Raw genomic sequence first — 55,737 nt, 5'->3', positions numbered from 1 at the left:
GCTGCGCGGAAACGGGCGGTTTGTCTGCGCTTGTTCAAAAAATATTCATATTGTTTTCAACAAACCGCCACAATGGCGGATTAGAATGAAATCACAAAATCGATAGGGAGGTCAGCACAATGGACGACTTCAATAATTTGAATAACATGACGCCGGAACCGCGCGGCGATGAACATACCGAGGCCCAGCAGCCCGCAATGGATCAGCCGCAGGCGGCAGAACAGCCGGCAGCCGAACAACCGTACACCGAACCGCGGCAGGAGGAACCGCGCACCCCGTATCAGACGCCGGTGCAGCATCCGGACTACCGGGCGCCTCAGCAGCAGCCGCCGTTTGGCGGCGCACCGTATGCGCAGGACCCGATGGGCGCGGCCCCGCAGCCGCCCAAGAAGCCGCGGAAAAAGCACGGCAAGGCGATTGCGATCGGCCTGTGCGGCGTCGCGGCCGCGTGCCTGCTGTTTGCAGGCGGCGCCGTGATCGGGCATGTGGTATCCTCGGGTGACGGCAGCGCCGTCACGGCGAGCGCGCAGGCGGGCGACCTGCCGACTGTGCAGATCAACGAGGCGCCCGACCTTGACCCGGATAACTACGACGTGGTCAACGGTCTGGCGGGAGAGGAGATCTACAAGAAGGTCAGCCCGTCGATCGTCTCGGTCATCTCGACCACCGCGAGCGGGACGGGTTCCGGCTCGGGTGTCATCATGAGTGAGGACGGCTACATCATCACCAACAACCACGTTGTCGAGGACGCGCAGAGCGTGACCGTGCAGCTGAGCGACGGCACGCAGTACGACGCCAAGATCATCGGCACGGATGAGCAGACCGATCTGGCAGTCATCAAGGTTGAGCCCAAAGACAAGCTGACAGCAGCAGAGTTCGGCGACTCGGATGAGTTGCAGCCCGGCGAATATGCGTATGCGATCGGCTCGCCCGGCGGTGTACAGTTCGCCAACACGATCACCGGCGGCCGCATTTCCGCCATCAACCGTGACGTCACCATCAACGACCGCGTTATGACCCTGATCCAGACCGACGCGTCCATCAACCCCGGCAACTCGGGCGGCGCGCTGATCAACAAGTATGGTCAGGTAGTCGGCATCACCTCCGCCAAGCTGTCCAGCAGCGGCTTTGGTGAGGCCTCTGTCGAAGGCATGGGCTTTGCCATCCCGATCAACACCGCCAAGGAGGTCGTCGATGAACTGATTGCCAACGGTTATGTGGCAGGTCGTCCGTCCATCGGCATCACCGGCCAGAACGTGGAGTCCGCGGACGGCAGCGTCGCAGGCGTGCAGGTTTACTCGATTGACTCGCGTGCCAAGGCGGCCAGCGAGGGTCTGCAGGTGGGCGATATCATCACCGCGGTCAACGGTACCCCGACCCCGACCATGGATGACATCAACGACATCAAGGAAGACATGAAGGCGGGCGACAAGCTGACGCTGACGGTTTATCGTATCTCGACCGGCAAGACGATCAACCTGACCGTGACGCTGACCGATGCGCACGATCTGGAAGGCGACGATCCGGCAGCGGAAAGCAGCCAGAGCAGTCAGAACAGCCAGAGCGGCAACGGCGGCTCGCAGTACCAGAATCCGTTCTCGTACTTTGGATGGTAAGTACTCGTTTGCAACCACGCTTGCAAACGAAGGGGCGATGCCGCGGTGCCTGCGGACATCGCCCGGGCTGCGCAAAGTTCCGACGCGCATAGCGCGCGAAACTTTGCTCCGCTCTTGTATCCAAACGCCCGACAGAGCTGGGGGTTTGGATGAAAAGAACCGCCTGAAAAGGCGGTTCTTTTCTTTTGCATGCGCGCCTTGCGGCGCGGAATGTGCAGGTAGGTGGATGAACATATAAAAACAGGCTCCCAAGTAGGAGCCTGTTTTTTTGCGCTTACTTTTCGTATTTTTCCGCCATCTGCTGGCTGATGAACTGGCGCGCAGTGCGCGGCGAGCGGCCGTTGCGGCGCAGCGCGAAGCGCTCGGCGAGCATGTGCAGCTGGTCGGCCGGCAGCGTCAGGCCGCTTTCCGCGGCGAGCTGATCGACGATGTACAGATATTCGTCCTTGTCCGGCACGGAGAACGTGATCTCCAGACCGAAGCGGTCGGACAGCGAAGTGACGGTCTCCAGGCTGTCGCGCACGCGCACGTCGTCGCCCTCGCGGTCGGCAAAGCTCTCGCGGATCAGGTGGCGGCGGTTGCTGGTCGCGTAGATGACCAGGTTGGACGGCTTGCCGGCCAGACCGCCTTCGATGAACGCCTTGAGCGCGGCGAAGTTGTCGTCCTCGCGGCTGAAGGTGAGGTCGTCCAGAAAGACGATGAAGCGGAAGGGCGAGCGCAGGGTTTCCGCGAAGATCTTGGGGAAGCAGGTGATGTGCCGCGGCGACATCTCGATGATCTTCAGGCCGCGCTCGGCGTATTCGTTGACCACGGCCTTGACGGTCGAGGATTTGCCCGTGCCCTTGTCGCCGTAGAGCAGGATGTTGTTGGCCTCGCGTCCGTCGAGAAAGGCGCGGGTGTTTTTGAGGATCTGCTGCTTCTGGCGCTCGTAGCCGGGCAGGTCGTGCAGACGGATGGCGTCCGGATGCACGATCGGGGAGACCGAGCCGTCGTCCTGCACCGCGAAGGCCGAGGACTGGGCGAAAAAGCCGTAGCCCTGCGCGCGGTAGTAGCTCGCGAGCTCTGCGCCGTCGCGGAAGGGCAGCGGGGCCGAGGCCGGAAAGTCCGGCAGCGTCAGCAGCGCGGGGGCATTGTACCGCCCAGCGGCGGCCGTCTTGAGTGCGGCGCCATCGACGGCCAGCAGGGCGTTGATCGCCTCGATGTCCACCGTGGCGGCGCCCAGCAGCGCGGCTGCGGGCGCGGAAAGCGTGTCGGTCAGGGTGTTGACGTCGTAGTGTACGGCGTCGAGCAGCGCCTGAGCAGCGTCGCCGTAAGTGTAGTGCGCGGCGCACAGCGCGCCGTAAGCGTCGGCAAAGCGGGCGGCGTCCGCGCCGTCCAGCACATCCAGCACCGCGGCGGTTGTTTTCACCAGCGGGTGCTGCTGCAGGCCGCGCAGCGCAGAAAGCGCATGCAGGCGCAGAGAAAGAGCAGTGAGTTCCATATCGAATCCCCTCCCGGGATGATTTTTTTATGCAGCATCAGCATAGCACACTTCGGCGCGCATTTCAACATAGCATGAGGATAGACTATGTTGGAGGGAGAGACAGCGGATGAGCCAATATGCTCTTTTGATATGCCGCAGCCAGACCGAAGCGGTCGGCCTGCGGCGCCATTTGGGACAGATGGGCGTGCCGGGCGAGGTGACGCGCCCGCCGCGCCATGCGCGCACCGAGTCGTGTGGCTGGGCGGTGCGCGTGGGCGCGCGCCAGTCGGAGGAGGCGCTGCACCGGCTGCGGCAGCTGGGCATCACGCCCTGCCGTGTCATACCGGACGAGGGGGCGGGCGTATGATCTATCTGGATAACGCCGCCACCACACTGCACAAGCCGCGCGCGGTGGACGAGGCAGTGCGCCGCGCGATGCATGCGGCGGCGGGGTATGCGCGCGGCGGCTATGCGGCGGCGATGCGCGCGGGCGAGACCGTATACGCCTGCCGGGAGCAGGCGGCCGCGCTGTTCGGCGTGCAGGACCCGGCGCGCGTGGTGTTCACGATGAACGCCACGCACGCGCTCAATCTGGCCATCCATGCGCTGGTGCAGCCGGAAACACGCGTCGTGGTCGGCGGGTATGAGCACAACGCGGTCATGCGGCCACTCGCGCTGCGCGGCGTGCAGCCGGTCGTGCTCGACACACCGCTGTGGGACGGGGAGGCGATGGTAGAGCGAGCAAAACAGGCGCTCGCGGACGGGGCGGAGCTGTTTGTCCTGAACCATGTGTCCAATGTGTTCGGCTATGCCGCGCCGCTGGACGCGATCGCCGATCTGCTGGACGAGGCGGGCGTGCCGCTCATTCTGGATGCGTCGCAGTCCGCGGGCGTGATCGCGCTCGACGTGCGGCGCCACCCCTGTCTTGCGGCGGTCTGCATGCCGGGACACAAGGGACTGTACGGCCCGCAGGGCACGGGGATTCTGCTCGCGCTCGACGACCGCATCGCGCAGCATCCGCTGCTTGCGGGCGGCACAGGCAGCCGGTCGGAGGACATGCGGCAGCCGGATTTCCTGCCGGACGCGCTCGAGAGCGGCACGCCCAACGTGCCGGGCATCGCGGGGCTGGCTGCGGGCGTGGCGTTTGTGCGCGCGGTCGGGCCGGAGAACATCCTCGCGCACGAGCGGCGGCTGATGCGTGAATTTGTCCGCGCGCTCGAACCGGAAGCGCGCATCGAGTGCTTTGCGCACCCCGCGCAGACCGGTGTGCTGTCCGTGCGCGTGCGCGGGGCGAGCTGTGAGGGCGTAGCGGAGACGCTGGCGCGGCAGGGCGTTGCCGTGCGGGCCGGTCTGCACTGCGCGCCGCTCGCGCACCGCACCGCGGGCACGGAGGAGAGCGGCACGATCCGCTTTTCGCTCTCGTTTTACTCGACCGCGCACCAGCTTGAGCACGCGGCTGCGCTGCTTTGCCAAACCGTAAAAAATCTGTGAATTCGCTATACAGGGGACGGGATTTGTGGTAGTATAAATAAGGAAAAAATCTGCCTTTCGCCTGACGAAAGGCTTTGAATTTACAGGACAGGTGGCTTTATGGAAGCATTTCAAAACATTTTCATTCCGCCCCTTCAGAATTTCGACCTGTTGTCCTCGCTCAAGAGCGGCGTTGCCTCTTTGCAGACCGCCGGGCCGATGGACGTCGTCGATATTCTGATCGTCGCCTATATCATCTACCGCATGATGAAGCTGCTCAAGGACACCAGCGCGGCGCGTCTGGCCAAGGGCATTCTCGTGCTGGCACTGGTGATGCTGCTGGCAAGCTGGTTCGGACTGACTTCGATTTCTTATATCCTGCGCACGGCGGTCTATTACGCGCCGTTTGTACTGGTGGTCATTTTCCAGCCCGAGCTGCGCCGGCTGCTCGAACAGCTGGGCAAGGGCAACCTGAGCCGGCTGCTGGTGCCGTCGGACGACCCGGATGAGATCGAAGCGGCGATCAACGCCACGGTTTCGGCCTGCGCGGATATGTCCAAGACCAAAACCGGCGTGCTGATCGTGTTTGAGCGCAAGGAGCGCCTGGGTGAGATCGTCGCGACCGGTACCGTGCTGGACGCCGACCCGTCGCCCGAGCTGCTCAAGAACATCTTTTTCAAAAACAGTCCGCTGCATGACGGCGCGCTGATCATGCGCGCGGGCAAGGTTTACGCGGCCGGCTGCGTGCTGCCGCTGTCGGGCAGCCAGACCCTGTCGCGCGATCTGGGCACGCGCCACCGCGCGGCCGTCGGCATGAGCGAATCGGCCGACAGCGTGCTGGTCGTCGTGTCCGAGGAAACCGGCGCGATCTCGGTGGCCATCGGCGGCATGCTCAAGCGGCATCTGTCGCCCGAGGTGCTGCGCAAAGTGCTGGAAAGCGAGCTTTTGACCGAGGAAAAGACGGATAAGAGCCGCATTGCCGCCCTTCGGAACCGTTGGAAGGGAGGCGCCGGCAAATGAGACAGTTTTTGAAGAAACATGATATCTGGCTGCGCCTGCTGTCCATCCTGCTTGCGTTTGTGCTCTGGATCGTGGTGCGCGATATGGAAAACCCGAGCAAACAGACCACCATCCACGATGTGGAAGTCCATTTGACCGGTACCGAGCAGCTGCTCAATCAGACCGGCCTTTCGGTCATTGAATACACGGATACGATCTCGGTCAAGGTGGAAGGCCCGAACAATGAGATCACGGACAGTGCGTTCCGCAAGAAGGTGACGGCAACCATTGACGTTTCCGGCATCACGGACGGTTCGGGCGAATATACGCTGACCCCGCAGATTTCGACCGGCAGCTATAATGTCGATGCCATCGGCACCGAGCCGACCACCGTGCGCGTGCTGGTTGATAAGGTGACGACCGCAACCGTTCCGGTCCGCGTGGAAACCACGGGCACCGCGGCGGATGGCAGCCGTCCGGGCACGCCCGAGCCGACCACGACCAAGGAGGTCACGATCTCCGGTCCGGAGGCTGAACTGCAGGAAGTTGCGTATGCATACGGCACGATCGATGTCACGGGCCGCTCCTCCACCTTTACCGGGGAGTGCAGCATCGCCCTGTATAATGACGCGGGCGAGCCGATCACCGGCAAACACGTCACCTGCCAGACCGACACCATCACCGTGCGCGTGCCGATCTATCCGGTCGAGAGCGTCCCGCTGACCGTTTTGCTGACCGATGGGGAGACGCTCAAGGAAGAGCAGGTCAATGTGGATATCAATCCGGCTTCGGTCACCCTGATTGGCGATCAGAATACGCTGGCCGGCATCACGGAGATCAACCTCAGCACGATCGATCTGGATGATGTGCGCACCGGCGTGCCGGTGGAGATGGAGATCCCGCTGCCCGAAGGCGTGCGGCTGGACAGCGGCCAGCCTTCGACGGCCGAGGTGACCATCAACGTCAAGGAACAGGAGAGCGTGTCTACCCGCAAGGTGCAGGTGACCAAATTCGTGCCGACCGATACCGCGCAGGGACAGACCCCGTATGTGGTCAACGTGCTGACCAACTCGGTCGAGATCGAACTGCGCGGCAGCGCAAGCGCGCTCGACCAGGTGGACGTCAACAGTCTGTCGATCGGCCTGACCTTTGACTCGGTGTCGCTCGGTCTGGGCACGCACAAGGTCAAGGGCGTCGTGGCCGCGACCGGCCTGCCGTCCGGCGTGACCATGGTCGGCAGCGACGTCGAGGTCGAGATCGAGATCACCAGCCTGTCCGATGAGACACCGGATGACGGCGGCAATACCGGGTCATCCGAGGAAGGCGGAGCCGACACATGAGCCTGATTGTGAGCAACATCCGCCTGCCGTTCGACGTACCCGAGGAACAGGCGCTGCGCGAGGCGCGGCGACTGACCGGCTTGACTTCGGACGAGACGCAGGCGGCGGTGAGCCGCGCCAGCATTGACGCGCGGCGCGGCAAAATCTTTCGTGTATATTCGGTGCGTCTGGACGCACCTATCGACGAAAAGGCATTTGCAGAAAAACTGCAAATGCCCTTCGTGCGTTATAAACCCGATGAAAAGCCGGCCGTGCCCTGCGGCAGCAGGCGGCTGGAACACCGGCCTGTGGTGGTCGGACTGGGGCCTGCGGGCCTGTTTGCGGCCTATACGCTGGCAAAACACGGCTATGCGCCGCTGGTTTTGGAGCGCGGCGGCGATCTGGACGCGCGCGACCGCGCGGTGGACGCGTTTTGGTCGGGCGGCGCGCTGGACGGGGAGAGCAACATCCAGTTCGGCGAAGGCGGCGCGGGCGCGTATTCGGACGGCAAGCTGACCACCCGCATCGGCGACCCGCTGTGCGACGCGGTGCTGGAAACGCTGGCGGCGCACGGCGCGCCGGCGGATATTGTCAAAAAGGCCAAGCCCCATGTGGGTACGGATATTTTGAAAGACGTGGTGCGCGCCATGCGGCGCGACATCATCGCAAACGGCGGTGAAGTGCGGTTCCACACGCGCTTGACCGGCGTTTTGGTCCAAAACGGCGCGCTGCGCGGCGTGCAGGCGGGCGGAGACGACATCGCCTGCGAGCGCGCGGTGCTGGCGATCGGCCATTCGGCGCGCGATACCTTTGATGCGCTGCATCAAAATGGGGTATACTTTGAGCCGAAGGCGTTTTCGGTCGGCGTACGCATCGAGCATCTGCAAAGCGAGATCGACCGCGCGCTGTACGGCAAATATGCGGGGCACCCGCTGCTGCCGCCGGCGGAATACAACCTGTCCCGCCGCGAGGGCGGACGAGCCTGCTATTCGTTCTGCATGTGCCCGGGCGGCGTGGTCGTCGCGGCGCAGAGCGAGCAAGACACGGTCGTCACCAACGGCATGAGCTATCACGCGCGCGACGGCAAAAACGCCAACGCGGCGCTTGCGGTGTCGGTCGATCCGGCGGATTTTGACGACGGCACGCCGTTCGGCGGCGTCGCGCTGCAGCGGCGCATCGAGCGCGCGGCCTTTCAGCAGACCGGCTCGTACCGCGCGCCCTGTCAGCGTGTGGGTGATTTTCTGGCCGGGCGTCCGAGCACGCGCGCAGGCGCGGTGCAGCCGAGCTACCCGCTGGGCGTGCAGTTCGGCGAAGCGGCGGCCAGTCTGCCGGCCTTTGCGCAGGACATGCTGCGGGACAGCCTGCCGTATTTCGGCCGCAAGATCCGCGGCTTTGACGCGGCGGACGCGCTGTTGACCGGGCCGGAGACCCGCACGTCCTCCCCGGTGCGCATCAAGCGCGGGGACGACCTGTTCGGCCTTGGCTGCGCGGGGCTTATCCCCTGCGGCGAGGGCGCGGGCTACGCGGGCGGCATCATGTCCGCGGCGGTGGACGGCATCCGGGCGGCCCACCGGATCATGGAAGAGTTTGCGCCGGTGCTCGACTGAGCACGGCAGAAAATAAAAAACAGAAACGGAGCGATACCATTGACCCAACAGGGAACGATTAAGAAAATACTGCCCGGCGGCATGGCGGAGATCGAAGTGACCCGCCGTTCGGCCTGCGGGCATGACTGTGCCAAGTGCGGCGGCTGCGGCGGTCTGGAGACCCAGACGCTGTACGTCACCGCGCGCAACCGCACGGATGCGCAGGTGGGCGAGCGCGTGCTGATCGAGGGCGAGACCGGACAGGTGCTCGGCCTTGCCGGACTGGTGTATCTGGTGCCGGTGGTGCTGTTCTTCGTCGGTTACGGCCTGGGCAGCGCGCTGCAAAAGGGCGCGGGCGTATCCGCGCTGTGCGGCGGCGTACTGTTTGCCGCGGGCATCGTGGCGGCGATGCTGTACAGCCGCGAGATGAAGCGCAAAAACAGCGTACCGTTTGAAATCACAAAAAAGATCTGATTTTTTTGTGAATTTTTACTGATTTTGTGTGGTTCGCCCTTGTGCTATCGGCGAAAGTTCGGTAAAATAGATTGAATACGCAAGGCCGTGCCCAAACACGGCGGGAAAGGGTTATCAAATGTTTGGCTTTATCCGTCCGGTCCGGCCCGAATTGCGGGTCAAGGAGGCTGACCGGTTCCAGCAGATCTACTGCGGACTGTGTCACGCGATCCGCGCACGGTACGGCCGGTTTTACACCCTGTTCCTGAGCTATGACATGACCTTTTACGCGCTGGTGATCGGCAGCGACGAGGCGCAGACCGCGCCGCCGTGCCGCAAACGGTGCGACGCGCATCCGCTGACGCGCCGCGACTGCGCGCAGCCGGATGCAGCGCTCGAACGGGCGGCGGATGTGAGCGTGCTGCTCACCTACCATAAGTTCCGCGACAGCCTTGCGGACGAAAAAGGACCCAAACGCGCGCTGGCGTGGCTGCTGTGCCGTCTGGGACGGCGCGCATACGAGCGCGCCCGGGCGCGGCTGCCCGAGGCGGATGCCGAAATGGTGCAGGCGCTCGAGGATTTGCAGCAGCTGGAGCGCGCAAAATGCGATTCGATGGACCGCGCGGCGGATGCTTCTGCGCGGCTGACCGCAGCCGCTGTGCCGCACACCGGGGACGACCGGGAGCGCGTGCTGCGGCAGATGTTTTATCATATTGGACGGTGGATCTACCTGCTCGACGCCGCGCAGGACGTGGCGGAGGATCTGGAGCAGGAGAATTATAATCCGGTGGTGCTGCGTTACGGGCTGCACACGCCGGATCTGACAGAGATCAGACAGCCGCTTGAGCGCACGCTGGAGCGGTCGCTCGCCGATATCTGCATGGCCTTTGACCTGCTGGACATACGGCGGGATGCGGACCTGATCCGCAATATTATTTTTCTGGGTATGCCGCTGGTGACGAAACAGGTGCTGGACGGGACGTACCAAACGAACGGAGGATGGGGCAAACATGGATCCCTATAAGGTGCTCGGCGTCACGCCGCAGACAAGCGACGACGATGTCAAACGCGCTTACCGCGAGCTGGCGCGCAAGTATCATCCCGACAACTATGTCAACAATCCGCTCGCCGATCTGGCGGAGGCCCGCATGAAGGAAATCAACGAGGCCTACGACATGATCATGAACGAGCGCGCGGGCAAGACGTCGTCCGGCGGGCAGCAGTATGGCGGACAATATGGCAGCCAGCAATACGGCGGCCAGCAGTACGGCAGCCAGCAGCAGCGCTCGTACACGGGCGCCAACGCGTCGCTGTACAGTCAGGTGCGGCAGGCGATCAATCAGGGCAATCTGGGCATGGCCGAGGCGCTCTTGCAGCGCGCGAACGGCCGCGATGCCGAGTGGTTCTACCTGATGGGCACGGTGTATTACCGCAAGGGCTGGTATGACGAGGCCGCGCGCGCCTATACGCAGGCCTGTCAGATGGACCCGTCCAATATGGAATACCGCACGGCGCTCAACAACCTGAACATGTCGGGCGGCTATGGCGGCTACCGGCCCATGCAGGAAGCCAACATGTGCGACTTGTGCGTGCAGCTGGCGGTGTGCAACTGCTGTTTGAATGCGTGCTGCGGCGGAGGCGGATGCTGAGTTGAACACGAAGGAAATTGCGCGCGGCGGCCTGCTGACCGCGGTCGCCGTGGCGCTGCTGTATATGGGCGGCGCGGTGACCTATATCGGCCCGGCGGCCTGTCTGGTGGCGGGCGTTGCTTCGGCCGTGCCGCTGCTGCGCCGGGCAAACTTGAGAAACGCGGTGCTGCTTTATCTGGCAGCATCCATTCTGTCTGCGCTGCTCGTGCCGCGCAAGATCGTGGCGGCCGCGTATATCCTGTTTTGCGGCCTGTATCCGATCATCAAGTTTGTGGTCGAAAGCCGCGCGCCGCGTCATATGCAGACGGCGATCAAACTCGTGTATTTTAACATTGTGCTGGCAGTCGCGGGCGCGCTCGCGTCGCGCGGCTTTTTCCCGCAGGTGGAGATGCCGGAATTCTGGCGGCTCGCCGGCTTGTGGTTTGCCGCCAATGTAGGATTTATGATTTATGACCTCGGGTTGTCGCGGCTGATCGCCGCGCTGCGCAGAACGCTGCCGCCCGACTGAAAAAGGGGAAAAACGATATGAAAAGTATGACCGGCTACGGCCGCGCGAAAGAGGAACGGGACGGCAAGACGATCACGGTCGAGCTGCGCGCCGTCAATCACCGCTATCTGGACTGCACGGTCAAGGCGCCGCGCCAGTACGGTTTTCTGGACGATGCGGTCAAGAAGGCTGCGGCGGCCCGCATTGCGCGCGGCAAGGTGGAGATTTTTGTCGGCGTGGAAGTGGAGGAAGGCGGCGACGTTGCCGTCACCGTCAACCATCAGCTGGCAAAGCGCTATCTGGACGCGCTGCATGACCTGAGTGAGACCTACGGCCTGCGCGACGATGTGACCGTCACGACGCTGGCCAAGCTGCCGGATGTGCTCGGCTCCGAGCGCATTGAGCAGGACGCCGAGGCCATGACCCGCGAGGTGCTTGCGGTGTTCGACAAGGCGTGCGACGGCTTTGACCAGATGCGCGAGCGCGAGGGCGAAAAGCTCGCCGAGGACGTGCGCAACCGCTGTGCGGCGATCGAGCGCATGGTCGGCGAGGTGGAGACGCGCTCGCCCGAGCGGGTGCGCGAATACCGCGACAAACTGCTCGCCCGCATGCAGGAGGTGCTGGCCGATTCCAGCATCGACGAGACGCGCATCTTGACCGAAGCCGCGATCTACGCGGATAAGACCGCGGTGGACGAGGAAACCGTCCGCCTGCGCAGCCATTTGCAGCAGATGGACGGCATGCTGAAGGAAACGCAGCCGATCGGCCGCAAGCTGGATTTTCTGGTGCAGGAGATGAACCGCGAGGCCAACACGATCGGCTCCAAGGCGAACGACGTGACGATGGCGCGCACCGTGGTGGATATCAAGAGCGAGATCGAGAAGATCCGCGAGCAGATCCAGAACATCGAATAATACAAACATTTCTGCGCCTTTGGCGCAATGCAATCAGCCGTTCTGCGAACGGCATCCAAAAGTCGAGCTCAGCCCGACTTTTGGATACAATTAATTCGATTGAAACCGTGGTTTCAATCGAGCGCAAGCATTTAGGGGGCGGCACGGATGAAACTCATCAATATCGGGTTCGGCAATATGGTGGCCTCATCGCGGCTGATCGCAATCGTTAGCCCGGAGTCCGCGCCGGTCAAGCGCACCGTGCAGGAGGCGCGTGACCGCGGTATGGTGATCGACGGCACCTACGGCCGCCGCACCCGCGCCGTGCTGATTATGGACAGCGATCATGTGGTGCTCAGCGCGCTGCAGCCGGAAACGGTGGCGGCCCGCTTTGCAGGCGATGCGGAGGAAGGAGCAAGCGAAGATGCGTAAAGGAAGCTTATATGTATTCACCGGCCCGTCCGGTGCGGGTAAGGGCACGCTGCTCTCCCGCCTGCGGGAACAGGACGACCGCCTGTTTTACTCGATTTCCGCAACCACGCGCGCGCCGCGGCCAGGCGAGACCGACGGCGTGCAGTATTACTTCCTGTCCAAAGCGGATTTTGAGGAAAAAATCGCGCAGAACGCCTTTTTGGAGCATGCGCGCTATGTGGATAACTATTACGGCACGCTGGAAGCGCCGGTCAACGAAAAGCTCGACGAGGGCTATGATGTCATCCTCGAGATCGAGGTGCAGGGCGCGATGCAGGTGCATAAAAAACGTCCGGATGCCGTGATGGTGTTCATCGCGCCGCCGTCATTTGAGGAGCTGGCCGCGCGCCTGCGCGGACGCGGCACCGAGGACGAGGAAAAGGTGCGCAAACGTCTGGAAACCGCGAGGGAAGAGCTGAAACAGCAGGATCGGTTCGATTATGTGGTCGTCAACGATGAGATCGACCGCGCGGTGGACGAAATCAAAGGGATATTTGCCGCGCGCCGCGGCTGATAGAATCAATAAAAACCGGGAGCAGGTATCACGGTTTTTATACCAGTGCGGAGCAAAGTTTCGCGCGTCGGAACTTTGCGCAGCTGGGAACGCATCCGCATTTTGGATGCGGTGCGTTCCGCTCGATCGAAAACGTGTTTTCGATCGAATGATTACAAAGGGTAATATAAGGAGATTGGATTACTATGCTGAAACCTTCGATGCAGGAACTGATGAAACGCGTGGGCAACCGCTATCTGCTGGTCAACCTGGCGGCGCAGCGCGCCCGCGACATTGCGGATCAGGCCGAGGAAACCGGCGAGCAGCTGCCGGATAAGGCGGTCAAGCTGGCGCTGGACGAGATCGCGGCGGGTACGATCGTGTACCGTCCGGGTCCGAAGACCACGCCGGTGATCGCGCAGAACAACGCCATCGCCGCGGCGATGGTCGATGTGGATGATTCCATCGATCTGGATGAGGAAGAGGACGCAGTGACCGACGAGGACAACACCGAGGAGCACGAGGACGAAAACCGCCGTCTGGATGAGTTCGACGACCACTCACTGGACGACGGCGACGTGCCGGAGGAGGACCGCTGAGCCATGCATCTGGCTGGGAAAACCGTGGTGCTGTGCGTGACGGGCGGCATCGCGGCCTATAAAGCCGCCGACCTGACCAGCAAACTGCGGCAGGCGGGGGCGACCGTGCGCGTGCTGATGACCGAATCGGCCACGCAGTTTATTTCGCCCATCACGTTCGAGACCCTGTCGGGCTACCGCACGGTGGTGGACACCTTTGACCGCAACTTCGCGTGGGAGGTCGAGCATATTTCGCTGGCGAAAGCCGCGGACGTGTTCGTCATCGCGCCCGCGACCGCGAATATCATTGCGAAAGCGGCGCATGGCATCGCGGACGACATGGTTTCCACGACGCTGCTCGCCACCAAGGCGCCGGTTGTGATCGCGCCCGCGATGAACACCGGCATGTATGACAATCCGGTCACGCAGCAGAATTTGCAGACCCTGCGCGCGCGGGGTTTCCATATCATCGACCCGGCGGCGGGACACCTCGCCTGCGGGGACACCGGCCGCGGCAAGCTGCCGGACACGCCGACGCTGCTGCACGGCATCGAGCAGGCGCTGACGCCGCAGGACCTCAAGAGCCTGCGCGTGCTGGTGACCGCCGGACCGACGCAGGAGGCGCTCGACCCGGTGCGTTTCCTGTCCAACCATTCGTCGGGCAAGATGGGCTATGCGATCGCAGCGCGTGCGGCGATGCGCGGCGCGCAGGTGACGCTGGTCTCTGGCCCGACCGCGCTGGCGACGCCCTTAGGCGTTGAGCGCGTGGACATCGTCTCCGCACGCGACATGTATGACGCGGTGGTCTCCCGTGCGGGCGCGCAGGATATCATCATCAAGGCCGCCGCGGTGGGCGATTACCGTCCCGCGCAGACGGCGGACGAAAAGCTCAAAAAGAGCGACCTCGATCTGAACATCGCGCTCGTGCGCAACCCGGACATTCTGGCCGAACTCGGCCGCACCAAGCATCCGGGGCAGCAGCTCTGCGGCTTTGCGATGGAAACGCAGAACCTTTTGGAGAACGCCTCCGACAAGCTGCGCCGCAAGAACTGCGATATGCTGGTGGCCAATTCCCTGCGCGACAAGGGCGCGGGCTTCGGCACGGATACCAACGCCGTGACGCTGCTGTTTGCGGACGGCACGCGCGAAACCCCGCCGCTCATGTCCAAGGAGGACGTGGCGGACGTGATTTTCGACCGCCTGCTGGCGATGCGCGAGAGCGCAACTTAACTTGAGATAAGAGAGGAGTATCCCGCTTGACGGAAAACATCTGCGCGGTCGCCGTGGACGCGGCGACCTACGCCATCGACAAGCTGTACTCCTACCGTGTGCCGGACGAGCTGCGGGAACAGGTGCAAATCGGCACCCGTGTTCTCGTGCCGTTCGGCTTTGGCAATAAACGGGCGGAAGCGGTCGTGCTCGCGTTCCGAGGGGACGCGGGCGGAAGGAAGATCAAACCGGTCATCGAAGTGCTGGACGACACGCCGATTTTGTCCGCGCAGCAGCTCAAACTCGCCGCGTGGATGCGTGAGCGGCTGTACTGCACGTTTTTCGACTGCGTGCATGTCATGCTGCCCGCGGGGCTGTGGTTCAAGCGCAACGAGACGTACACGCTCGCGCCCGATGCCGACCTTGCCGCCCTGCGGCAGCGGGACGGGGATGCGGGCCGTGTGATGCAGCTGTTCGACCAGCCGGGGCAGACGCTTGCCGTGTCCGATATCCGGCAGCGGCTGGGCGGCAAAAGCGTCACCCGCGTGCTGGACGCGCTGACCGGCGAGGGCGTGCTGACCTATCACAGCAACACTGTGCAGAAATCGGGCGACAAGACCGAGAAAATGCTCGCGCTCGACATGGAGTCGGGCGAGGCGATGGCGCGCATCAGCCGCCGCAGCCCCGCGCGCATGGACGTGGTTTCCGTGCTGGCGGACGGCGGCTGGATGAGCCAGAAAGAGCTGGTGTACATGACGGGCGTGACCGACGCCGCGCTGCGCGACATGGTCAAAAAGGGCATCCTGCGCGCGCGGCAGGAGGAGCGCTTGCGCACGCCGGACTTTTCCGAGGTGCCGCCCGCGCCGCCGCCGGTGCTGAGTGCGGCGCAGCAGCAGGCCTACGACGGCCTTGCCGCCCTGATGGACGAGGACGCGCCGCGCGCGGCGCTGTTGTTCGGCGTGACCGGCAGCGGCAAAACGCAGGTGTATCTCAAGCTTATCGCGCACGCGCTCGAGCAGGGCAAAAGCGCGATCGTGCTCGTGCCCGAGATCGGCTTGACGCCGCAGGTGATGCGGCAGTTCGCCGCGCAGTTCGGCGACACGGTCGCCGTGCTGCACTCCGCGCTGTCGGCCGGGGAACGGTACGACAGCTTCAAAAAGATCAGTTCCGGCCGCGCGCGCGTCGTCATCGGCACGCGCTCGGCGGTGTTTGCGCCGGTCGAGCGCCTTGGGGTGCTCATCCTCGACGAGGAGCAGGACGGCGCTTATAAATCCGAGCAGTCGCCGCGCTACCACGCGCGCGACGTGGCGAAATACCGCGCCGCACACGAAAATGCGCTGCTGGTGCTCGGCTCCGCGACCCCGTCGGTCGAGACCTATTACGGGGCGAAACAAGGCAAATATCCGGTGTTCACGCTCACCGAGCGCTTTCTGGGCACCAGCCTGCCCGAGGTGCAGATCGCGGATCTGCGCGGGCAGGCGCGCGAAGGGCGCAGCGGCGTGATCGGCCAGCAGCTCGAGCATGAGCTGATCGACACGCTGCAAAAGGGCAAGCAGGCGATCCTGTTTCTCAACCGGCGCGGCAACAGCCGCGTGATCGGCTGCGCGCTGTGCGGCTGGGTGCCCGAATGCCCGTCGTGCTCGACCAGCATGACCTATCACTCGGCCTCGGGCCGCGCGATGTGCCACTATTGCGGCGCGTCCATCAAAATCACGGGTACCTGCCCGGTCTGCGGCGGCACGAGCCTGTTTACCGAAACGCCGGGGACGCAGCGCGTCGAGCAGGAGCTGCACGAGAAATTCCCGGCGGCGCGTGTGCTGCGCATGGACGCGGACACGATGACCACCAAGGGCGCGCACGAAAAGCTGCTGTCGCAGTTCGCGAAAGGCGGCGCGGACATCCTGCTCGGCACGCAGATGGTGACCAAGGGGCTGGATTTCGAGAATGTGACGCTCGTCGGTGTGCTCGACGCTGACCAAAGCCTGTACGCGCAGGATTACCGCGCGCGTGAGCGTACGTTTTCACTGATTACGCAGGTGGTCGGGCGCGCAGGACGGCGGTTTGACACGGGCAAGGCGGTCATCCAGACCTACAGCCCGACGCATCCGGTCATCCTGACCGCCGCGCGGCAGGATTATGAGGCGTTTTTCGAGCGCGAGCTCGAAACGCGGCAGGCGCTGCAATGCCCGCCGGTCTGTGACCTGACCGTGCTGACCGCGGTGGGCGAGGTCGAGCAGCAGGTGCTCGCGAGCCTTTTGGCGCTTAAAACCCGGCTGCAAAGTCTGATGGAAGGGCAGTACGCGGACGTCAAAGCGCCCGTGCTCGGCCCGGCGGCAGCGCAGGTGGTCAAGGTCATGGGGCGCTATCGCTACCACCTGACCATGCGCGCGCACAACACCGCGCGCTGGCGGGCGCTGATCGCGGGCGTCATGCGCGAGTTTTTGCTGGACAGCAAAAATCGCGGCGTGACCGTATTTGCAGACGAAAATCCCGACCTGTAAGGCGTGGAGGAACTATGGAACAACAATTTGTGATCCGGCAGGCGGCGGCGCAGGACGCGGCCGCGCTGCTGGAGATTTACCGGCCGTTTATCACGGATACGGTCGTCACTTTTGAATATGAGGTGCCCGCGGCGGCGGAATTTGCCGCGCGCATCACGGATACGCTCGCGTTTTTCCCCTATTTGGTGTGCGAGCGGGACGGCAAGCCGGTCGGCTACGCCTACGCGCACCACATCCGCGAACGAGCGGCGTACGACTGGGCGGTCGAGCTGTCCATCTACCTTGCGCCCGAAGCGCAGGGGCAGGGCGTGGGCACGGTGCTCTACCAGTGCCTGATCGACCTGCTGGGGCAGCAGAACATCCGCATTTTGTACGGCTGCGTCACGCTGCCGAACGAAGGCAGCCGCCGCCTGCATGAAAAATTGGGCTTTGCGCTCACCGGCGTGTGGCACGGCTCGGGCTGGAAGTTCGGGCAGTGGCACGACGTGGGCTGGTTTGAAAAGCGTTTGGGCGGGGACGGGCCGGCGCAGCCGGTCGTGGCGTTTCCCGCGCTCGAACCGAAAAAAATACAGGAATGTTTATGCCGGTATACGGCAATGCTGAAGGATGGAGGACTGAACTGACATGGCACTTCGTAAAATTCTGACACAGGGCGACGAACAGCTCTTGAAGCACAGCCGCAAGGTGGAAAAATTCGACGCGCGTCTGCATACACTGCTCGACGACATGCGCGAGACGCTGGAAAACTCGGGCGGTGTGGGACTTGCCGCACCGCAGGTGGGCGTACTGCGCCGCGTGGTCGTGCTGCTGGACGTCAACACCGAGCCCGAGGAAATGGTCGAGCTGGTCAACCCCGAGGTGATCGAGCAGCGCGGCGAGCAGCGCGTGGTCGAGGGCTGTCTGTCCGTTCCGGGCGTGTACGGCTACGTCACCCGCCCGACCTGGGCCAAGATCCGCGCGCAGGACCGCGACGGCAACTGGTTCGAGCGTGAGGGTGAGGGCATTGTCGCGCAGTGCTTCTGCCACGAGACCGAGCATCTGGACGGCCACCTGTTCACCGAAAAGGTGGAGGAGTATGTCGATCTGGAGGAGATGCAGTCGGACGAAGAGGGCGACGCGGAATGAGGATCGTATTCATGGGCACGCCGGACTTCGCCGTGCCAAGCTTGCAGGCGCTGATTAATGCGGGACATGAGGTGTGCGCGGTATACACCCAGCCCGACAAGCCGCAGGGCCGCAAGCAGATTTTGACCCCGCCGCCGGTGAAAACGCTGGCGCAGGCGCATGGCATCCCGGTGTATCAGCCGCAGACGCTCAAAAACGAGGACGCACAGGCGCAGCTGCGCGCGCTCGCGCCCGAGGTCATCATCGTCGTGGCCTATGGCAAGCTGCTGCCGAAGGCCGTGCTGGACATCCCGCCGCGCGGCTGCATCAACGTGCACGGCTCGCTGCTGCCGCGCTGGCGCGGCGCCGCGCCCATCCAGTGGGCGGTGATCGCGGGCGATGAGAAGGCGGGCGTGACCACCATGCAGATGGGCGAAGGGCTGGACACGGGCGATATGCTGCTCACCTGCGAAACCGAAATCGGCGCGCGGGAGACCGCGGGCGAGCTGTTCGACCGGCTCGCGCAGGCGGGCGCGGAACTTCTGGTGCGCACACTCGAAGGGCTGGACAGCGTCGTTCCCACCCCGCAGGACGACAGCCAGAGCTGCTATGCGCACATGCTGGATAAGCAGATGGCCGTGATCGACTGGACGAAGTCCGCACACGAGATCGACTGCCTGATCCGCGGCCTCAACCCGTGGCCGGTCGCACTGACGACGTTGCACGGCGAACGGCTCAAGGTCTATGCGGCGCGGCCGGTGGACGGTAAGGGCGCACCGGGCGAGGTGCTGGTGAGCGATGCGAAAAAGGGGCTGATTGTGGCGTGCGGCGCGGGGGCGCTGGCGCTCGAGGAGATTCAACTGGTCGGCGGCAAACGCATGAAAAGCGCAGACTTCCTGCGCGGCCATGCGGTGGAGAAGGCAACCGTTTTGGGCGAATCAAAGGAGTAAACTATGCCTTATTTTGGTTACTACGGCATTGATATGTACTATATCGTGCTGGTTGTTCCCTGCATCATTCTGGCCTTTTGGGCGCAGAGCAAGGTCAAAAGTACGTTTAACCAGTATTCCCAGGTGTTCAATCGCCGCGGCCTGAGCGGCGCGCAGGCCGCGGACGCGGTGCTGCGCGCAAACGGCGTAAGCGGCGTGCGCATCGAGCGTGTGTCCGGCCGTCTCACCGACCATTTCGACCCGCGCTCCAACGTCATCCGCCTGTCGGACGCGGTGTATGACTCGACCTCGGTCGCGTCGGTCGGCGTGGCGGCGCACGAGGCGGGCCACGCGGTGCAGCATGCGGTCGGCTATTTTCCGATCCGGCTGCGCTCGGCCATCATCCCGCTGACGCAGTTCGGTTCGACGATGGCATTCCCGCTGATTATAGCGGGTATTTTCCTCAATTCCGAAGTGTTTATCAATATCGGCATTCTCGCGTTTGCGCTTTCGACCGTGTTCCAGCTGGTGACGCTGCCGGTCGAGCTGGACGCGTCGCGCCGCGCGCTGGCGGCCATCCGCGAGCGCAACCTGCTGTATGAAGACGAATATCCGATGGCGAAAAAGACGCTGACCGCCGCCGCGATGACCTATGTGGCCGCGCTGGCGGTGTCGCTCGCGCAGCTTTTGCGCCTGCTGCTGATTTTTGGAGGACGGAGACGAGATGACTGACAAACGCCCGCGCACGGCGCGCGAAGCCGCGGCCTTTGCGCTGTTCGCGATGGACGAGGACGGCGCGTGGTCGGACGGCGCGCTGCACCAGTGCCTTGCCCGCGCCGCGCTTGACGGCCGCGACGCGGCGCTGGCCTCCCGGCTGGTGTACGGTACGGTGCAGAACGAGACGCTGCTCGACTGGTACCTGCGCCACTTTTCCAGCGTGCGGCTCAAAAAGATCGCGCCGCGCGTGCGCACCTGCCTGCGCATGGGGCTGTATCAGCTGATTTTGATGGATAAAATCCCGCCGCACGCCGCGGTCGCGGAAACGGTGGCGCTCGTGCGGCGGTACTGCCGCGCGGACGGGCGCACGGTGTCGTTCGCGAACGCCGTGCTGCGGCACGCGGCGGACGCCGTGCAGAACGGCAGCCTGCCCGTGCTCGACTGCCCGGATAAGGAAAGCTACTACGCCCTGCGGTACAGCCATCCCGAATGGCTGGTGCGGCTGTGGTCCGAGCAGTTCGGCCAGAAGATGGCCGGGCAGCTGTGCGCGGCGGACAACGCGGACACGCCGGTGTCCGTGCGGGTAAATTTGATGAAAACCACGCCCGAAGCCGCGCGTGCGGCGCTCGAGAGCGCGGGGCTGACCGTGCAGGTGCACCCGGCGTTTGACGACATCCTGCTGTGCACCGGCGGGGACGCCGCGGCAACGCCCGCGTTTGAGGCGGGCGAGATCACCGTGCAGGACGCGGCGAGCGCGCTGGCGGCGGCGGTGGCCGGTCCCAAACCGGGCGACATCGTGCTCGATTGCTGTGCCGCGCCCGGCGGTAAGAGTTTTGCCATGGCCGGACGCATGCAGGGGCGCGGCAGCGTCACTTCGTGCGACATTTACGAACATAAGCTGACCCGCATCCGCGAGGGTGCGGCGCGGCTGGGGCTGCCCAACATCCGCACCGCCTTGCAGGACGCGTCCGCGCCGCGGGACGAGTGGAAGGGCACGGCGGACGTCGTGCTGTGCGACGTGCCGTGCTCGGGGCTGGGTATCATCCGCAAAAAGCCCGAGATCCGCTACAAAGACCCGGCGGAACTGGAAAACCTGCCCGCTTTGCAGGCAAAAATCCTGCAAAACTGCGCGCAGTATGTCAAGCCCGGCGGCACGCTGGTCTATTCGACCTGCACGATCCTGCGGCGCGAAAACGAGGACGTGGTGCGCGCGTTTCTCATCGCAAACCCGGATTTCGAGGCCGCGCCGTGGGAGCACAAGGTATGCGGCGCGCGCGAGGACGGCATGGTCACGCTCCTGCCGCCCGTACATCAGACCGATGGCTTTTTTATCGCCAAAATGAGGAAGAAAAACGCATGACAGAGATCAAAAGTCTGACAATTCAAGAACTCAAAGAGGAGCTTGCCGCGATGGGCGAAAAGCCCTTCCGCGCGGGACAGATCTTCAAATGGCTCCACGGAGGCGTAGAGTCCTTTGAAGAGATGTCCAACCTGTCCAAAGACCTGCGCGCAAGACTTGCCGAGCGGTTTATCCTGACCGTGCCGCAGGTGGCGCGCAAGCAGGTCAGTCAAGTGGACGGCACGGTCAAGTACCTGTGGCGGCTACGGGACGGCGACTGCGTCGAGTCGGTGCTGATGCACTACGAGCACGGCGTGTCGGTCTGCGTGTCCACGCAGGTCGGCTGCCGGATGGGATGCAAGTTCTGCGCCTCGGGCTTAAATGGCCTCAAGCGCCATCTGTCCGCAGGCGAAATCCTCGACGAAGTGCTGTTCATGCAGAAGGACAGCGGCGAGACCGTGTCCAACATCGTGCTCATGGGTACAGGCGAGCCGCTCGACAACTATGATAACGTGCTGAAATTCCTGCATTTGGTCAGCTGCCCAGAGGGTGTCAACATCGGTCAGCGGCATATTTCCTTGTCAACCAGCGGAATTGCTGATAAAATAGAGAAGTTAGCGGGGGAAAAGTTGCAGATCACGCTGTCGGTGTCGCTGCACGCGCCGGATGACGAGACGCGCTCGTCCATCATGCCGGTCAACGACGCGTATCCGGTCGAGCGGCTGATGCGCGCCTGCCGGTATTACTTTGACACGACCGGACGGCGCATCTCCTACGAGTACATGATGGCGCGCGATAAGACCGATCGCCCGTGGCAGGCCGAAAAGTTGGCTTCGCTTCTGCGCGGACGGCCCGCGCACGTCAATCTCATCCCGCTCAACGAGGTGGCGGAAAGCCCGCTGCGGCCCTCGCGGCCCGAGACCGTGCGCCGGTTCCAGCAGGCACTGGAAAAGCGCGGCGTGACCGCGACCGTGCGCCGCAAGCTCGGCCCGGACATCGACGCCGCCTGCGGCCAGCTGCGCCGCCGGGAGCTGCAAAAACAGCAGGATACAGGCCGGTTTTGACCAAAACCGGAGGTTATATCGGGAAAATCCGTATCAGACACTGGAGGTGTTCGTATGGAATGGTTTGGCTTGACGGACAGAGGCCGTGTGCGCCCGACCAATCAGGATATCTATCAAATCGAAGCGCGGGAGGAAAACCAGACCGCGCTGATCGTCGTGTGCGACGGCATGGGCGGCGCGAACGCGGGCAATGTAGCCAGCCGCTTTGCCGCGCAGGCGTTTGTGGAATACGCGCGCGGCATGCTGGACCGCGAGCTGGACGCCGAAAAGCGGCAGGCGCTGCTCACGCAGGCGCTCGAGCAGGCAAACGACACGGTCTTTACGCTGGCCGGCCGGCAGCCGGAGTTCCGCGGCATGGGCACGACGCTGGTCGCAGCGCTCGTGCAGGGCGATCAGGCGACCGTTCTGAACGTCGGCGACAGCCGCGCGTACTTATTCGACGGCACCCGTCTGCATCAGCTGACCGAGGATCACTCCTATGTCGAGGAGATGCGCCGTCAGGGCCGCATCACCGAGGCGGACGCCCGCACCCATCCGCAGAAAAACCTGATCACCCGCGCGGTCGGCGTCGAGCCGGACGTCGAGGGCGACCTGTTTGAGGCGCGTCTTGCGCTGGGCGAAACGCTGCTGCTGTGTTCGGACGGTTTGACCGGCATGGCCGAGGACGAGCAGATCGCCCGGACGCTCAAAGATGCCAAAACGCTCGCGCTGGCGGGCGATGCGTTGCTGACCCTGGCGCTTGAGGGCGGCGGCCGCGACAATATCACGGTTGCGCTGTTCACCCGCGGCGCGAAAGAGGAGGCGTAACCCCATATGGATAAATATATCGGCAAGTTGCTCGGCGGCCGGTATGAGATCATCGACGTGGTCGGCGTAGGCGGCATGGCGGTCGTCTATCGCGCGCGCGATGTGGTGCTCAACCGGTATGTCGCCGTCAAGATCCTCAAGGACGAATATGCCAAGGACCCGGATATCCGCAAGCGCTTCTCGATCGAGTCGCAGGCGGTCGCCAAGCTCAGCCATCACAACATCGTGTCGGTGTTTGACGTGGGCAGCGAAAACGGCACGGATTATATCGTCATGGAACTGATCGAGGGCATCACCCTCAAGGAATATTTGCAGAAAAAGGGCCACCTGGGCTGGCAGGAAGCCGTGTTCTTCGCGGAGCAGATCTGCCGCGCGCTCATGCATGCGCATTCCCGCGGCATCATCCATCAGGATATCAAGCCGCAGAACGTCATCATCCTGCGCGACGGCACCGCCAAGCTGACCGATTTCGGCATCGCGTCCTTCGCCACCACGCAGGAGACCCGCGTGGTGCAGGAGGCCATCGGCTCGGTGCACTATATCTCGCCCGAGCAGGCCAAGGGTTCCAAGATCGACTACCGGACGGATATTTATTCGCTCGGCGTCGTGATGTACGAAATGCTGACCGGCAAGCTGCCGTTTGAAGGCGAAACCGCGCTGCAGGTTGTCATGCAGCACTTAAATGCGGTGCCGCTCGCGCCGAGCGAACTCCTGCCCGGCATCCCCAAGGGGCTGGACGAGATCGTCATGCACGCGATGTGCGCCAATATCGGCAAGCGCTACGCTTCGGCGGAGGCGCTGTATGCCGATCTGGAACAGCTGAAAAACAATGTACAGACGCGCTTTGACTATGCCGCGGCGGACGATGAGACGGGCGAGACGCATGTCATCGGCCGGGACGTGCAGCGCGCCGCGCGGCGTACTGCCGCGCAGGAGCAGTCGGCCCGCGTGGCCGCGCAGCGGCGCGAGACCGCAACGGCCGTGCGCGAGCCGGAGGGCTTTTTCGACCGTCTGGCCGAGCGCCCGGCACTGGCTGCGGGCATCGCGGTCGCGGTCGTGGCCGTGATTGCGCTGGTGGTGGTCGGTCTGCTGATGTTCACGGGCGGCAGCGGCGAGAATAAGATCACCGTGCCGTCGCTGGTCGGGCAGACGATCGACGACGTGATGTCCGATTCGACCTACACCGAACAGTTCACCATTCAGGAAGCCGCGGAACGCAAGGAATCCGACCGGCCGGTCGGCGAGATCCTTGAACAGGACCCCGAACCGGGCACCAAGGTGACCAAGGGCACGATCATCACGCTGACCGTCTCCGCAGGCGGCGATAACGTCAGCGACACTTATAAGATCATCGACTTCAAGGGCCGCACGCTGGAATACGCGCAGGCCATGCTGGATGAGCATAACGTCAGCTATACGACGCAGGAAGAATTCAGCGACGAGGTGGAAGCGGGCAAGATCACGCGCACCGATCCCGCTGCCGGCGAGGAGCTCGAAAAGGGCGCGACGCTGACCATTTATATCAGCAAGGGCAAGGAAGATAAAAAGGCGACCGTGCCCGACCTGTACGGCATGTCGCAGAGCGGCGCCAAGCAGGCGCTGGAGGGCCAGGGCCTGTCGCTCGGCTCGGTCGATCAGGTGGAAAGCTCGGCTGCGGTCGGCACGGTCGTCTGGCAGTCGGTGAGCAAGGGAACCGAGGTCAGCCAGGGCACCGCGGTCAACATCCAGATCTCCAAGGGCAAGAGCCAGCAGACCAACCCGCCGGATACGTCGGATAACGACGAGCCGAGCGGCGGCGGCAGCGGCACGCAGGAGCCGCCCACCCCGACCACGGGTTCGGCCACCATTCCGGTGGCGCTGCCGGACAACACGGATATGGCGCATGTGGTCATCTCGGTGGACGGCGTGGTGCAGTATGACGAGACGCTTGAGACCAGCATGGGCAGCGTCTCGGTGCCGCTGACCAGCTCGCCCGGCCAGCATGAGGTCACGGTCAGCGTGGACGGCGTGTCCAGTTCGCAGACCTACACTTTCAACTGATGGAAGGGGCGAAAGTTTGATCGAAGGGATCATTCTCAAGGGCATCGGCGGGTTCTACTATGTGGACACCGCCGAAGGCCTGATCGAATGCAAGGCGCGCGGTCGGTTCCGCAAAACCGTGGGCAAGCCCATCGTGGGCGACCGCGTCACACTCGAAATCCAGCCCGAGGATGGCACGGGCTACCTGCTCACCATCGCGCCGCGCAAAAACAGCCTGGTGCGGCCCGCGGTGGCCAACCTCGACCTGCTGGTGGCGGTCGTGTCGGCCGCCCCGCCGGTGACCGACCCGTTCCTGATCGACAAGGTGACCGCGATCGCGGTGCACAAGGAGATCGGCGCGCTGGTGGTCATCAACAAGACCGACGAAAACCCGGGCGATGAGCTGTATGCGATCTATCAGAAAAGCGGCATCGATGTGCTGCGCGTGAGCGCGAAAACCGGCGCGGGCATCGACGCGCTCAAGGATCGCCTGCGCGGCCGCGTGGCGGCGTTTGCGGGCAACTCGGGCGTGGGCAAGTCGAGCGTTTTAAACCGCATCGACCCGCAGTTCGGCGCGGCGGTCGGCGCGATCTCGGACCGCATTGGCCGCGGCAAGCATACCACGCGCCATGTCGAGCTGCATCCGATCGAGGGCGGCGGCTACATCGCGGATACGCCGGGCTTTTCCTCGTTTGAGACCGACCAGATGGATCTGGTGCTGGCCGAGGATCTGCAATATGCGTTCCCGGAATTTGCGCCCTACATCGGGCAGTGCCGGTTCACCGGCTGCGCCCATGTCAAGGAAAAGGGCTGCGCGGTGCTTGCGGCCGTCGAGGCGGGCGAGATCGCGAAAAGCCGGCACGAAAGTTATGTCAAGCTGTACGAAAGCGTAAAGGACTTGAAAGAATGGGAGATTTCCAAGGGCGGCACGCGCTGATTTTTGCGGCCGCGCCCGAAACCGAATATGGGTACATCCGCGCTTTTCTGGACGAGCATCCGGACGCGCTGATCGCCTGCGCGGACGGCGGGCTGCGCCATGCGCGCGCGCTCGGCCTGCATCCGGACTTTATGATCGCGGACTGCGATTCCAGCCCGGAGATCGAGGGCACGGAGATCATCCGCCTGAAACCCGAAAAGGACGACACCGATACGCAGGGCTGCCTGCGCGAGGTGTTCCGCCGCGGCTGCACCGAGGCAACGCTCGTGTGCGCGACCGGCGGCCGCATCGACCATGAGCTGGCCAACCTGTCGCTGCTGGAAGAAGCCAGTGCGATGGGCGGGCATCTGACCGTGCTCGACCGGCAGAACCGCATTGTTTTGCATGAGGGCGGCTGCCGGAAATTCAAAATGCCGGCGGCGTACCACTATTTTTCCATTGTGCCGCTCGACGCCGTGCTGCATGGTGTGACGATCGAAAATGCAAAATACCCGCTGCATGACGCCGTCGTCACGCGCGCGGGTATGGTCACGATATCCAACGAGGCCGCCGCAAACGCAATTGTTACGGTCGAAATCCGGGACGGGCGTGCGCTCGTCGTCTTTTCGCGCGACGTGGACCGCGCTTTGTGAAAGTTCCACACCAAAACCGCCCAAACAGGCGGTTTTTTCTATTCTTCTGTTTTGCAATTTTGCGGGCGCGGACTTGCAAAAGGAAACCGGCAGGCATATAATAAAACCATAGAGAGACGAAAAGGGAGTGCTGAGCAGTGGCATTGAAACCGATTTCCAGAATCGCGGCGGGGGTACAGGCGTCCACAACGCTTGTCATCGACTCGCTGTTCAAGCAGATGAAGGCCGAAGGCAAGGATGTGGTCGGCTTTGGCGCGGGCGAACCCGATTTCCCGACCCCGGAACACATCAAGCAGGCTGGCATCGAAGCGATCGAGAACAACCAGACCCGTTATACGCCGGCGGCCGGCCTGATGGAGCTGCGCGAAGCGGCGTGCTACCGTCTGAAAGCCGATTTCGGTCTGGATTACGAGCCTAAGCAGATCGTGGTCGCATCCGGTGCGAAGCACTCGGTTTATATCGCGCTGATGACGCTGTGCAACCCGGGCGATGAGGTCGTCATCGCAGCGCCCTACTGGGTCAGCTACTCGGAAATGGTGCAGCAGGCGGGCGCGGTGCCCGTGATTGTGACGGCGGAAGAGGAGCAGGACTTCAAGATCACCGCAGCGCAGCTGGAAGCGGCGATCACGGATAAGACCAAGGTGTTCATGCTCAACTCGCCCTGCAACCCGACCGGCATGGTGTACACCCGGAAGGAACTGGAGGAGATCGCCGAGGTCTGCTGCCGCAAGAACATTTATGTCATCGCGGACGAGATCTACTGCAATCTGGTGTATGACGACATTGAGTTTGTCTCCTTCGCGTCGCTCGGCGAGGACGTTAAGAACCGCACCATCATCGTCAACGGCGTCTCCAAGAGCTATGCCATGACCGGCTGGCGCATCGGTTACAGCGCATCCAACCCGGAACTGGCGCGCGTGATGGGCAACTACCTGAGCCACTCCACCTCGGCGCCGTCCACGATCTCGCAGCATGCGGCGATTGTGGCGCTCAAGGGTCCACAGGAGGATATGCAGGTGATGAAGCAGGCGTTCGAGAAGCGCCGCGACCATCTGGTGGAGCGCATGAACCGCATCGAGGGCGTTTCCTGCATCAAGCCGCAGGGCGCGTTCTATGTCATGATGAACATGAAGAACTTCCTCGGCAAGACCATGTACGGCAAGAAGATCGAGAGCGCGGAGGACTTTGCGCAGCTGTTCCTCGAAAAGGGACTGGTCGCGACCGTGCCGTGCACCGCGTTTGCGGCGCCGGGCTTTGTCCGCTGGAGCTATGCAACCTCGCTGGCGGAGATCGACAAGGGTCTTGACCGGCTGGAGGAGTTCATTAAGAACGCATAAAAGCAGGTTATAGAAAAAGGACGTGCGTTGCACGTCCTTTTTTGTCGTTTCAGATGGATAGCGGTGAGAGCAGCGGCAGCAGCAGCCGGTATTCGGTGAAGTCGCCGCAGGTGTACACCTGTTTGAGTTTGAAGCCGAAATGCAGGTACATCGGCACGTTTTCGCGCGACAGCGTTTCGAGCGCGACCGCGGGATACCCCTGTGCGGCGGCGTGCTCGATCGCGCCTTCGAGCAGCTCGCGGGCGATGCCCGTGCCGCGGTAAGGCTTGTCCACCGCAAATTGCGCGATGTAATACGGCCGGCCGCAGTAGCGTTTGTACCAGTGGGCACTGTGCACCGCGAGGATCGGGCGGCTGTTGCGCATGATCTGCGTCAGCAGGGCGTTGGGGATGTCGCGCAGCACGCGCCCGTGCCGCAGGGCATAGAAAAACTGCCCGACCGGGCCGAAGCGCGACAGCCGCCGCGGGTCCGCGCCCACGAGCGCGCCGGCCAGCCCGCCGTCCGGTGCATCGCACACGAAAACGTCCCCGCGCGAGAAAAAGTACCCCTGCCCGAGACTGAGCACGGTCGGGCCGATCCGGCGGGCGGTTTCCGGGTCGATGCCGGAAAACTGCTGCTGCAATTCCTGTTTTTCGTAAAACTGGTCGAACATCAACGCGGCCAGCGCCGCGCGGTCCTCCTGCCGGGCTTTTCGCATGCTTGCGCACCTCCTGCATCCTTGCTGCCCTGATGATAGCACGCGTTCGCGCCCGGCGTCAAGCGGTTGGGCGCGGGGACGTGTCAAATCCGCGGCGCGGTGCGGTCAAGTCTTTGTCAATTGTTACAATATGTGCGCGAAATCGGGCGATTTCGCTTGAAAAGAACCGTGTGGAGTGTTAAACTAAATAAGATGTTTCACTGTGTGTCCATTTGTTTTTCGCAAGGGAAAAAAGATAGATTGGAAAGGACGACTGACATGAATAACGTGTACGAAAGCCCGCTGTCCTCGCGCTATGCCTCGGAAGAGATGCTGTATGTGTTCTCCTCGGACATGAAATTCTCTACCTGGCGCCGTCTGTGGCTGTCTCTGGCCAAGGCGGAGATGGCGCTCGGCCTGCCCATCACGCAGGAGCAGGTCGATGAGATGGCCGCGCATCTGACCGACATCGACTATGACACCGCGCGCGCCCGTGAGAAGGAAGTGCGCCACGATGTCATGGCGCATGTGTACACCTTCGGCAAAGCGGCGCCGAAGGCGGCCGGTATCATCCATCTGGGTGCGACCAGCGCGTATGTGGGCGACAACACCGATATCATCCAGATCCGCGAGGGTTTGCTGCTGGTGCGCAAAAAGCTCGCGGTCGTGCTGGACAAGCTCGCGCGCTTTGCCGACGAGCACAAGGCGCAGCCGACGCTCGGCTTTACGCACTTCCAGCCCGCGCAGCTGACGACCGTCGGCAAGCGTGCAACGCTCTGGATGAACGAGCTGCTGATGGACTTAAACGAGGTTGAGTACCGCATCGCCAACCTGCGCATGCTGGGCAGCAAGGGCACGACCGGCACGCAGGCTTCCTTTATGGAGCTGTTTGACGGCGACGAGGGCAAGGTCAAGGAACTGGAAAAGCGCATCGCGGACGACTTCGGCTTTGCGGGCGTGGTTCCGGTGTCCGGCCAGACCTATTCGCGCAAGATCGACGCGCAGACGCTGGCAACGCTCGCCGGCATTGCAGAGTCCGCGTCCAAGTTCGCCACCGACCTGCGCCTGCTCCAGCACCTCAAGGAGATCGAGGAGCCGTTTGAAAAGCATCAGATCGGCTCGTCCGCGATGCCGTACAAGCGTAACCCGATGCGTTCCGAGCGCATTTGCGCGCTGGCGCGCTACGTCATCTGCGACAGCCTGAATCCGGCCTTCACTTCCGCGACCCAGTGGTTCGAGCGCACGCTGGACGACTCGGCCAACAAGCGCATTTCCGTGCCCGAGGCGTTCCTTGCGGTGGACGCGATCCTCAATATTATGATCAACGTCGTGTCCGGTCTGGTGGTTTACCCCAAGGTCATCCACGCGCATGTGATGAACGAGCTGCCCTTCATGGCGACCGAGAACATCATGATGGACGCGGTCAAGCGTGGCGGCAACCGCCAGGAGCTGCATGAGCGCATCCGCGAGCACTCGATGGCGGCCGGCAAGCGCATCAAGGAGGAAGGTCTGGACAACGACCTGATCGACCGCATCGCGGCCGACCCGATGTTCGGCATGACGCGCGAGCAGATCCTTGCGCATCTCGACCCGGCGGCTTACATCGGCCGCTGCCCGTCGCAGGTGGATGAGTTCATCAGCGAGTGCGTCCGTCCGGCGATTGCACCCTATCTGGGAGGGGAAGAGGTTACCGTAGAGATCAACCTGTAAGCGCGGTGCGCTGCGGTTGACTTTTGCGCAGTTTCGCAGTATACTACTTGAGCTGTGCAACAAAACGAAGGAGGCAGAAACATTGAAGAAAAGTGTGATTTCCTTCATTGCGGTTATGCTTGTGATCATTTTCCTGGGCATTACCGCAGTGACAGGTGTGTATATTCCGGGGGGCTGGACCATGCCGTTCCGGGATGCCGCGGTATCGGACACCGCGGATACGGCGGACACCGCCACGAACACCGATACCGCCGCGGATACCACCGCGGACGATACGGCAAATCAGTCCACGGACACGACAGACGAGCAGCCGGCGGACGACACCGCAGCCGATGATACGGCAGCGGACGACACCGCTGCAACGGACACCGCCGCAAACGATACGGCGGCAGCTGACACCGATGTCAACACTGCGGACGCATCTACGGATACGACGGACACGACCGTCGCAGCGTCCCTCAAGGCGATCATCCCGAGCGTGCTGGATACCGAAAACGGCATCCGTCTGGGCCTTGACCTGGTCGGCGGCTCGCGCATCGTCTATGAAGCGCAGATCCCGGACGGCTATGATATGTCCAATCTGTCCGATGATATGAACTCGGTGCAGAAGGTCATCCGTCAGCGCCTGACCGATAAGGGCTTCACCGAAGCGACCGTCACCCTGACGGGCGACAACCGCGTCACGGTCGAGATCCCGCAGATCACCAACCCGGAAGAGGCCGTGCAGACGCTTGGCACCACCGCGCAGCTGCTCTTTATGGATGCAGACGGCAAGGAATGGCTGACCGGTGAGGACATCGCCAAGGCGTCCTACGGTTACGGCCGCCCGACCGGTTCGGAAGTGACCGATGTACATTATGTACAGGTGCAGTTCACCAACGAGGGCCGCGAGAAGTTCGCGGAGGCCACTGAGTCGGTGTCCAGCCGCACGGACGGCACCAACCAGCTGTACATCGTCATGGATAACCAGATCATCTCCTATCCGTCGGTCAGCAGCAAGATCGACAGCGATAGCTGTGTCATTTCGGGCAGCTTCACCCGCGAGAGCGCGCAGGAGCTGGCTGACCTGATCAACGCAGGCCAGATTCCGTTCTCGCTGACGCAGGTGGAACTGCGTTCGGTCGGCCCGCAGCTGGGCGCGGACGCAATGCGCACCTCGCTGATCGCAGGCGCAATCGGCGTGCTGCTGGTTTGCCTGTTCATGCTGATCGTTTACCGCATCCCCGGTCTGGTTGCCTGCCTCGCGCTGGGCTTCTACATCGTGATCGAAGCGCTGATCTTCAGCCTGATCCGCGTCAACCTGTCTCTGCCGGGCATCGCGGGTATCATATTGTCAATCGGTATGGCGGTTGACGCCAACGTCGTCATCTTCGAGCGCATCAAGGAAGAGCTGCGCGCGGGCAAGACGGTCAAGAGCGCGATCGATTCGGGCTTCAAGCGCGCGTTTACTGCAATTCTGGACTCCAACGTCACCACCCTGATCGCGGCGGCGGTTCTGTTCTTCCTCGGCACCGGCACGATCGTCGGCTTCGCGACCACGCTGGGCATCGGCGTTATCATCTCCATGTTCACCGCGCTGACCGTGACCCACTTCCTGCTCAACCGCATGGTGGACTTCCACATCCGCAGCCCCAAGGCGTATGGCCTGACCAAGCATGCGCTGCGTCCGCGTTTTGCGGTGCTCAAGCACTTCAAGCTCTTCGGCGGCATCTCGATCCTGCTGGTCATCACCGGTCTGGTTTCGCTCCTTGCGCTGCCGTTCGGTCAGAACTTCTTTAACCTGAGCATTGACTTCGCCGGCGGCACCGAGATGGAATTCGCGATGCACCAGACGGTGGATCAGAGCCTCCAGACCGAGGTCGGCGACCTGTTCCAGGAAGTCACCGGCACCGAGGCATCCTCGGTTACTTCGTCGGGTGACAACAATGAGAACGTGCTCATCCGTTCGACCTCGATCGATTCGGAGAAGCGTCAGGCAGTCATCGAAAAGATGACCGAAACCTACGGTCTGGCCGACACGGATATCTATAACAACAACGACGTTTCGCCGTCGGTCGGTTCCGACCTGCAGCGCGCGGCGTTCCTGTGCGCGATCGTGGCTATCGTGCTGATGCTGATCTACATCACCATCCGCTTCGAGCTGACCAGCGGTCTGGCAGCGATCGTGTGCCTGGTGCACGACCTGATGGTCATGCTTTCGGTTTACGTCTGGCTGCAGATCCCGCTGGACACCAACTTCATCGCCGCGGCGCTGACCATCTTCGGTTATTCGATCAACGCGTCGATCATCGTATTCGACCGCGTGCGTGAGAACCTGCGCACCGCGCGCAAGGAGCCGTTTGAGGACGTCGCCGAGCGCAGCGTATGGCAGACCATGGGCCGTACGATCAACACCTCGCTGACTACGCTGTTCACGGTCGGCATGATCTTCATTCTGGGCGTGCCGTCGCTCAAGCAGTTCACGCTGCCGCTGATCGTCGGTATCCTCGCGGGCGCTTGGTCGTCCATCATGCTGTCCTCCAGCCTGTGGGCGTTCTTCCGCAAGAAGTTCCGCAAAAAGCGTATCTGAGTTTATTACAAAAGGCCGGGCTGATGCCCGGCCTTTTGCCGGTTTGCGCGACGGGCGTGCAAAACCGGGCAAACTGGAATGAGACATCTGTGCGGCGGGGGCAGTGGGCGCCCGGCACAGCAAAAAAGGAGGGGAAGCCATGCGGATCGGCATGTCAACCGCGTGTTTTTATCCGCAGCCGCTCGAAGAGATCCTGCCGGTGATCGCGGGATTGGGCGTGCACGCGGTAGAGATCTTTTTCAATACGGAAAGCGAGGCGCGGCCGCGCTTTTATGAAACGCTGGGCGCGCAGGCGCGCAGCCTCGGACTGGATGTGGTGTCCGTGCATCCGTATACCTCGCTGATGGAGGGCATGCTGCTGTTTTCCGACTACGCGCGCCGCACCGAGGACGGCATGATGCAGTATCAGCGGTATTTCGAGTGCGCGGCGGCGCTGGGCGCGCGGTTTCTGACCTTCCACGGCGAGCGCGACATGGGGCAGAAGGACGACCCGGCGCGTTGGGAGCGCAAATGCCGGGCGTACCGGCGGCTGTGCGAGATCGGCGCGGCCTGCGGCGTGACGCTGGCGCAGGAAAATGTCGCGTGGTGCCGCTCGCGCGACCCGGCCTTCCTGCATGCGCTGTACCGCGATGTGCCCGAATTGCGGTACACGCTGGACATCAAGCAGGCCTACCGCGCGGGGCAGAGCTGGAAGGCGTTTGCCGACGCGATGGGCGACCGGCTGGTCAACGTCCACATCAACGATTTTTCCACCGAGCAAAGCTGCCTGATGCCGGGCGCGGGCACGATGGATTATGCGTCGTTTTTCTCGCGGCTGCGCGCGGACGGCTATGACGGGCACACCATCATCGAGGTCTATCGCTCGAACTTCGGCGCGCCCGAGGAGCTGCAGCACGCGGTGCGCACACTGCGGCGGTTTGCCTCGGTGTAACATGCGAAAAGCGGGGCGCAGATTTAGGTGTGTTGATTGACTTTACACCACAAGCGGTGGTATAATAGGGGAAAATGAAGGAAAAAACACCGGGTTGCAAGGGGGAAACGCAATGAAATGTCCGTTTTGCGGGTATGATGACAGCAAGGTCGTCGATTCCAGACCGACTGACGAGGGAACGAGCATCCGCCGCCGCAGGGAATGTCTCAAATGTCTCAAGCGTTTTACCACCTATGAGACCGTGGAGCGTATGCCGCTGATGCTGGTCAAGCGGGACGGCACGCGGCAGGCCTACGACCGGCAGAAACTGCTCAACGGTTTGGTCAAGGCGTGCGAAAAGCGGCCGGTGTCGCTGGCACAGCTCGAGCAGATCGTGGATAACGTCGAGCAGAAGGTGTTTGGCTCACTCGAAAGCGAAGTGTCCAGCAAGGTGATCGGCGAGCTGGTCATGGAGCAGCTGCGCAAGGTCGATGAAGTGGCCTATGTGCGATTCGCCTCGGTGTACCGCCAGTTTAAGGACATCAACACCTTTATGGAGGAGCTCAATACCCTGCTCAAGGATAAGTGAGCTTCGGTTTTCTCCCACAAGCAGAAATCAGCCAAAAGACAAAGGACGCAAAGCATTTTCCTGCTTTGCGTTCTTTTTTTACTGGAAAAATCATAGCGTTACGGCGCGGCCTCGGCCAAAAGCGCCTCCACCTCACTGCGGGTCATCTGCACCACCGGGTCGTCGGGCGAAAATACAGCGTCCGGATCATCCGGGTCCGGGCCGAAAGCGATATAGCTGAAGATGTCCGGCGCGGTTTCACACAGCTGACAGAATCGCGCGCCGACGATCTGGTAACTGTCCGCAGGGAAGGCAGTATCCGGGTCTGCATGCGTCAAAAACAGGATGTATTTGCTCCCAACCAACGGGTCGAAATGATAATCCGCGTGTTCGTGCACGATGGTGTTTTGCAGCTGCGCATCCGTGCGGTCGGTCACGCGTTCCCGCGTGCCCTGCGCCGTGAGCTGGTCATATTGCGAGAGATAGCCGCCCGAGCTGTATATCGTGAGCGCCGGGTCGGCGGGCGCTTCGCCCAACAGCGTCTGCTCGGCGGTGAAATCAAATTTTGTCCACGCATCCGCGCCGAAATTGACATATTCTTTGCCGGTCACGGTGCCGTACACGATCACATCGGCCAGCGAAACCATGTTTTCCAGGAAGGGATACTGCGCCCAATCCACGATACCAGTGCCCTCGACCACGTCCATGCCCGCGTACTGCGTCGGCGGTTCGGTCGCGATGATGTCCGCGACCGTGACGGTCTGCGCGTCGGACGGCTGCGCAGCGGCAGCAGGGGCGTCGGCGTCCGGCGCTTCTGCGGACGAGGCGGGCGCGCAGCCGCATAAGGCGGCAAACCCGCCTGCCAGCAAAATACACAGCGCGAAAATGGTCTTGCGCATCCGACCGCCTCCTTTTGGTTTACTGTGTTTATCATACCACAATTTGCGTCCAAACAAAATACTGCCTGGCGTTTGCACGCAATGCGTCGGGAAACCGTTGCGAAAACCGGGGCGGTAGGGTATGATGAAAGCATGCAACAAACGACAGGGAGCGAGCGATATGAAAAAGATCTTGGTGGTCGGCAGCCTGAACATGGATTCTGTTATCCGCGTGCACAACATACCGGTGCCGGGGGAAACCGTTCTGGCGCAGGGCATCCGGCAGGTGCCCGGCGGCAAAGGCGCCAATCAGGCTTATGCGGCGGCCAAGCTGGGCGGACAGGTCGCGATGATCGGCGCGGTGGGCGACGACGCGTTCGGACGGCAGCTCAAGGACAATTTGGCGGCAGTCGGGGTGGATATCTCGGGCATCGAAACGCTGACCGGCTGTCCCACGGGCAACGCCGTCATCCCGGTGGACGACCGGGGAGAAAACGCGATCGTGGTGGTGCCCGGCGCCAACGCGCAGCTGACCACGGAAATGATCGACCGGCACATCCGTCTGGTGGACGAATGCGACATGATCCTCCTACAGCTGGAGATCCCGCTGGAAGTTGTGGCCTATGTCAAGCAGCTGGGCAAGGCGCGCGGCAAGCAGATGATTTTGGACCCCGCCCCGGCAAAAGCGGGTTTGCCGGACGACTTTTTTGCGGGGTTTGACATCGTCAAGCCCAACGAGACCGAACTGCAAACCTTGTTGGGCAAGGCGCTGCCGACGCCGCAGGCCTTGCAGGAGGGCGCGCGGGCGCTTTTGCAAAAGGGGGTCCGCGCGGTGATCGTGACGCTGGGCGAGATGGGTGCGTGGATGGTGACAAACGCGGGCGTGCAGACATTCCCGGCCTGCAAGGTGACGGCCGTGGACACCACCGCGGCGGGCGACAGCTTTACCGCGGCCTTCGCCGTGGCGCGCAGCCGGGGCGAGAGCGACGCGGACGCGATCGCGTTCGGCAACCGTGTGTCCGGGATTGTCGTGACGCGGCCGGGCGCGCAGACCTCGGTGCCGACGATGGAAGAGGTCGCCGGGCTGCGGTGAGCCGGCGCCCGGCACGCAAACGGCGCGGCTTTGCGTTGTATTTGCGGCGGTTTGGTGCTATACTGATGCTGAACCGAAGCAAAGGCGTGCGCCTGCCGTGCGCCGGAAAGGGTCGGCATGGATCACAAAACGACGTTTGGATTATCGCAAAACCAAGTGAAAATGATCGCCGCCGCCGCGATGGTGCTCGATCATGTGGGGGCGGAGCTGTTCCCGCAGCTGACCATCCTGCGCATCATCGGCCGGCTGGCGTTTCCGGTGTTTTCCTATTGCATCTGTGAAGGCAGCCGCCGCACGCATCACCCCGTGCGGTATCTCACACGGCTGCTCGGCATGGGCCTGCTGTGCATGGCGGGTTACTACATTTATGACGGGACGGTTTACGGCAACATCCTGATCACGTTTTCGCTGTCACTGTGCGCGCTGTATGCGTTTCAGTATGCCAGAACGCGCTGGGCGCAGGGCAGACCTGCCGCGCGGCTGGCCGGCGCAGGCGTTTTGCTGGGCTGCCTCGGTGGGATCTGGCTGATCTGCAGCTGGATCGCTGTGGATTACGGGTTTATCGGGGTGATGCTGCCGCTGTTTGCCGAACTGCCCGTCGCCATCTTTGACAGGCATGCTGCGGCGGAGACCGAGCGCTCCACTGTGCGGCTGCTCGGATTTTCGGTCGGGCTGCTGGTGCTTTCGCTGCAAATGGGCGGCGTCCAGCCGTACAGCCTGCTCACGCTGCCGTTTCTGTTCGCCTATGATGGGACAAGAGGCGAGAAAAACCTCAAACAGTTCTTTTACTGGTTTTATCCGGTGCATTTGCTGCTCATCGGGCTGGTGAGTCTGTGCATCTGAAAGCCGCTGCGCATGTGCAGCGGCTTTTTCTTTGCCCCAAAATGCAGAGGACGCTTGACTTTCTCGATATTCGAGATATAATGAAGGTACAGAAACTCGATATTCGAGATTGGGGTGATAAGCCATGCCGAGAGCCAAGTTTCAGACGCTGACCGAGCAGATGTTTTATGTGCTGCTGTGCCTGCGGGAGGAGTGCTACGGCATCGATATTTTCGATAAGGTGTCGGCTATGACGCAGGGGCGCGTCACGGTTGGTTCGGGCACGATGTACAACCTGCTCGAGCAGTTTTTGGAAGCGGAGATGATTCGCGAGGTGAACGTGGACGGCCGCCGCCGCAGTTATCTGCTGACCGACAAGGGGCGGGAGAGACTCGCCCAGGAATATCAGCGGCTGCGCGCACAGGCGGCGGATTACGAACGGGTTTTCGGAAAGGAGGCACCGTGATGAGAAAGACCAAGCGCAGACTGGAAACGCTGTCCTTTTACGACCGCACCGGCGTCGGGCGGCATTTGGAGAAAATGGCGGCCAAGGGCTGGCTGATCGACCGTGTGACCAGCTTTGGCTGGGTTTACCGCCGTATCGAGCCGAAAAAGCTGCGGTTCGCCGTGACCTATTACCCAAAAGCATCCGACTTTGACCCCGGTCCGACCGAGGACCAGCAGGTTTACCACGATATGACCGAGCAGACCGGCTGGCACTATGCGGCAAGCTGGGCGCAGATGCAGATTTTCTACACCGATCAGCCGGACGCCGTGCCGATCGAGACCGACCCGGAACTGGAGTTGGAGACCATCCATGCCGCGATGAAAAAGACCTTTTTTCCGGGGTATGGAATATTACTGGCGGTTTCGCTGTTCTATCTGATCAGATCGCTGGCTGACCTGTCGGATGATCCGATCGGGGTGTTTTCCAGCGCGATCAAGATAGGAATGCTAGTGCAGTGGCCGCTCCTCGCGCTGGTAAGCCTTGTGGAAATTGCCGCGTATCTGTTTTGGTACCGCCGTGCGCAGAAGGCTGCCGAATGCGGTGAATTTGTCGACACGCCCAATACGCACTGGTTCCGGTGCGTGATGCTGACGGCCTGGCTGGTCTGTTTTGCGCTGACTTGGCTGTACATCCTGACCAGTTTTTCGTCGTTTTGGCGCATTGTCGCGATTTCGATTTTGCTGTATACGCTGCTGATGATGGGCGTCGTAGGGGGCGTCAAGCAGCTGCTTAAAAACAGGAAAGTGTCGCGTGGGGTCAACCGCGCGGTCACGATCGCGGTGGACGTAGTGCTCGCGTTCGGCATGATGGCCGCCATCGTATTCGGCACGCTGCGCGCAACCGAAAACGGCTGGCTGGACAGCGATACCGCCGTCGATGAACTGCCGCTGACACTGGCCGAGCTGTGGGGCGATGAACTGCCGGAGGCAGCGTATCAGTCCAGATGGACGGAAGATGCCTCGCCGCTGGCTGCGGTGTACGACGGTAAAGAGGAGGCCTATCCGCTGGAGCAAGGCGTGTCCACGCCGTCGCTCGACTACACGGTTATCGTGATCAAGCTGCCCGCACTGTACGACCGGTGTCGTACGCAGCTGGTGGAAAAGAAGATAGAAATCAGTTATCGGCAGATCGACGTCGTTGCGTATCGCATCGCCACGCCGTGCGACGCTGCGCCGTGGGGTGCCAACGAGGCGTGGCAGGTGACTTGGGAGAACGATATACCGGGTGACGATTACTTACTGTGCTACGACCGCAATCTGGTTGAGATCAGCTTCAGCTGGACGCCGACCGATGCGCAGAAAGCGCTGGTCGGTGAAAAACTGGGCGATCTGTAACGAGAAAGACAAGAAAAAGCCCCTCTGCCGCGTGCTGCGGCAGAGGGGCTGCGCTTTTTTGAGGGGGAAATTTAGAAGACCGCCACGACAGCGCCCTTGTAGGTGTCGTCGATGAACTGCTTGACCGTGTCGCTCTGCAGTGCCTTCTTGAGTGCCTGAATCTTTTCGCTGTTCTCGTCGCCATTGCGGCAGGCAACCACATTGACATAGACCTTGGCGTACTCCGGATTCTCGGTGATGAGCGAATCCTCCTTGGCGTTCAGGTCGGCCTGCAGCGCGTAGTTGCCGTTGATGACCGCGAGGTCAACGTCCTCGAGCGAACGCGGCAGCTGCTCGGCAGCGATTTCCTGAATGTCGAGGTTCTTCGGGTTCTCGACGATGTCCAGCTTGGTCGCATCCGAAGTCGGGTCGATGCCGTCCTTCAGCTTGATCAGACCGGCGTCCTGCAGCAGGAGCAGCGCGCGGGTCTCATTCGAGCCGTCGTTCGGGACAGCGACGGACGCGCCGTCCGCCAGCGCGTCCAGGGTCGCGGTCTTGCCGGGATAGATGCCGAACGGCTCGTAGTGCATCTCGATGGCGGAGACCAGATCGGCGTTATTTTCCTTGTTGAAGTTGTTCAGGTAGGGGATGTGCTGGAAGTAGTTCGCGTCCAGATCGCCGTCCACCAGCGCGGTGTTGGGCTGCACATAGTCGGTGAACTCCACAACGTTGAGCGTCCAGCCTTCCTCGGCCAGCAGGTCCTTGGCGGCGTTCAGGATTTCCGCGTGCGGTGTGGGGGATGCGCCGACCGTAATGGTCTTGTCGTCGGACGCGCCGGCGTCGGAGGACTGGGCGTCGTTTCCGCCGCCGCAGGCTGCCAGCGCGGACAGGCACAGGACGCCTGCCAGCAGTGCTGCAAGTTTCTTCTTCATGGTTGTTTTCTCCTTTTCTACGATTGATCTATCATTTTTTAATGATAACGAAAATATAGGGGGCTCAGCGGTTGCGCTTGTCCAGTCGGCGCGCGAGCCACATGCCGACGACCTGAAAAATCTGCACAACGATCACGATGATGATGACCGCGACCAGCATGATCTCGAAGTTATAGCGGTTGTAGCCGTAGTTGACGGCCACCGTGCCCAGACCGCCGCCGCCGATGAAGCCCGCCATTGCGGAATAGCCGAGGATGGTGACGATCGAGATCGCACCGCCCACCATCAGCGAGGGCTTGGCCTCGGGCACAAGCACCTTCCAGACGATCTGCCACGGGGATGCGCCCATGGACTGCGCCGCTTCGATCACGCCGAACGGCACTTCCTTGATGGACGACTCGACCATGCGCGCGACATAGGGCGCGGCCGCGACCGTCAGCGGCACGATCATAGCGGTTGTGCCGATCGCCTTGCCTGCGATCGCGCGGGTCATCGGGGTGATCATGACCGCGAGGATGAGGAACGGGATCGAGCGCAGGATGTTGACGATCACGCCCAGCACGGTGTTGAGCAAGGGCATCGGACGGATGCCGTCCTTATCGGTCACGACCAGCAGCAGACCGAGCGGCAGGCCGATCAGATAGGAGACTGCGGTCGATACGATGACCATATATAAAGTTTCCCACAGGCTCTGGGCCCAAAGTTCAGGTGAAAGCATCGGCGTCTCCCTCCTCTACATGCACATTCTGGGTTTCGAGGTACGCCAGCGCGCGTTTGGCGGCGCGTTCGTCCTCGGGTAGTTGCAGGATCATCTGGCCGTAGGCGCGGCCGTCGATATCCTTGGTGTCCGCGAACATGATGTTGACCGGCGCCTTGCACTCGAGCACCATGTTGCTGACCACCGGCTCAAACGACGAGTTGCCGTCGAACACGATGCGGCAGTAATGTTTGCCGGTGGCGAGCTTGTCCCGTTTGCCGTCCGGATAGATCAGCTGCTTGGCCATCGCGGACTGCGGGCGGGTGAACACCTGATCGACCGAGCCGACCTCTGCGATGTGGCTGGAGTCGATAATCGCCACACGCTGGCAGATCTCCTCGATGACCGCCATCTCATGCGTGATGACGATGATTGTGATGCCGAGCGTCTGGTTGATCTCTTTGAGCAGCGCGAGGATCGAGCGGGTCGTCGTCGGGTCGAGCGCGCTGGTCGCCTCGTCGCACAGCAGGATCTTCGGGCTCGTCGCCAGCGCGCGGGCGATGGCCACGCGCTGCTGCTGGCCGCCCGACAGTTGGGACGGGTAATTGTCCGCGCGGTCAGAGAGGCTTACGATCTCGAGCAGCTCGCGGGCGCGCTTTTCCGCGTCCGCCTTTTTCATGCCCGCGATCTCGAGCGGGAAGCAGATGTTTTGCAGCGCGGTGCGCTGCTGCAGCAGGTTAAACTGCTGGAAAATCATGCCCATTGAGCGGCGCGCCTCCAGCAGCGACTTTTTGGACAGCTGGCCGAGCTCCTGCCCGTCCACCGTGACCGTGCCTTCGGTCGGCGTTTCCAGAAAGTTGATGCAGCGCACGAGCGTACTTTTGCCCGCGCCCGACAGGCCGATGATGCCGAAGATCTCGCCGCGGCGGATGTCCAGATTCACACCGTCCAGCGCGACGACCGTGCCGGCTCGTCCGCGGAAGGTTTTGTTCAGGTTTTGGATTCGTACAATGAAATCCTGTTCCAAGTCCATTCCCCCTTTGTCAAAATAAAAGCGGAAAGCAGGGTCTGCTTTCCGCTCGTTTTCCATGTAAACCGTGCCATGCCGCATGAAAAGCGGCCCGCTTACAGCTTGCAGCTTTTTTATCGCTGCATGGCAGAAAAACGAGCAAAACCGCACATCATGCACATGTCCATTCGAATCGACAGCATCGCGGCTTCCTCCTTTTCCTACGGTTTTAATAGATTTTATTCTCTGTGGTAATAGTGTATTCCATCGCGGGGGATTTGTCAAGCAATTTCTGCGGTCCGGCGGCAAAACATGTTGGGCGGGGGTCACTGGCCGGATTTTTTGCCCTGTCCGCCGCCGCTGCCGGCGCCATAGCCCTGGCCGGCGCCGTTTCCGCTGCCCCGGCCCTGACCATTGCCTGCGCCGCTACCTTGTCCGTTACCTGCACCGGCACCTTGGCCGTTGCCTTGACCCTGTCCCGCGCCCGCACCGTTGCCCTGTCCTGCGCCGTGGCCGGTGCTCGGCGTCTCGCCGGAGAGCGCGGCGATTCGGTCGCGGATCTCGCGCATGGTCAGCCCCTGCACGTCCTCGGGGGTCACGCTCGGGTCGAGCGCCTGCAGCTGCAAGAACGCCTGATACTTGCCGAAGGACAGCCCGGCTTCGTGCGCCTGCTCGACCTCTTCCGCGTTCGCCGCATGGCAGTAGACGTTTTTCGTGCCCGCGGTGCAGGTCTGCGCCTGCGTGAGGATGGCGTCCGCCTGCGCGGCGTTCTCGCCCGTGACTGCAATGGACAGCACCTCGTCCTCGGCGAGGTAATCCTCGACCGTGGGGTTTTCCAGCAGGCTGTCCAGCGCGTCGGCGTAGTCGAGAAAACGCACGTCGAGCGTCTCGGCCAGCGCGTCGCCGTCCGCGCCGATGCCCTCGACCGCGATCACCTTGTCAAACCGGTTGACCGAAAGCTCGACCGAAGGGTTGATGTCGATGCTGATCGCACAGGTGGGGGAGAAGTACGCCCAGTAGCCCGTGCCGCCCGCGGCCACAAGGGCGCAGCAGGCGAAGGCCGCCGCAAAGCGGCGCGCGGTGTGCGGGCGGGCTTTGGCCGCGCCGTAGTTGCCCGTCTGCCGGGCGAGGAACGCGCGGGTGGACTGCTGGAGGGCTTCGTCCGCCGTGACCTTGTCCAGCGCGGTTTTCAGTTCGTCACGCATCGTCGTCCCCTCCCAGCGTTTCGCGCAGCGCCTGTTTGGCGCGGGTCAGCAGTGTATAAATCGTGTTCACGTTCTTTTTCAGGATCTCGCCGATCTGCGGGGCGGTGTAGCCCTCATAATAATGCAGATAGACCACGTCGCGGTACTTGGGCGGCAGCGCGAGCACCGCGTCGAGCACCGTGCGGTCGTTTTCGGTCATCTCGGCGGGCTGGTCGAGCAGGGTGTCGAGCGAAACCGTGCGGCTGCGGAAAAAGCTCCTCAGCAGATCGCGGCAGGCGTTGATCGTCACGCGGATGAACCACGCCTTTTCGTGTTCCTCGCTTTCGAACATGGTGGTACTGAGGACATATTTCAAAAAAACGTTCTGAAAGATGTCCTCGGTATCGGCGTGATTTTTCAAATGGATCATACAGATCCGCCGGACGGTGTCCGCGTACCGCTCGATCGCCCGGTTTGCTTCCTGTTCGCTCCGCATTGCACCAACCTCAACTTCGATTTGCCCGCCTGTGCCCCTCGCTCAGCGGCCGCGGCCCCAGCCGTTCTGACGGCCGCTGCCGTCGCGGGGGCAAAGCCCCTGCTGCGTGCAGTTATCGCACACACCGTCACCGTCTGCATCGACGAAATACTGTCCGCGGCCCGTGCCGCAGTTGTCGCACACGCCGTCGCCGTCCGCATCGACGAAATACTGTCCGCGGCCCGTGCCGCAGTTGTCGCACACGCCGTCGCCGTTTGCATCGACGAAGTACTGTCCGCGGCCCGTGCCGTAGTTGTCGCACACGCCGTCACCATTTGCGTCCACATAGTTCCGGCCGCGGCCGTTGCCGGCGGCGAACGCGCCCGTCACTGCCAGCGAGAGCACCAATGCGGCGCTGACCGTACCCATAACCATCTTTTTCATAAGAATGCCTCCTTGCAATCGTTTGTCGTTTTTGGTTTTCGTTTGTGCCTTTCACTACCAATACGACCGGGGGAGGAAAATCCATTCATGCTTCCGCAAAAAATTTTCGGAAATTTTTTTGCGGGCGCAAAAGGGAGACGCCGCGGCGCCTCCCTTGGGGTGTTTTCTCGGTTACTCTGCGGCTGCCTGCACGCCCGCCATATCCTGCACGGTCTTGCAGGTCAGCTCCTTGCTGATCTTGCCCGCAAAGCCGGTCAGCGTCTTGCCCGGGCCGATCTCGCATGCGGTGGTCAGACCCGCCGCCATGCCGTTTTTCACCAGCTGCGTCCAGCGCACGGGGGAAATCATATGCTGCTCGAGGTGCGCGGGCAGGTCGGAGCAGTCGAGCACCTGGCCGTCCAGGTTGGAGTAAATGTCCATCTGGGGAGCGGAGAAGGTGAAATCCGACACATAGGCGCGCAGCTCGGCGGCTGCCTTTGCCATCAGCGGGGTGTGGAACGCGCCCGATACCGCCAGCGGTACCGCGCGGCGCGCGCCTGCTGCCTTGCAGTTCTCGACCGCTTCCGCGAGCGCTGCCTTTTCGCCCGCGATGACCAGCTGGCCGGGGCAGTTATAGTTGACCGGGCGCACGATGCCGCTCGTCACGGCCGCGCACGCGGCTTCGATCTTGTCATCGGCAAGGCCGAGGATGGCCGCCATGCCGCCGTCGATCGAGTCCGCGGCCTGCTGCATCAGCTTGCCGCGCATCGAGACGATCTTGACACCGTCGGCCAGCGTCACTACGCCCGCCGCCGCGAGCGCAGTGTATTCGCCCAGCGAGAAGCCTGCCGCCGCCTTGAAGGTCACGCCCGCTTCCCCCAGTGCGGCGAGTGCTGCCATCGAGTGCGTGAAAATCGCGATCTGGCTGTTCTCGGTGCGCGACAGGGTCGCCTTGTCGCTGTCAAAGCAGAGCTTTGCCACGTCCAGTCCCGCGCCGTCGCTCGCTTCCTCGAAAACCAACTTGGCAGCCTGAGAATTTTCATACAGATCCTTGCCCATGCCCGGCGCCTGCGCGCCCTGACCGGGGAAAAATGCAAAACCGTATTCCATGTTCCGTTCCTCCAAAAATCGCTGTCAAACCTCGGAAAAGGTTGACATTTTCGTGTCCTTTTATTATAATAGTCAAGGATTACTTTGTCAATCAAACTATTGTCGCTTTTCCACGCTTTGGGAGAGCGATTTGAACTTTTGGGGAGCGTGGAAATCATCAACAGCCAACTGATCGGCACGGGTTCGTGCATTCCGGATTTTGTTTTGACCAACGCAATGCTCGAAACCATGGTGGACACCAATGACGAATGGATCGTCAAGCGCACGGGCGTGCGCGAACGCCGCATTGCCAAGAACACCCACACCTGGGAGCTCGCCCTCGGCGCGGCGCAGAACGCGCTGGCGGACGCGGGCATCTCGGCCGAGGAGATTGACCTGATTCTGGTCAGCACCTGCACGCCGGATACCAACACCCCGAACACCGCAAGCGTCCTGCAGGACAAGCTGGGCGCGCGGCAGGTGGGCGCGATCGACATCAACAACGCCTGCGCGGGCTTCGTTTCCGCCACCGACATCGCGGACAGCTTCATCAAGGCGGGCAAGGCAAAGACCGTGCTGGTCGTCTCGGCTGAGACGCTGCACCGCATCACGGACTACACCGATCGCTCGACCTGCATCCTGTTCGGCGACGGCGCAGCCGCGGCGGTTTACCGCGCCACCGAGAACGAGAACGTCGGCATCCAGTCCACCTTTATCGCGGCGGACGGCTCGGGTTCGGATTACCTTTATATGGAGGCGCTGCCGGTCGAAGACCCGTTCGCGGCTGAGCGTCCGGTCGATCCCAAGGCGCGCTTCCTTAAAATGCAGGGCGCGGCGGTCGTGCGCTTCACCGCGCGCGCGGTGCCGCTGGCGATCGACACCGCGCTGCAGCGCGCGAATGTGTCGGCGGACGAGATCGACTGGGTGGTGCCGCATCAGGCCAACCTGCGCATCCTCGACGTGATCGCCAAGCGCTATCACCTGCCGAAGGAAAAGGTCTATGTCAATATGGACCGCTTCGGCAACACTTCGTCGGCTTCCGTACCGATTTGTCTGGATGAAATGCGGAAAAACGGTTTGCTGCAAGCAGGGCAGACCATTGTGTGCACCGGGTTCGGCGGCGGCCTGACCTATGGTGCGTTTGTACTGAAACTGTAAAGGAGAGAGTTCAATGAAAACCAAGATTACAGAATTGCTCGGTATCGAGTATCCGGTTGTGCAGGGCGCAATGGCGTGGGTTGCGGAGCATCACCTCGCCGCTGCGGTTTCCAAGGCGGGCGGCCTTGGTATCATTGCAGGCGGCGCGGCTCCGGTGGATTACATCCGTGACGAGATCCGCAAGGCCCGTGAGATCACGGACAAGCCGCTCGGCATGAACATCATGCTGCTCTCCCCGAACGCGGACGACCTCGCGCAGCTGGCCATCGACGAAAAGATCGAAGTGCTGACCACGGGCGCGGGCAATCCGGGCAAGTACATGGCCAAGTGGAAGGAAGCCGGCATCAAGGTCATGCCGGTCGTCGCGTCGGTTGCACTGGCCAAGCGCATGGAGCGCGCGGGCGCGGACGCCGTCATCGCGGAAGGCATGGAGGGTGGCGGCCACATCGGCGAGCTGACGACCATGCCGCTCGTGCCGCAGGTGGTGGATGCGCTGAGCATCCCGGTCATCGCGGCGGGCGGTATCGCGGACGGCCGCGGCATGGCGGCGGCGTTCCTGTTGGGCGCCGAGGGCGTGCAGTGCGGCACCGTGTTCCTCGCCTCCAACGAGTGCTATATTTCGGATAAGTATAAGGAGCTGGTCCTCAAGGCGACCGATATCTCGACCGTTGTCACCGGCCGTCCGTCCGGCCATCCGGTGCGCTCGCTCAAGACCCCGATGGCGCGCAAGTGCCTCGAGCTGGAGAAGATCGGCACCGAGCAGTCGCTCGAAGAGCTGGAAACCGCAACCGCAGGCTCGCTGCGCAAGGCGGTGCAGGACGGCAACTACGAGGAAGGCACCTTCATGTCCGGCCAGATCGCGGGCATGATCAAGGAGCTGCGTCCGTGCGCGGATATCATCCGCAGCATGACGGACGATGCCGAACAGCTGATGAAAAACGCGTACAAGCGTTTTGAATAAGGAGAAAAACGATGGGAATTGCAATCGTAACCGGCGGCTCGCGCGGCATCGGCGCGGCCATTTCGGAAAAGCTGGCCGCAGACGGCCATGATATCGTCATCAACTGCGCCTCTTCGGTCGAAAAGGCTGAGGCGGTCGCGGAAAAGTGCCGCGCGCACGGCGTCAAGGCTGTTGTCAAGCAGTGGGACGTAGCGGATTACGAAGCCTGCGGCAAAGCGCTCAAGGAAATTAAGGAAGAAATGGGCGTGCCCTATATTCTGGTCAACAACGCGGGCATCACGCGCGACGGCTTGATGGTCCGCATGAAGGAGGACCAGTTTGACGCGGTCATCCGCACCAACCTCAAGGGCGCGTTCAATATGATCAGCCAGTGCGGCGCGATGATGATGCGCGCCAAGCAGGGCCGTATCGTCAATATTGCTTCGGTTGCCGGCATTGTGGGCAACCCGGGACAGATCAACTATTCCGCAGCCAAGGCGGGCCTGATCGGCATGACCAAGACCGCCAGCAAGGAGCTCGGCGCGCGCGGCATCACGGTCAATGCGGTCGCCCCCGGTTTTATCGATACGGATATGACGCAGGGCCTGCCGGACGCCATCAAGGAAGGCGCGGTCAAGCAGATCTCGCTCGGCCGCTTCGGCAAGCCCGAGGAGATCGCGGGCGTGGTCGCGTTCCTGGCTTCGGATGCGGCAAGCTATGTCACCGGTCAGGTCATCGTGGCCGACGGCGGCATGATCTGAGGAATATTTCGCGGCAGGAGTTGGCCGCAGGGTGTATGAGGGAAAAGGAGATGCTTTGATGGAACGAGTAGTCATCACCGGTATGGGCGCGATCACGCCGGTTGGCAATGACGTGAAAACCTTTTGGGAGTCGCTGAAGGCGGGTAAATGCGGCATTGGACCGATCACCAAGTTCGACGTGACCAATTATAAGGTCAAGCTGGCCGCAGAGGTCAAGGACTTTGACGTGACCCAGTATGTGGACAAGCGCGAAGCACGCCGCATGGATCTCAACTGCCACTTTGCGCTGGCGGCTGCGCAGCAGGCAGTCGATCAGGCCGGCCTCAAGGAAGGCAATTTTGACCCCTACCGCACGGGCGTGATTTACGGCTCGGGCGTGGGCGGCCTGCATGTTGCCGAGTTGGAGATCCCCAAGCTGCTGGAAAAGGGCCCGGGCCGCGTGTCCCCGCTGTGCATCCCCGAGATGATCGCCAACATGGCGGCGGCGTATATTTCCATGCGCTTTGGCTTCAAGGGCGAGAATTTCTGCCCGGTTTCCGCCTGCGCAACCGGTAACCATTCGATCGGCGAAGCGATGCGTGCGATCCGCCATGGCTATCAGGACGTTGTGCTGTGCGGCGGCACCGAGAACGGCATCATCCCGATCTCGATGGCGGGCTTCCAGAATATGAAGGCTGTGCACACGGGCGACGACCCGACCTGTGCGTCCATTCCGTTTGACGCACGCCGTTCGGGCTTCGTCATGGGTGAAGGCGCGGGCTGCCTCGTGCTCGAGAGCCTGACGCACGCCCAGGCGCGCGGCGCGACCATCCTGGCCGAAGTCGCGGGCTACGGCGCATCGGGCGATGCGTACCACATCACCAGCCCCTCGCCGGACGGCGAAGCGGCCTCCCGCGCGATCCTGGGCGCGATCACGGACGCGGGCCTGACCCCGGCGGACGTGGATTACATCAACGCGCACGGCACGTCCACCCAGCTCAACGAGAAGTATGAGACGATCGCCATCAAGAAGGCGTTCGGTGATCTGGCGCACAAGGTCAAGGTTTCCTCGACCAAGTCGATGACCGGCCACCTGCTCGGCGGCGCGGCGGCGGTCGAGGCGATCGCCTGCGTCATGGCGATCCGCGACGGCGTGATCCCGCCGACCATCGGCTATCAGGAGCCCGATCCGGAGTGCGATCTGGACGTAACGCCGAACAAGGCGGTCGAGATGCCGGTGAACGTCGCCATCTCCAACGCGCTGGGCTTTGGCGGGCACAATGCCTGCATCCTGATTAAGAAGGTGTAAGATATGGATATCAAGGAACTCAAGGACGTCGCCGTCGAGCTGATGGACGCGCTCAAAGCACATGGCTTGGGCGAAGTCGAGCTGGAGCTGGACGACGTCAAGATCAAGATCAAGTCCGCGCCGCCGGCGCCGGTGGTTCCGGTCGCAGCTGCACCGGTTGCCGCAGCACCGGCCGCAGCCGCTGCTGCGGGCGAAACTGCTTCCGCCGCGCCGGCTGCCGAAGAGCAGCCCGAGGGCACGCCGGTCAAGAGCCCGCTGGTGGGCACGTTCTATTCGTCTCCCGCACCGGATGCGCCGCCGTTTGTGCTGGTCGGCCAGAAGGTCAAGGAGGGCGACACGCTGTTCATCATCGAAGCGATGAAGACGATGAACGAGATCAAGGCCCCGTGCGACGGTACGGTTGTGCGCATTCTGGCGCAGCCGGGCGATATGGTCGAGTATAACCAGACGGTTGTCATTATTGAATGAGGGAAGGGGGCTTGCATCAAGCCCCCTATCTTGAATAAAAAAGCGCTCGATTGACGAAATTGCTTGCGCTTGCTGGGAAAGAGGTATAAGATATATGCTGAATAAAGAACAGATCATGGAGATCCTGCCCCACCGCCCGCCCATGCTGCTGGTCGATGAGATTCTCGAAATGGATGAGGAGCATGTGGTCGGCACGCTGCACCTGACGGGCGACGAGTTTTTCTTCCAGGGGCACTTCCCGGGCAACCCGATCATGCCCGCGGTGTTCCGTCTGGAAGCGCTGGCGCAGGCCGGCGGCGTGGCGCTGCTGAGCATGCCCGAGTTCAAGGGCAAGACCGCGGTGTACACCGGCATCGACAAGGCCAAGTTCCGCGCGATGGCAAAGCCGGGCGATACGCTGCGTCTGGAAGTCAAGTTCACCAAGCGCCGCGGCCCGATGGCGGTAGCCGAGGGCGTTGCCTGGGTGGGCGACCAGAAGGCTGCCGAGGCGGAGATCAAGTGCATGGTCATCATGGACTGAGGCGGGGAAGAACATGTTTCAAAAGGTACTCATCGCGAACCGCGGCGAAATCGCGGTCCGCATCATTCAGGCTTGCCGCGATCTGGGCGTGATCGCGGTTGCCGTGTATTCCGAGGCCGACCGCGAGGCGCTGCACGCGCAGATCGCGGACGAAGCGGTGTGCATCGGCCCGGCCCGCGCGGCGGACAGCTATCTGAATATGGACAACATTATCTCGGCGGCGCTCGCGTCGGGCTGTCAGGCGATCCACCCGGGCTTCGGCTTTTTGTCCGAAAACCCGGATTTTGCCGAGCGCACGACGCAGGCCGGTCTGGCTTTCATCGGCCCGACCGCCGCGACCATCCGCCTGATGGGCGACAAGTCCGAGGCCAAGCGCAACGCGATTGCGGCCGGCGTGCCGGTCGCACTGGGCACGGACGGCCCGCTGCGCGACTTTGACGAGGCGCTGTCCGAAGCCGAGCGCATCGGCTATCCGGTCATGCTCAAGGCGGCGTCCGGCGGCGGCGGCAAGGGCATCCGCGTGGCGCAGAGCGTGCGCGAACTCAAGGATGCGTATGACAGCGCGGCGGCGGAAGCGGTTGCAAACTTCGGCGACGGCCGCCTGTACATGGAAAAATATATCGAGAATCCGCGCCATATCGAGGTGCAGATCCTGGGCGACAGCTTCGGCAACGTGGTGCACCTGTTCGAGCGCGAGTGCTCGGTGCAGCGCCGCCACCAGAAGCTGATCGAGGAAAGCCCGTCGGCCTTCGTCACGCCCGAGCTGCGCGAGAAAATGACCAAGGCGGCGGTCGATCTGGCCAAGCGCGTGGGCTACCGCAACGCGGGCACGATCGAATTCCTGGTTGACAGCGACCGCAACTTCTATTTCTGCGAGATGAACACCCGCATCCAGGTCGAGCATCCGGTCACCGAGCAGGTGACGGGCGTCGATCTCGTGTGCGAGCAGATCCGTGTGGCGGCGGGCGAGCCGCTGTCCTTCACGCAGGACGATTTGGAGCTGCGCGGCCACGCGATCGAGTGCCGCATCAACGCGGAGGACCCGTCGCGCGACTTCGCGCCCTGCCCGGGCACGCTGGTGTCCATGCACCTGCCGGGCGGACCGGGTGTGCGCATGGATACGGCGGCTTATCAGGGCTATAAAATCCCGCCGTTCTATGATTCCATGATCGGCAAGCTGATCGTCTACGGCGCGGACCGCCAGCAGGCCATTGCCCGCATGCGCCGCGCACTGGCCGAGACGCTGTTCGAAGGCGTTGTGACCGGCACGGACTATCAGATGCATATTCTGCGTTCCAAGGCGTTTGAGGACGCGGAGTTCAATGTCAATTCGATCGCAAACGGCGATTTTGATCGATAAAAGAGGGGAGGGAGCGCCATGCTGCTCGATTTATTCCAGAAAACGCGGGAAACCTCGATGGAGATGAAACCGCAGGAGCAAACGGGCGTCAAGGTGGTCAAGTGCAAAGGCTGCGGCGCGGAGCTGAAAGCCTATGCCTATGGTAAAAATCTGTATGTGTGCCCGCATTGCGGCCGTTACGGGCGGCTGCTCGCGCGCACGCGCATCCGTCAGATCGCGGATAAGGACAGCTTTATGGAGCTGTATGCCGATCTGGCGCCTGCCGACCCGATCGACTTTCCGGGTTATGCGGAAAAGACGGCGCAGCTGGCCGAAAAGGTCGGCATGCCGGACGCGGTCAAGACCGGTGTGTGCCGCATCGGCGGGGTGGAAACCTGCATTGGCGTGATGGACAGCCACTTTATGATGGCGTCCATGGGCTCGGTCGTGGGCGAAAAGCTGACCCGCCTGTTTGAATATGCCACCGAAAAGGGCCTGCCCGTGGTGCTGTTCACCTGTTCGGGCGGCGCGCGCATGCAGGAAGGCATGTTCTCCCTGCTGCAAATGGCCAAGGTTTCGGCCGCGGCGCGCCGGCATTCGGACGCAGGGCTGCTGTATATCACCGTGCTGACCGATCCGACCACCGGCGGCGTGACCGCGTCGTTTGCCATGCTGGGCGACATCATCCTCGCCGAGCCGCGCACGACGGTCGGCTTTGCCGGACGGCGCGTCATCGAGGGCACGATCGGCGAAACGCTGCCGGAGGACTTTCAGTCGTCCGAGTTCTTGCTTTCGCACGGTTTTTGTGATAAAATAGTTCCGCGCAACAAGCTCAAGGGCACGCTGGAGACGCTTCTCAAACTCCATCGGCAGCCCAAACCGAAGAAACGGCAGGTGTGGCACTATGGCGAATAAACCTGCAAGTGAAAAAATGCGCATCATCCATGACCCCAAGCGTCCGCAGATCGAGGATTATATCGACGAGCTGTTCACCGACTTTGTCGAGCTGCACGGCGACCGCTATTTCGGCGAGGACCATGCGATCTGCGCGGGCATTGGCCTGTTTAACGGCACGCCGGTGACCGTCATCGGCCACCGTAAGGGCAAGACGACCGAGGAAAAGATGGCCGCCAATTTTGGCATGGCCAACCCCGAAGGCTACCGCAAGGCGCTCAGACTCGCGCATCAGGCCGAGAAATTCCACCGTCCGGTCATCAATCTGGTCGATACGACCGGCGCATTCCCGGGCGTGGGCGCGGAGGAGCGCGGACAGGGCGAGGCGATCGCCCGCAGTCTGTATGAGTTCATCGAACTGCGCACGCCGGTGATTTCGATTGTCACGGGCGAAGGCGGTTCGGGCGGCGCACTGGCGCTGGCTGTGGCCGACCGTGTGCTCATGCTGGAAAACGCGCTGTATTCGGTCATTTCGCCGCGCGGCTGCGCGTCCATCCTGTGGAAGGACCCCTCGCGCGAAGCGGAAGCCGCCGACACCCTGCGCATCACCGCGCAGGACCTGTATAATTTCGGCATGATCGAGGGCATCATCCCGGAAGGGCAGACAAACGCCCAGCTCATCCGCAACGTGGGCCGCGCGCTGCGCGACCAGCTCGCAGAGCTGGCAGCCGAGCCGGATATGGATACGATGCTGCAAAAACGGTATGAAAAGTTCCGTAAGATCGGAATTTTCAGAACAATAAATCAAGATCAAAATGAAGGAGTGTAAATCCCATGTTTGAAAAGGTATGCGAGATTCTGGCTGACAAGTTCGACGCCGACGCTTCCACCATGACCATGGATACCAAGGTAAAGGAAGATCTGAACGCGGACTCTCTGGACGTTGTTGAGCTGATGATGGACCTCGAGGAGAACTTCGGCGTAACGATCTCCGACGAAGAGGCGACCCAGATGAGCACCATCGGTGACATTGTCAAGTACATCGAGGAGCACCAGAACTAATTTGCTGTAAAGCAGAGAGAAGGCTTCGGAACCGTAAGGTTTCGAAGCCTTTTTTTCGTTTGCGCCTGCGCTCAGCCGTCGAGCTGGAATGTGACGCGCCAGCCGCCTTGGATGGCAGTACCGTCCACCGAGCCATAAAGCACCGGCGTGCAACCGGATAGCACATCCGGCTGAATGGCATAGATCGCTTCCCGGCAGTACAGGCCGCTGTCCGAATAGCTGTAAGATGCGTGGGCCGCAACCGGCTGCCCATCCGCATCCAGCAGTTCCAGAATGCCGTTGGCGCCGTCCGCCTGCTCGGTGCGAAGCTGCAAATGCAGCTGCCCATTTTGGTAAACGGCGGACACGGAGAACAGTCCGTCCTCGCTTTGCCAGAGCGGCGTCTGCGGGGCGAGGAAGGCGTAGCTCTCCGGTGCTTCGCCGCCGTCCGGCAGGAAGCAGTCGCTCAATACATGAGATTGCACGGCGGCGCTGCCCGGCAGATTGGACAGGGAAACCGGCAGCTTTTCGCCGTCATAGCTGGACAGGACCGGCGTGAGCGTATCCACCGAAAAGGTCAGCGGCTCCGCAGCGTCAAGCGTGCGGTTCAGCACGGAAAACTCCGCAAAAAAGGTTGCGGTTTGCGTCTTTTCGTCCCAGTCCAGCAGCCGATAGCTGCCGCTGCCCATGGTCCAGCCGTCGATCCGGTATCCATCCAGCAGCAGGTCATCGGCCGCGAGACGATCGCCCTGTGTGTCCTGCACGGTGAACACCACACAGGCCGTGTGGCCTTCCAGATAGGCGGATTCCACCTGCATCGTGATGCCCTGCTCGGTGCAGGCCTGCTTCACGGGGGACAGAAAGCGGGATACCGCGGTGTACAGTGCCGGCAGCTGGCCGGTGGCTTGGAGGGCGGCTGCGGTGCCGCCTAACGCGACCGCGGCGACAAGCGCCACAGCGATGCCGCGCCGCAGGCGGCGTTTGGGGCGCTGCCGCTGGTGCATGCGCGACAGGGTGTCGCTTACCAGCGCATCCGACGGCGTGATTGGTGTCTGCATGCTGCGATAGGTTTGCTCAAAGTTCATCGTCGTCCTCTCCTTTCAGCAGGTCGCGGAGCTGCGCGCGGGCGCGGGTCAGCCGCGTGCGGATGGCGGACGGCTTTTCGCCCGTCATGCGTGCGATCTCCTCGGCGGAATAGCCTTCAAAGTAGAACAGATGCACCGCGGCGCGGTACTTGGGCGCCAGCTGCCGCAGCGCCTCGTCCAGCGCGTTTTCCTCGGGTGCGGGGAACGGGATGCGCTCGTCGAGCGGCACGTCATGCCGCCGCCAGGCTGCGCGCCAATGGCTTTTCAGACAGTTGAGCGTCACACGCAGCAGCCACGCCTTTTCGTGGGCTTCGCTGTCGAAGACCGGATGGTGCTGCGTCACGCGCAGAAACACTTCCTGAAAAATGTCGTCCGCGTCGTGGCGGCTGCGCGTCTGGGCGTAGGCCAGCCGGTAAACCGTAGCGCCGTAGGTGCGGATCAGCTGTTCCGGTGTTTTGTCTGTCATGTGCTCCCGCCTCCTTTCACTGAGAATACGCCGCAGGGCGGCAGATCGCTACAAATGCCGCGGAACTTTTTCGGTTTGGTGGACGGCGGTGCGTCTCGGGCTGCCTGTGATCGGATGGGCGGCAAGAGAGGGCTTGATGCAAAAAAAGAGGACGGAATTTCCGTCCTCTTTTTTATTCGCCGATATACCGGAAGCGTGGGCCGCAGTAGCCGTCCCGTTCGACGGTCTCGTTCCACATCGCAGCGGGACGCACCCACAGGCCGTGCTCACCGTACAGCGCGCGGTAGACGACCATGGTCTCGTCCGTCTCCGAGTGGCGCGCGGTGCCGAGTACCTCGTACTCGTTGCCCTTGAAGTGGCGGTAGCGGCCGGGCCTGATAGACTCCATCAGCCCTGAACCGCGATGACCTCAACCTCGACCTTTGCGCCCATCGGCAGCGCCGCAACCTGTACGCAGGAGCGCGCCGGTGCGCCTTCGGGGAAATACTTGCCGTAAACGCCGTTGAACGCTGCAAAGTCGTTCATATCGGCCAGGAAGCAGGTGGTCTTGATGACGCGGTCAAACGACACGCCGCCCTCGGCGAGCACGCAGCGCAGGTTCTGCATGACCTGCTCGGTCTGCTCCTCGATGGTGGTGGCCTCGATCTTGCCGGTCGCGGGGTTGATCGGGATCTGGCCCGAGGTGAAGATCATGCGGCTTGCCGCGATGGCCTGCGAATACGGGCCAACAGCTGCGGGTGCGAGATCGGTGTGCAGTACTTCTTTAACAGACATGGGAATACTCCTTTATGGTGAAAAAATGGACTTACTTTTTGCCGCCCTTGGTCTTTTTCAGACGCTCGGTGTTGGA

60 protein-coding genes (1 of these 60 cut by a window edge) are annotated in these 55,737 nt (G+C 62.3%); 45 read left to right on the top strand and 15 right to left on the bottom strand.

Annotated elements, in window-relative coordinates; all coding sequences use genetic code 11:
• Positions 1–119 precede the first annotated feature (119 nt).
• Positions 120–1,616 (top strand): trypsin-like peptidase domain-containing protein, encoded by a 1,497-nt coding sequence (locus EJL02_RS04890; protein WP_125115291.1) that lies wholly within the window; start codon positions 120–122, stop codon positions 1,614–1,616.
• A gap of 274 nt (positions 1,617–1,890) precedes the next feature.
• On the opposite strand, the gene EJL02_RS04885 is transcribed toward EJL02_RS04890, so the two are convergent.
• Positions 1,891–3,096, bottom strand: a complete 1,206-nt coding sequence (locus tag EJL02_RS04885; RefSeq protein ID WP_125115290.1) for an ATP-binding protein — start codon at positions 3,094–3,096, stop codon at positions 1,891–1,893.
• A gap of 109 nt (positions 3,097–3,205) precedes the next feature.
• On the opposite strand from EJL02_RS04885, the gene EJL02_RS04880 reads away from it, so the two are divergent.
• The 26 genes from EJL02_RS04880 (at position 3,206) to EJL02_RS04755 (ending at position 28,071) form a co-directional block, all read left to right on the top strand.
• A complete protein-coding gene (locus EJL02_RS04880) occupies positions 3,206–3,445 on the top strand; it encodes a putative Se/S carrier-like protein (protein ID WP_125115289.1) in 240 nt (79 codons plus the stop codon).
• Positions 3,442–4,569 (top strand): aminotransferase class V-fold PLP-dependent enzyme, encoded by a 1,128-nt coding sequence (locus tag EJL02_RS04875; RefSeq protein ID WP_125115288.1) that lies wholly within the window; start codon positions 3,442–3,444, stop codon positions 4,567–4,569. Before EJL02_RS04880 ends, EJL02_RS04875 begins: the two co-directional genes overlap by 4 nt.
• A 99-nt stretch (positions 4,570–4,668) precedes the next feature.
• Positions 4,669–5,568, top strand: a complete 900-nt coding sequence (cdaA, locus tag EJL02_RS04870; RefSeq protein WP_243114403.1) for a diadenylate cyclase CdaA — start codon at positions 4,669–4,671, stop codon at positions 5,566–5,568.
• Positions 5,565–6,887 carry a CdaR family protein gene (locus tag EJL02_RS04865; RefSeq protein WP_125115287.1) on the top strand — a complete coding sequence of 441 codons (1,323 nt, stop codon included), beginning with the start codon at positions 5,565–5,567 and terminating at the stop codon, positions 6,885–6,887. Before cdaA ends, EJL02_RS04865 begins: the two co-directional genes overlap by 4 nt.
• The gene (locus EJL02_RS04860) at positions 6,884–8,473 is read left to right on the top strand and encodes an NAD(P)/FAD-dependent oxidoreductase (RefSeq protein WP_125115286.1); all 1,590 of its coding nucleotides are present in this window, start codon (positions 6,884–6,886) and stop codon (positions 8,471–8,473) included. Before EJL02_RS04865 ends, EJL02_RS04860 begins: the two co-directional genes overlap by 4 nt.
• Before the next feature lie 39 nt (positions 8,474–8,512).
• A complete protein-coding gene (locus tag EJL02_RS04855) occupies positions 8,513–8,926 on the top strand; it encodes a SoxR reducing system RseC family protein (protein WP_125115285.1) in 414 nt (137 codons plus the stop codon).
• Between the two features lie 118 nt (positions 8,927–9,044).
• Positions 9,045–9,929 (top strand): DUF5685 family protein, encoded by an 885-nt coding sequence (locus EJL02_RS04850; RefSeq protein ID WP_125115284.1) that lies wholly within the window; start codon positions 9,045–9,047, stop codon positions 9,927–9,929.
• Complete coding sequence (locus EJL02_RS04845; protein ID WP_125115283.1) at positions 9,916–10,554, top strand: J domain-containing protein; 639 nt, start codon at positions 9,916–9,918, stop codon at positions 10,552–10,554. Before EJL02_RS04850 ends, EJL02_RS04845 begins: the two co-directional genes overlap by 14 nt.
• A 1-nt stretch (position 10,555) precedes the next feature.
• On the top strand, positions 10,556–11,062 hold the full coding sequence (locus tag EJL02_RS04840; RefSeq protein ID WP_125115282.1) for a hypothetical protein: 507 nt from the start codon (positions 10,556–10,558) through the stop codon (positions 11,060–11,062).
• 17 nt (positions 11,063–11,079) lie between these two features.
• Positions 11,080–11,955, top strand: coding sequence for a YicC/YloC family endoribonuclease (locus tag EJL02_RS04835; protein ID WP_125115281.1), 876 nt, complete (start codon positions 11,080–11,082; stop codon positions 11,953–11,955).
• Positions 11,956–12,102: 147 nt separating this feature from the next.
• Positions 12,103–12,366 carry an extracellular matrix/biofilm regulator RemA gene (gene remA / locus EJL02_RS04830; RefSeq protein ID WP_125115280.1) on the top strand — a complete coding sequence of 88 codons (264 nt, stop codon included), beginning with the start codon at positions 12,103–12,105 and terminating at the stop codon, positions 12,364–12,366.
• Complete coding sequence (gene gmk / locus EJL02_RS04825) at positions 12,359–12,919, top strand: guanylate kinase (RefSeq protein WP_125115279.1); 561 nt, start codon at positions 12,359–12,361, stop codon at positions 12,917–12,919. The genes remA and gmk overlap by 8 nt, the downstream gene beginning before the upstream one ends.
• Positions 12,920–13,104: 185 nt before the next feature.
• Positions 13,105–13,497 (top strand): DNA-directed RNA polymerase subunit omega, encoded by a 393-nt coding sequence (gene rpoZ / locus EJL02_RS04820; RefSeq protein ID WP_125115278.1) that lies wholly within the window; start codon positions 13,105–13,107, stop codon positions 13,495–13,497.
• Between the two features lie 3 nt (positions 13,498–13,500).
• Entirely contained in the window at positions 13,501–14,706 is a 1,206-nt protein-coding gene (gene coaBC / locus EJL02_RS04815; protein ID WP_125115277.1) for a bifunctional phosphopantothenoylcysteine decarboxylase/phosphopantothenate--cysteine ligase CoaBC, read from the top strand.
• Positions 14,707–14,732: 26 nt separating this feature from the next.
• Positions 14,733–17,186 carry a replication restart helicase PriA gene (gene priA / locus EJL02_RS04810; protein ID WP_125115276.1) on the top strand — a complete coding sequence of 818 codons (2,454 nt, stop codon included), beginning with the start codon at positions 14,733–14,735 and terminating at the stop codon, positions 17,184–17,186.
• A gap of 14 nt (positions 17,187–17,200) precedes the next feature.
• Positions 17,201–17,809, top strand: coding sequence for a GNAT family N-acetyltransferase (locus EJL02_RS04805; RefSeq protein WP_125115275.1), 609 nt, complete (start codon positions 17,201–17,203; stop codon positions 17,807–17,809).
• Position 17,810: 1 nt separating this feature from the next.
• Complete coding sequence (gene def, locus EJL02_RS04800; protein ID WP_125115274.1) at positions 17,811–18,311, top strand: peptide deformylase; 501 nt, start codon at positions 17,811–17,813, stop codon at positions 18,309–18,311.
• Positions 18,308–19,240, top strand: coding sequence for a methionyl-tRNA formyltransferase (gene fmt / locus EJL02_RS04795; RefSeq protein ID WP_125115273.1), 933 nt, complete (start codon positions 18,308–18,310; stop codon positions 19,238–19,240). The genes def and fmt overlap by 4 nt, the downstream gene beginning before the upstream one ends.
• Before the next feature lie 3 nt (positions 19,241–19,243).
• Entirely contained in the window at positions 19,244–19,951 is a 708-nt protein-coding gene (locus EJL02_RS04790; RefSeq protein ID WP_125115272.1) for a zinc metallopeptidase, read from the top strand.
• Positions 19,944–21,296 carry a 16S rRNA (cytosine(967)-C(5))-methyltransferase RsmB gene (gene rsmB, locus EJL02_RS04785; RefSeq protein ID WP_125115271.1) on the top strand — a complete coding sequence of 451 codons (1,353 nt, stop codon included), beginning with the start codon at positions 19,944–19,946 and terminating at the stop codon, positions 21,294–21,296. The genes EJL02_RS04790 and rsmB overlap by 8 nt, the downstream gene beginning before the upstream one ends.
• Positions 21,293–22,339 carry a 23S rRNA (adenine(2503)-C(2))-methyltransferase RlmN gene (gene rlmN / locus EJL02_RS04780; RefSeq protein ID WP_125115270.1) on the top strand — a complete coding sequence of 349 codons (1,047 nt, stop codon included), beginning with the start codon at positions 21,293–21,295 and terminating at the stop codon, positions 22,337–22,339. The genes rsmB and rlmN overlap by 4 nt, the downstream gene beginning before the upstream one ends.
• Positions 22,340–22,393: 54 nt before the next feature.
• Positions 22,394–23,146 carry a Stp1/IreP family PP2C-type Ser/Thr phosphatase gene (locus EJL02_RS04775; RefSeq protein ID WP_125115269.1) on the top strand — a complete coding sequence of 251 codons (753 nt, stop codon included), beginning with the start codon at positions 22,394–22,396 and terminating at the stop codon, positions 23,144–23,146.
• A 6-nt stretch (positions 23,147–23,152) separates the two neighbouring features.
• On the top strand, positions 23,153–25,186 hold the full coding sequence (gene pknB / locus EJL02_RS04770; protein WP_125115268.1) for a Stk1 family PASTA domain-containing Ser/Thr kinase: 2,034 nt from the start codon (positions 23,153–23,155) through the stop codon (positions 25,184–25,186).
• Positions 25,187–25,202: 16 nt separating this feature from the next.
• On the top strand, positions 25,203–26,102 hold the full coding sequence (rsgA, locus tag EJL02_RS04765) for a ribosome small subunit-dependent GTPase A (protein WP_330548621.1): 900 nt from the start codon (positions 25,203–25,205) through the stop codon (positions 26,100–26,102).
• On the top strand, positions 26,072–26,734 hold the full coding sequence (locus EJL02_RS04760) for a thiamine diphosphokinase (protein ID WP_125115267.1): 663 nt from the start codon (positions 26,072–26,074) through the stop codon (positions 26,732–26,734). The genes rsgA and EJL02_RS04760 overlap by 31 nt, the downstream gene beginning before the upstream one ends.
• Before the next feature lie 143 nt (positions 26,735–26,877).
• A complete protein-coding gene (locus EJL02_RS04755) occupies positions 26,878–28,071 on the top strand; it encodes a pyridoxal phosphate-dependent aminotransferase (protein WP_243114415.1) in 1,194 nt (397 codons plus the stop codon).
• A 49-nt stretch (positions 28,072–28,120) separates the two neighbouring features.
• Here EJL02_RS04755 and EJL02_RS04750 read toward each other — a convergent pair whose 3' ends face one another.
• Positions 28,121–28,768, bottom strand: coding sequence for a GNAT family N-acetyltransferase (locus EJL02_RS04750; RefSeq protein ID WP_125115266.1), 648 nt, complete (start codon positions 28,766–28,768; stop codon positions 28,121–28,123).
• 258 nt (positions 28,769–29,026) lie between these two features.
• Between EJL02_RS04750 and purB the strand changes: the two genes are divergently transcribed.
• From purB to nrdR, 4 genes are all read left to right on the top strand, one after another.
• Entirely contained in the window at positions 29,027–30,457 is a 1,431-nt protein-coding gene (purB, locus tag EJL02_RS04745; protein WP_125115265.1) for an adenylosuccinate lyase, read from the top strand.
• A gap of 82 nt (positions 30,458–30,539) precedes the next feature.
• Positions 30,540–33,026 carry a protein translocase subunit SecD gene (gene secD / locus EJL02_RS04740; protein ID WP_125115264.1) on the top strand — a complete coding sequence of 829 codons (2,487 nt, stop codon included), beginning with the start codon at positions 30,540–30,542 and terminating at the stop codon, positions 33,024–33,026.
• 139 nt (positions 33,027–33,165) lie between these two features.
• Complete coding sequence (locus EJL02_RS04735) at positions 33,166–33,957, top strand: sugar phosphate isomerase/epimerase family protein (protein ID WP_125115263.1); 792 nt, start codon at positions 33,166–33,168, stop codon at positions 33,955–33,957.
• 112 nt (positions 33,958–34,069) lie between these two features.
• Complete coding sequence (gene nrdR, locus EJL02_RS04730; protein WP_125115262.1) at positions 34,070–34,525, top strand: transcriptional regulator NrdR; 456 nt, start codon at positions 34,070–34,072, stop codon at positions 34,523–34,525.
• Between the two features lie 98 nt (positions 34,526–34,623).
• Here the strand turns inward: nrdR and EJL02_RS04725 are convergent, their stop codons facing one another.
• Positions 34,624–35,403, bottom strand: a complete 780-nt coding sequence (locus EJL02_RS04725) for a hypothetical protein (RefSeq protein ID WP_125115261.1) — start codon at positions 35,401–35,403, stop codon at positions 34,624–34,626.
• A 160-nt stretch (positions 35,404–35,563) separates the two neighbouring features.
• On the opposite strand from EJL02_RS04725, the gene rbsK reads away from it, so the two are divergent.
• The 4 genes from rbsK (at position 35,564) to EJL02_RS04705 (ending at position 39,139) form a co-directional block, all read left to right on the top strand.
• On the top strand, positions 35,564–36,475 hold the full coding sequence (gene rbsK, locus EJL02_RS04720) for a ribokinase (RefSeq protein ID WP_125115260.1): 912 nt from the start codon (positions 35,564–35,566) through the stop codon (positions 36,473–36,475).
• Between the two features lie 117 nt (positions 36,476–36,592).
• Positions 36,593–37,318: a TraX family protein gene (locus EJL02_RS04715; protein ID WP_125115259.1), complete on the top strand. Its 726-nt coding sequence runs from the start codon at positions 36,593–36,595 to the stop codon at positions 37,316–37,318.
• 124 nt (positions 37,319–37,442) lie between these two features.
• The gene (locus EJL02_RS04710) at positions 37,443–37,763 is read left to right on the top strand and encodes a PadR family transcriptional regulator (protein ID WP_125115258.1); all 321 of its coding nucleotides are present in this window, start codon (positions 37,443–37,445) and stop codon (positions 37,761–37,763) included.
• Positions 37,763–39,139, top strand: coding sequence for a DUF2812 domain-containing protein (locus EJL02_RS04705; RefSeq protein WP_125115257.1), 1,377 nt, complete (start codon positions 37,763–37,765; stop codon positions 39,137–39,139). Before EJL02_RS04710 ends, EJL02_RS04705 begins: the two co-directional genes overlap by 1 nt.
• Positions 39,140–39,210: 71 nt before the next feature.
• On the opposite strand, the gene EJL02_RS04700 is transcribed toward EJL02_RS04705, so the two are convergent.
• The 7 genes from EJL02_RS04700 to fabD all read right to left on the bottom strand — a co-directional run bounded on the left by EJL02_RS04700 (position 39,211) and on the right by fabD (position 44,948).
• Complete coding sequence (locus tag EJL02_RS04700) at positions 39,211–40,050, bottom strand: MetQ/NlpA family ABC transporter substrate-binding protein (protein WP_125115256.1); 840 nt, start codon at positions 40,048–40,050, stop codon at positions 39,211–39,213.
• 64 nt (positions 40,051–40,114) lie between these two features.
• Entirely contained in the window at positions 40,115–40,768 is a 654-nt protein-coding gene (locus EJL02_RS04695) for a methionine ABC transporter permease (RefSeq protein ID WP_125115255.1), read from the bottom strand.
• Entirely contained in the window at positions 40,755–41,774 is a 1,020-nt protein-coding gene (locus EJL02_RS04690; protein ID WP_442857998.1) for a methionine ABC transporter ATP-binding protein, read from the bottom strand. The genes EJL02_RS04695 and EJL02_RS04690 overlap by 14 nt, the downstream gene beginning before the upstream one ends.
• 308 nt (positions 41,775–42,082) lie before the next feature.
• Positions 42,083–42,961: an anti-sigma-I factor RsgI family protein gene (locus EJL02_RS04685; protein ID WP_125115253.1), complete on the bottom strand. Its 879-nt coding sequence runs from the start codon at positions 42,959–42,961 to the stop codon at positions 42,083–42,085.
• Positions 42,954–43,436: an RNA polymerase sigma factor gene (locus EJL02_RS04680; protein WP_125115252.1), complete on the bottom strand. Its 483-nt coding sequence runs from the start codon at positions 43,434–43,436 to the stop codon at positions 42,954–42,956. Before EJL02_RS04680 ends, EJL02_RS04685 begins: the two co-directional genes overlap by 8 nt.
• Positions 43,437–43,478: 42 nt before the next feature.
• Complete coding sequence (locus tag EJL02_RS04675; protein WP_125115251.1) at positions 43,479–43,859, bottom strand: hypothetical protein; 381 nt, start codon at positions 43,857–43,859, stop codon at positions 43,479–43,481.
• A gap of 171 nt (positions 43,860–44,030) precedes the next feature.
• Positions 44,031–44,948: an ACP S-malonyltransferase gene (fabD, locus tag EJL02_RS04670; protein WP_125115250.1), complete on the bottom strand. Its 918-nt coding sequence runs from the start codon at positions 44,946–44,948 to the stop codon at positions 44,031–44,033.
• Between the two features lie 147 nt (positions 44,949–45,095).
• On the opposite strand from fabD, the gene EJL02_RS04665 reads away from it, so the two are divergent.
• The 10 genes from EJL02_RS04665 to acpP all read left to right on the top strand — a co-directional run bounded on the left by EJL02_RS04665 (position 45,096) and on the right by acpP (position 53,357).
• On the top strand, positions 45,096–46,085 hold the full coding sequence (locus EJL02_RS04665; protein ID WP_243114402.1) for a beta-ketoacyl-ACP synthase III: 990 nt from the start codon (positions 45,096–45,098) through the stop codon (positions 46,083–46,085).
• Positions 46,086–46,098: 13 nt separating this feature from the next.
• The gene (gene fabK / locus EJL02_RS04660; RefSeq protein ID WP_125115249.1) at positions 46,099–47,046 is read left to right on the top strand and encodes an enoyl-[acyl-carrier-protein] reductase FabK; all 948 of its coding nucleotides are present in this window, start codon (positions 46,099–46,101) and stop codon (positions 47,044–47,046) included.
• 11 nt (positions 47,047–47,057) lie between these two features.
• Positions 47,058–47,786 (top strand): 3-oxoacyl-[acyl-carrier-protein] reductase, encoded by a 729-nt coding sequence (fabG, locus tag EJL02_RS04655; RefSeq protein WP_125115248.1) that lies wholly within the window; start codon positions 47,058–47,060, stop codon positions 47,784–47,786.
• Positions 47,787–47,841: 55 nt separating this feature from the next.
• A complete protein-coding gene (gene fabF / locus EJL02_RS04650; protein ID WP_125115247.1) occupies positions 47,842–49,074 on the top strand; it encodes a beta-ketoacyl-ACP synthase II in 1,233 nt (410 codons plus the stop codon).
• Between the two features lie 3 nt (positions 49,075–49,077).
• Positions 49,078–49,542, top strand: coding sequence for an acetyl-CoA carboxylase biotin carboxyl carrier protein (gene accB / locus EJL02_RS04645; protein ID WP_125115246.1), 465 nt, complete (start codon positions 49,078–49,080; stop codon positions 49,540–49,542).
• Positions 49,543–49,636: 94 nt separating this feature from the next.
• On the top strand, positions 49,637–50,062 hold the full coding sequence (fabZ, locus tag EJL02_RS04640; protein ID WP_125115245.1) for a 3-hydroxyacyl-ACP dehydratase FabZ: 426 nt from the start codon (positions 49,637–49,639) through the stop codon (positions 50,060–50,062).
• Positions 50,063–50,075: 13 nt separating this feature from the next.
• A complete protein-coding gene (gene accC, locus EJL02_RS04635; protein WP_125115244.1) occupies positions 50,076–51,422 on the top strand; it encodes an acetyl-CoA carboxylase biotin carboxylase subunit in 1,347 nt (448 codons plus the stop codon).
• Positions 51,423–51,440: 18 nt separating this feature from the next.
• Positions 51,441–52,316: an acetyl-CoA carboxylase, carboxyltransferase subunit beta gene (gene accD / locus EJL02_RS04630; RefSeq protein ID WP_125115243.1), complete on the top strand. Its 876-nt coding sequence runs from the start codon at positions 51,441–51,443 to the stop codon at positions 52,314–52,316.
• On the top strand, positions 52,306–53,124 hold the full coding sequence (locus tag EJL02_RS04625; RefSeq protein ID WP_125115242.1) for an acetyl-CoA carboxylase carboxyltransferase subunit alpha: 819 nt from the start codon (positions 52,306–52,308) through the stop codon (positions 53,122–53,124). Before accD ends, EJL02_RS04625 begins: the two co-directional genes overlap by 11 nt.
• 5 nt (positions 53,125–53,129) lie before the next feature.
• Complete coding sequence (acpP, locus tag EJL02_RS04620) at positions 53,130–53,357, top strand: acyl carrier protein (RefSeq protein WP_125115241.1); 228 nt, start codon at positions 53,130–53,132, stop codon at positions 53,355–53,357.
• A 71-nt stretch (positions 53,358–53,428) separates the two neighbouring features.
• On the opposite strand, the gene EJL02_RS04615 is transcribed toward acpP, so the two are convergent.
• The 5 genes from EJL02_RS04615 to typA form a co-directional block, all read right to left on the bottom strand.
• Positions 53,429–54,421, bottom strand: coding sequence for a hypothetical protein (locus EJL02_RS04615; RefSeq protein WP_125115240.1), 993 nt, complete (start codon positions 54,419–54,421; stop codon positions 53,429–53,431).
• Positions 54,411–54,887 carry an RNA polymerase sigma factor gene (locus tag EJL02_RS04610; protein WP_125115239.1) on the bottom strand — a complete coding sequence of 159 codons (477 nt, stop codon included), beginning with the start codon at positions 54,885–54,887 and terminating at the stop codon, positions 54,411–54,413. The genes EJL02_RS04615 and EJL02_RS04610 overlap by 11 nt, the downstream gene beginning before the upstream one ends.
• 172 nt (positions 54,888–55,059) lie before the next feature.
• Positions 55,060–55,275, bottom strand: a complete 216-nt coding sequence (locus EJL02_RS04605; protein WP_125115238.1) for a DUF1653 domain-containing protein — start codon at positions 55,273–55,275, stop codon at positions 55,060–55,062.
• The gene (locus tag EJL02_RS04600) at positions 55,275–55,661 is read right to left on the bottom strand and encodes a RidA family protein (protein WP_125115237.1); all 387 of its coding nucleotides are present in this window, start codon (positions 55,659–55,661) and stop codon (positions 55,275–55,277) included. The genes EJL02_RS04605 and EJL02_RS04600 overlap by 1 nt, the downstream gene beginning before the upstream one ends.
• A 31-nt stretch (positions 55,662–55,692) precedes the next feature.
• Positions 55,693–55,737 carry the 3' end of a translational GTPase TypA gene (gene typA / locus EJL02_RS04595; protein WP_125115236.1) on the bottom strand. The gene runs 1,782 nt beyond the window's last position, so 45 of the gene's 1,827 nt are visible here — the last part of the coding sequence; its start codon lies off the right edge, out of view; its stop codon occupies positions 55,693–55,695.

This window comes from Agathobaculum sp. Marseille-P7918 (genome assembly GCF_900625105.1).
Classification (GTDB): domain Bacteria; phylum Bacillota; class Clostridia; order Oscillospirales; family Butyricicoccaceae; genus Agathobaculum.
The sequence above is the reverse complement of the archived record's forward strand: the minus strand, read 5'-3'. Positions and strand labels throughout refer to the sequence as shown.

What these genes read in the sequence shown, in the direction of transcription:
- EJL02_RS04890 (WP_125115291.1), top strand. Translation starts at nt 120, where the DNA reads ATGGACGACTTCAATAATTTGAATAACATGACGCCGGAACCGCGCGGC.
- EJL02_RS04885 (WP_125115290.1), bottom strand. Translation starts at nt 3,096, where the DNA reads ATGGAACTCACTGCTCTTTCTCTGCGCCTGCATGCGCTTTCTGCGCTG.
- EJL02_RS04880 (WP_125115289.1), top strand. Translation starts at nt 3,206, where the DNA reads ATGAGCCAATATGCTCTTTTGATATGCCGCAGCCAGACCGAAGCGGTC.
- EJL02_RS04875 (WP_125115288.1), top strand. Translation starts at nt 3,442, where the DNA reads ATGATCTATCTGGATAACGCCGCCACCACACTGCACAAGCCGCGCGCG.
- cdaA (WP_243114403.1), top strand. Translation starts at nt 4,669, where the DNA reads ATGGAAGCATTTCAAAACATTTTCATTCCGCCCCTTCAGAATTTCGAC.
- EJL02_RS04865 (WP_125115287.1), top strand. Translation starts at nt 5,565, where the DNA reads ATGAGACAGTTTTTGAAGAAACATGATATCTGGCTGCGCCTGCTGTCC.
- EJL02_RS04860 (WP_125115286.1), top strand. Translation starts at nt 6,884, where the DNA reads ATGAGCCTGATTGTGAGCAACATCCGCCTGCCGTTCGACGTACCCGAG.
- EJL02_RS04850 (WP_125115284.1), top strand. Translation starts at nt 9,045, where the DNA reads ATGTTTGGCTTTATCCGTCCGGTCCGGCCCGAATTGCGGGTCAAGGAG.
- EJL02_RS04845 (WP_125115283.1), top strand. Translation starts at nt 9,916, where the DNA reads ATGGATCCCTATAAGGTGCTCGGCGTCACGCCGCAGACAAGCGACGAC.
- EJL02_RS04835 (WP_125115281.1), top strand. Translation starts at nt 11,080, where the DNA reads ATGAAAAGTATGACCGGCTACGGCCGCGCGAAAGAGGAACGGGACGGC.
- remA (WP_125115280.1), top strand. Translation starts at nt 12,103, where the DNA reads ATGAAACTCATCAATATCGGGTTCGGCAATATGGTGGCCTCATCGCGG.
- gmk (WP_125115279.1), top strand. Translation starts at nt 12,359, where the DNA reads ATGCGTAAAGGAAGCTTATATGTATTCACCGGCCCGTCCGGTGCGGGT.
- rpoZ (WP_125115278.1), top strand. Translation starts at nt 13,105, where the DNA reads ATGCTGAAACCTTCGATGCAGGAACTGATGAAACGCGTGGGCAACCGC.
- coaBC (WP_125115277.1), top strand. Translation starts at nt 13,501, where the DNA reads ATGCATCTGGCTGGGAAAACCGTGGTGCTGTGCGTGACGGGCGGCATC.
- EJL02_RS04805 (WP_125115275.1), top strand. Translation starts at nt 17,201, where the DNA reads ATGGAACAACAATTTGTGATCCGGCAGGCGGCGGCGCAGGACGCGGCC.
- def (WP_125115274.1), top strand. Translation starts at nt 17,811, where the DNA reads ATGGCACTTCGTAAAATTCTGACACAGGGCGACGAACAGCTCTTGAAG.
- fmt (WP_125115273.1), top strand. Translation starts at nt 18,308, where the DNA reads ATGAGGATCGTATTCATGGGCACGCCGGACTTCGCCGTGCCAAGCTTG.
- EJL02_RS04790 (WP_125115272.1), top strand. Translation starts at nt 19,244, where the DNA reads ATGCCTTATTTTGGTTACTACGGCATTGATATGTACTATATCGTGCTG.
- rsmB (WP_125115271.1), top strand. Translation starts at nt 19,944, where the DNA reads ATGACTGACAAACGCCCGCGCACGGCGCGCGAAGCCGCGGCCTTTGCG.
- rlmN (WP_125115270.1), top strand. Translation starts at nt 21,293, where the DNA reads ATGACAGAGATCAAAAGTCTGACAATTCAAGAACTCAAAGAGGAGCTT.
- EJL02_RS04775 (WP_125115269.1), top strand. Translation starts at nt 22,394, where the DNA reads ATGGAATGGTTTGGCTTGACGGACAGAGGCCGTGTGCGCCCGACCAAT.
- pknB (WP_125115268.1), top strand. Translation starts at nt 23,153, where the DNA reads ATGGATAAATATATCGGCAAGTTGCTCGGCGGCCGGTATGAGATCATC.
- EJL02_RS04760 (WP_125115267.1), top strand. Translation starts at nt 26,072, where the DNA reads ATGGGAGATTTCCAAGGGCGGCACGCGCTGATTTTTGCGGCCGCGCCC.
- EJL02_RS04750 (WP_125115266.1), bottom strand. Translation starts at nt 28,768, where the DNA reads ATGCGAAAAGCCCGGCAGGAGGACCGCGCGGCGCTGGCCGCGTTGATG.
- purB (WP_125115265.1), top strand. Translation starts at nt 29,027, where the DNA reads ATGAATAACGTGTACGAAAGCCCGCTGTCCTCGCGCTATGCCTCGGAA.
- EJL02_RS04735 (WP_125115263.1), top strand. Translation starts at nt 33,166, where the DNA reads ATGCGGATCGGCATGTCAACCGCGTGTTTTTATCCGCAGCCGCTCGAA.
- nrdR (WP_125115262.1), top strand. Translation starts at nt 34,070, where the DNA reads ATGAAATGTCCGTTTTGCGGGTATGATGACAGCAAGGTCGTCGATTCC.
- EJL02_RS04725 (WP_125115261.1), bottom strand. Translation starts at nt 35,403, where the DNA reads ATGCGCAAGACCATTTTCGCGCTGTGTATTTTGCTGGCAGGCGGGTTT.
- rbsK (WP_125115260.1), top strand. Translation starts at nt 35,564, where the DNA reads ATGAAAAAGATCTTGGTGGTCGGCAGCCTGAACATGGATTCTGTTATC.
- EJL02_RS04715 (WP_125115259.1), top strand. Translation starts at nt 36,593, where the DNA reads ATGGATCACAAAACGACGTTTGGATTATCGCAAAACCAAGTGAAAATG.
- EJL02_RS04710 (WP_125115258.1), top strand. Translation starts at nt 37,443, where the DNA reads ATGCCGAGAGCCAAGTTTCAGACGCTGACCGAGCAGATGTTTTATGTG.
- EJL02_RS04705 (WP_125115257.1), top strand. Translation starts at nt 37,763, where the DNA reads ATGAGAAAGACCAAGCGCAGACTGGAAACGCTGTCCTTTTACGACCGC.
- EJL02_RS04700 (WP_125115256.1), bottom strand. Translation starts at nt 40,050, where the DNA reads ATGAAGAAGAAACTTGCAGCACTGCTGGCAGGCGTCCTGTGCCTGTCC.
- EJL02_RS04695 (WP_125115255.1), bottom strand. Translation starts at nt 40,768, where the DNA reads ATGCTTTCACCTGAACTTTGGGCCCAGAGCCTGTGGGAAACTTTATAT.
- EJL02_RS04685 (WP_125115253.1), bottom strand. Translation starts at nt 42,961, where the DNA reads ATGCGTGACGAACTGAAAACCGCGCTGGACAAGGTCACGGCGGACGAA.
- EJL02_RS04680 (WP_125115252.1), bottom strand. Translation starts at nt 43,436, where the DNA reads ATGCGGAGCGAACAGGAAGCAAACCGGGCGATCGAGCGGTACGCGGAC.
- EJL02_RS04675 (WP_125115251.1), bottom strand. Translation starts at nt 43,859, where the DNA reads ATGAAAAAGATGGTTATGGGTACGGTCAGCGCCGCATTGGTGCTCTCG.
- fabD (WP_125115250.1), bottom strand. Translation starts at nt 44,948, where the DNA reads ATGGAATACGGTTTTGCATTTTTCCCCGGTCAGGGCGCGCAGGCGCCG.
- fabK (WP_125115249.1), top strand. Translation starts at nt 46,099, where the DNA reads ATGAAAACCAAGATTACAGAATTGCTCGGTATCGAGTATCCGGTTGTG.
- fabG (WP_125115248.1), top strand. Translation starts at nt 47,058, where the DNA reads ATGGGAATTGCAATCGTAACCGGCGGCTCGCGCGGCATCGGCGCGGCC.
- accB (WP_125115246.1), top strand. Translation starts at nt 49,078, where the DNA reads ATGGATATCAAGGAACTCAAGGACGTCGCCGTCGAGCTGATGGACGCG.
- fabZ (WP_125115245.1), top strand. Translation starts at nt 49,637, where the DNA reads ATGCTGAATAAAGAACAGATCATGGAGATCCTGCCCCACCGCCCGCCC.
- accC (WP_125115244.1), top strand. Translation starts at nt 50,076, where the DNA reads ATGTTTCAAAAGGTACTCATCGCGAACCGCGGCGAAATCGCGGTCCGC.
- accD (WP_125115243.1), top strand. Translation starts at nt 51,441, where the DNA reads ATGCTGCTCGATTTATTCCAGAAAACGCGGGAAACCTCGATGGAGATG.
- EJL02_RS04625 (WP_125115242.1), top strand. Translation starts at nt 52,306, where the DNA reads ATGGCGAATAAACCTGCAAGTGAAAAAATGCGCATCATCCATGACCCC.
- acpP (WP_125115241.1), top strand. Translation starts at nt 53,130, where the DNA reads ATGTTTGAAAAGGTATGCGAGATTCTGGCTGACAAGTTCGACGCCGAC.
- EJL02_RS04615 (WP_125115240.1), bottom strand. Translation starts at nt 54,421, where the DNA reads ATGAACTTTGAGCAAACCTATCGCAGCATGCAGACACCAATCACGCCG.
- EJL02_RS04610 (WP_125115239.1), bottom strand. Translation starts at nt 54,887, where the DNA reads ATGACAGACAAAACACCGGAACAGCTGATCCGCACCTACGGCGCTACG.
- EJL02_RS04605 (WP_125115238.1), bottom strand. Translation starts at nt 55,275, where the DNA reads ATGGAGTCTATCAGGCCCGGCCGCTACCGCCACTTCAAGGGCAACGAG.
- EJL02_RS04600 (WP_125115237.1), bottom strand. Translation starts at nt 55,661, where the DNA reads ATGTCTGTTAAAGAAGTACTGCACACCGATCTCGCACCCGCAGCTGTT.